Source organism: Sphingomonas sp., assembly GCF_017304615.1.
Lineage (GTDB): Bacteria > Pseudomonadota > Alphaproteobacteria > Sphingomonadales > Sphingomonadaceae > Sphingomonas.
Genome location: NZ_JAFKLZ010000001.1, coordinates 278,435 through 334,888 on the forward strand (window position 1 = coordinate 278,435; position 56,454 = coordinate 334,888).

A 56,454-nucleotide genomic window follows, 5' to 3' on the forward strand; every position below is an offset into this window, starting at 1 on the left:
CCTTCGCCGACGTCAATCTAGTGTGGGACCCGCCCTGGGACCCGGCGAAGATGTCCGACGAAGCCAAGCTCGAACTGGGGATGCTGTGATGGCGACGACCTTGCGCCCGCGCCCCGCCGCGCTGATCCTGACCCCGAACGCGGAGGCGCGCATCGCCGCGTTGATGGCGAAGGCGCCGGAAGGGGCGATCGGCGTCAAGCTGTCGACCCCGCGCCGCGGTTGTTCGGGGCTGGCCTATTCGGTCGATTACGTCACCGACGCCAAGCCGTTCGACGAGAAGATCGAGACGCCCGGCGGCACGCTCTACGTCGACGGCGGGTCGATCCTGTATCTGGTCGGATCGACGATGGACTGGGTCGAGGACGACTTCGCCGCGGGCTTCGTGTTCCAGAACCCCAACGCCAAGGGCGAATGCGGGTGCGGGGAGAGTTTTACGGTCTGACTGACGCGCCCGTTGCCCAACGTTTGAATTGGTAAATTAACGACTCAAGATGGAGCGGTCCGCCTACGCCGACGAACTTGTTGTTTTCGGTTCGACACATCCACCAATCGGAGTCGTGTTCATAATTGTGAGTTACTTCCGCTAAGGTTCGACCGTCGAGTTCTGTATCGGCCAAGTCTACCTTCAAGCTCCAGCCCGGATTATCTATCGTGTCGATCGTCACTCCGTAGCTGTGCTCCCAGTCGTCGTCGCAATGCGATCTATACCAGTTCATCAGCCAGCCGACGGCGTCGTTTGCCATCACGCCGCTCTCCGCAACAACAACGCCGTCCGCAGACACTCGCACACCACTTCGTCGCGCTGGTTGTGCATTTGGTGCTTCCACGTCACCAGCCCCGCGTTCGGCCGCGACTTGCTTTCGCGAAGCTCGGTCACTTCGCTCGTCGCGTGGAGCGTGTCGCCGATGAACACCGGCTTGGGCATCACCAGTTTGTCGTAGCCCAGGTTCGCGACCAAAGTGCCCATCGTCGTCTCCGCGACGGTGATCCCGACCATCAGGCTGAACGTGAAGGTGCCATTGACCAGGATGCGGCCGAACTCGCTGGCCTTCGCGGCCTCGGCGTCGAGGTGGAGCGGCTGCGGGTTGTGCGTCATAGTCGACCAAAGGAGGTTGTCGGTCTCGGTCACCGTGCGGCGCAGGGGGTGTTCGATCGTCTCGCCGACCCTCCATTCGTCGAAGAATTTGCCCGGCATCAGTGGGTCTCCGTCAGGTAGAGCTTGAACCCGGCATGGCTCTTTTGCCAGCCGAGCCGTTCGTAGAAGCGATGCGCCGCGATGCGATCGTTGTTCGACGTGAGCTGCGCCATGTAGCAGCCGCGCTCGCGGAAGCGCTCGATGGCCCAGGTGATCAGTTGCTCGCCCAGTCCCTGGTCGCGGCGGTCGGCGGCGATGCGGACCGCCTCGATCTGCCCCCGCCACGCGCCACGATTGAGCAGGCCGGGAAGGAAGCTGAGCTGCATCGTGCCGATCATCGCGCCGTCGATCTCGGCGACGATCAGGCGCTGGTTGGGATCGGCCTGGATCGCAGCAAAGGCTGCAGCATAAACCGAGTCGAGCGGTGGGCCGGGGTCGTCCCTGCGCCCACCGATCTGATCCTCTGCGAGCAACCGCACGATCGTCGACAGGTCGTTCTCGGTCGCATCGCGATACGTCACCACTCGAGTTCATCCAGCCACGGCGAAAAGTACGGCAAGTCGCTGGAAACCTTGTCGGGATAGTCCGCATCGCGCTTTTCGAGGAACGACGCGACGCCCTCTTTCGCATCGGCGCTCGATCCGCGCGACCACACCAGGCGGCTGTCGAGCCGGTGCGCGTCCATCGGCGACGCCGCGCCCATCATCCGCCACATCATTGCTCGCGTCAGTGCGACCGACACCGGTGCGGATTGCGTGGTCAATTGCTGCGCAAAGTCGCGTGCAGCACTTATCAGGTCGCCCCGCGCGTGAACTGATCGCACCAGTCCCGCTTGCTGCGCCTCGACCGCTGACACCAGCCGCCCCGAATAGCACCAGTCGAGCGAGGTTGAGATGCCGACGAGGCGCGGCAGGAACCAGCTCGACGCCGCTTCCGGCACGATCCCGCGCCGCGCGAACACAAAGCCGAACCGCGCAGTGTCGGCGGCGAGGCGGAAATCCATCGGCAACGTCATCGTCGCGCCGATCCCGACGGCCGCGCCGTTGATCGCGCCGATCACCGGCTTCTTCGACTGGAAGATGCGCAAGCTCAGCATCCCGCCGCCGTCGCGCACCCCGGGATGGTCGTAATCGACCGATCCGTCGGGGCGCAGCGGCGAGCTGGCCTGGCCGAAATCGTTGCCGCGCTTGGCATAGTCGAACGTCGCTGCGCCGCTCGACAGGTCCGCACCGGCGCAGAAGGCGCGATCGCCGCTGCCCGTGACGATCACCGCACGGACCTCGTCATCGGCATCGGCGCGGTCGAACGCGGCGACCATTTCCCGCATCATCTGCGCGGTGAACGCGTTCATCACCGCCGGGCGGTCGAGCGTGATCGTCAGGATGCGATCGGTGAGATCGATCGCAACCTGCTCGGTTTCAGCCATCGGCTTTCCCGATCCGAACGAGCAGCGCGTCGACTGGGACCTGCGCGCCGGCCGCCGCGTTGAGTTCCGCGACGATGCCGTCGAACGGCGCGACCAGGCCGTGCTCCATCTTCATCGCTTCGAGCGTCAGCAGCTTCTGGCCCTTGGTCACGACGTCGCCCGCCGCGACGTCGACCGCAATGATGCGGCCCGGCATCGGTGCCAGGATCGCGCCGTCGCCAGACGCGCCGCTTGACCCACTGGATGCTCGAAAAATCATGAACTGCCGAGGGAATGCGTTGGCAAAGACATTAGCGAAGTCGCCGGGTTCGTCATCAGGCACATCTGTCAACGGAACTGAATATCGCTGGCCGCCATCGTCAACCAATTCTGCAACGGCTCGATCAGGCGAGTTCAACCTGAGTCCAGTCAGCCGTGCCCACGGACCCCGCCCGGGCGTTGCAGACAGCATCGCCGCAATTTGCTTCAAATGCTCGGGGTCGGCGGGGAGCGGCTGCGTAACTTGATCGCCTAATCGTGCAATCAGTCCGGTATCGAAATCGGCGTCATGGACGGAGTCCTCTGACAGCAATTGCCACAGAAACCCGGCATTCGTGCGTACGGGCCAAACGGCAATGAGTTTCAAGCCATTGATCAACCTGTCTAAAGCGGCTGCTCGCGTCGCGCCCTTTGCAATCAGCTTCGCGATCATGGGATCGTAGAAAGGGGAAACCTCGCCGCCCTCTTCGACTCCTGTTTCGATACGTAAGGTATCGGGTAAGAAAAACTCCTCGAGCCGGCCGATCGAGGGTAGGAACCCCTTGGCCGGATCCTCGGCATAGAGCCGCGCCTCTACCGCCCAACCGTCGATGCTCAGCTCATCCTGCGTTTTCGGCAACGGCTCGCCCGACGCGACGCGCAACTGCCATTCGACCAGGTCCTGGCCGGTGATTTCCTCGGTCGCCGGATGCTCGACCTGCAGCCGGGTATTCATTTCCATGAACCAGATGCGGTCGGCGCGCAGGTCCTCGCTCGCGTCGGCGATGAATTCGATCGTGCCCGCGCCGACATAGTCGACTGCTTTTGCTGCGCGGACTGCCGCAGCACAAATTGCTTCGCGCGTCTCGGCATCCATGCCGGGGGCGGGGGCTTCCTCGATCACCTTCTGGTGGCGGCGTTGCAGCGAACAGTCGCGTTCGAACAGGTGGACGACGTTGCCGTGGCTGTCGCCGAACACCTGCACCTCGATGTGGCGCGGCGAGAGGATGTATTTCTCGATCAGCACGCGGTCGTCGCCGAAACTCGACGCGGCCTCGCGCTGGCAGGACAGGAGCGCGTCGGCGAAGTCATCCGCGGCATCGACTCGCCGCATACCCTTGCCGCCGCCGCCCGCGACGGCCTTGATCAGCACGGGATAGCCGATCTTATCGGCTTCGGCCTTGAGGTGATCGGGTCGCTGATCCTCGCCCAGATAGCCCGGCGTTACCGGCACGCCCGCCGCGATCATCCACTCCTTCGCGGCGTCCTTCAGGCCCATCGCGCGGATGCTGGCCGGGTTGGGGCCGACCCAGATGAGGCCGGCATCCTGCACTGCCTGCGCGAAGTCGGCATTCTCCGACAAGAAGCCATAACCGGGATGGATCGCCTCCGCCCCGGTGGCCTTGGCCGCAGCGATGATCTTGTCGCCCACCAGATAGCTCTCGCGCGCCGGCGACGGCCCGATATGCACCGCTTCGTCAGCCTGGCGGACGTGCAGCGCGTTGGCGTCGGCATCCGAATAGACCGCGACGGTGCGGATGCCCATGGCGCGCGCGGTACGGATGATGCGGCAAGCGATCTCGCCGCGATTGGCGATGAGGAGCGAGGAAATCACTGCGCGGGGCATCCCGTCGTGCGCGACGAGAAGGAGATGTTCATGATCTTCCACACGCCGCTTTCGCGAATCAGATCGAAATGGTCGATGCCGCAGCTGGTGATCTTGCCCCCGACGCGCACGGTGAACGGAGCCCAGACCATCGCGATGTCGCCGTCGATGTCGATTGCCGGGTCGGTGATGCGTTCCTGGAAAGTGGCGTCGGGCTTCACCCGAGCCGCGAATTCGCTGAAGCTCATGCGCCGAACGCCCCTGTCGCTGGCCGCCGTCACGCGCCCGTCGGGATAAACGTAGCGGAGCATCGCCACGGCATCGCCGCTTTCGAACGCGGCGAAGACCGCTTCGATCGGGGCCAGCACCTGTCCTTCTTCCGACGTGGGCGGGGGCAGGGGATTGGCGGGCGGCAGCTTGTCGCTCGATTGCGCGGCGGCTGCGAGCGCGAGGGCGATCAGAATCGGCATCATACTCTCCTCAACACGCGGTACCCCAGCTAACCTTGACTTGGCGGCTGTGGGTGCCGTCGCTCATCGTCAGTATCCCGCTGCCTTCGACGCTGTCGGCTTCCTCGTGGCTCTTCGTCTTGCCGACCGGTCGCATGCTGAGCCGGCGCGCACCGCAATTCACCGTTACACCGCCACTCTCGAAGTCCTGAACGTCGGCCGGGCGGCAGACCTGTAGACCCTTCGCGCCGGATGCGGTGCGCAGAATGAAAGTCTGGTTGATGATGTAGATGAAGGTGTCGTTGCCCTGGCTGATCGACGTTTCGCATCCGCTCTCGCCGGTCGTCATGTCCTTCTCGCTGAGGGGTAGCAGTGGCGGGGGCAGTACCGTGCGTTTCGTCGCAGACACGCCTGGCGTAACGATACTGGCGAGCAAAATGGTCGCAGCGGCGATGTGAAATTTGCGCGTCGTCTTCATCCTCACATCCGGAACACGCCGAAACTCTGGCGCTCGGGGATTGGGGCGTTGAGCGTCGCGGCGAAGGCGAGGCCGAGGACGTCGCGAGTCTGCGCAGGATCGATGATGCCGTCGTCCCACAGCCGGGCGGTGGCATGCCACGGATTGCCTTGCGCTTCATAATCGTCGCGGATCGGTTGCTTGAAGGCTTCGGTCTGTTCGGGCGTCCAGGTCGCGGCGTCGCGGTGGACGGTCGCCAGCACCGATGCCGCCTGCTCGCCACCCATCACGCTGATCCGGCTGTTCGGCCAAGTGAACAGGAAGCGCGGAGAATAGGCGCGGCCCGCCATGCCGTAATTGCCCGCGCCGAAGCTGCCGCCGATCAGCACGGTGATCTTGGGCACGGTCGCGGTCGCGACGGCGGTGACGAGCTTCGCGCCATGTTTCGCAATGCCTTCCGCCTCATACTTGCCGCCGACCATAAAGCCGGAGATGTTCTGGAGGAACAGCAACGGGATGCGGCGTTGCTGCGCGAGTTCGATGAAGTGTGCGCCCTTGACCGCGCTTTCGCTGAACAGGACGCCGTTGTTCGCCAGGATCGCGACCGGCATGCCCCAGATATGCGCAAAGCCGCACACGAGGCTCGACCCGTAGAGCGCCTTGAACTCCTGAAACTCGCTGCCGTCGACCAATCGCGCGATGATCTCGTGCACGTCGTACGGCGCGCGGACGTCCTGCGGAATGATGCCGTACAAATCCTCGGCGGCGAACTTTGGCGGCCGCGGCTCGCGCAGGTTCACGTCGGCGCCGGTCTGCGGCTGCAAGGTCGAGACGATGTCGCGCACGATCGTCAATGCGTGTTCGTCATTCTCGGCGAGGTGATCGACCACGCCCGACTTGCGCGCGTGGAGATCGCCGCCGCCCAGATCCTCGGCGCTGATCACTTCGCCTGTCGCGGCCTGCACCAGCGGCGGCCCGGCGAGGAAGATCGTGCCCTGGTTGCGGACGATCACGCTCTCGTCGCTCATCGCCGGAACGTACGCGCCGCCCGCGGTGCAGCTGCCCATCACGCACGCGATTTGCGGGATGCCTTTGGCCGACATGTTGGCCTGGTTGAAGAAGATGCGCCCGAAATGGTCGCGGTCAGGGAACACCTCGGCCTGATGCGGCAAGTTCGCGCCCCCGCTGTCCACCAGGTAGATGCATGGCAGGCGGTTCTGTTCGGCGATCTCCTGCGCGCGGAGATGTTTCTTGACCGTCATCGGGTAATAGGTGCCGCCCTTTACCGTGGCGTCGTTGCACACGATCATCACTTGCCGCCCCGACACGCGACCGACGCCCGCGATCATGCCCGCGCCCGGCACGTCGCCGTCGTAGAGGTCGCATGCGGCGAGCTGGCCGATCTCGAGGAACGGCGAGCCCGGATCGAGCAGCCGCTCGACACGATCGCGCGGGAGCAATTTGCCACGCGCCTTGTGCCGCTCGCGGCTCTTCTCGTTGCCCCCCAGCGCGGCTTGCGCGACATCGCCGCGAAGCCGTTCGGCCAGCGCGCGATTGTGCGCCGCGTTGCTGCGGAATTGTTCGTTGTCTGGGGACAGCTTGGTGTCGAGGACGGGGGCGCTCATGACCTTCTGCCTAGCCGCGCATCACTGCATTGGGAAGCGCTGGAACCGCTCGGCATGTTAGTGTAGCGACTCGGTCATACACCCGTTCAGGAGAGGGTTTCCCGATGAAGCGTTCCGTTCTCGCCGCCATGTTGCTCGCCCCCACCGCCGGCGGTGTCGCCGTCTGGCAATCGCCCGCGATTGCGCAAGCTGTCGCTGGAACCAAATCGGGCGTCGAGCGGTCGCTGATCGACACCAATGTCAAGCCGGGCGACGACTTCAACGCCTATGCCAATGGCGTGTGGCTGAAGACCGCCGAAATCCCGGCCGACCGCTCTTCGATCGGGGTCGGGCTCGACGTGTCGAAGGTGGCGGAAGCGCGGACCGCTGACATCATCCAGAACGCCGGGTCGGCCAAGGCCAAGGCCGGCACCGACCTGCAGCGGATCGCCGATTATTATGCGGCGTACAACGACACCGCGGGGATCGAAGCGCGCGGGACCGCGCCGATCCAGCCGATGCTGGCCAAGATCGCGGCGCTCAAGACCAAGGCGCAGCTGTCGGCGATGCTCGGTGCCAACCTGCGGTCCGATACCGACCCGTTCAACAACAACAATTATGCCTCGACCAGCAACCTGTTCGGCTTGTTCGTCGGCGGCGACTTGAACCGCGGGACGGTCAACGTGCCGTACCTGATGCAGGGCGGGCTCGGGCTGCCCGACCGCGATTATTACTTGTCGTCGACCAAGGACATGGCCGAGGTGCGCGAAGGCTATAAGGCCTATGTCGCGAAGCTGTTCTCGCTGGCCGGCATGAGCGACGCGCAGGCCCGCGCCGACCGCGTCTTCGCGCTCGAGATGAAGATCGCCGAAGCCCAGACCGACATCGTCACCGCGCAGGACGCGCACATGGGCAACAATCCGTGGAAGCGCGCCGACTTCGCCGTCAAGGCGCCGGGGATCGAGTGGAACGCGTTCTGGACCGCGGCGGGGCTGCCCAGGCAGCAGGACTTCATCAACTGGAACCCGGCCACGACGACGAAGCTCGCCGCGCTCGTCGCCAGCGAGCCGATGGCGTCGTGGCAGGACTGGCTCGCCTTCCACCAGATCACCCAATATACCTCGGTGCTGCCCAAGGCGTTCGACGCCGCGTCGTTCGACTTCTACGGCAAGCAGTTGAACGGGACCGCGGCACCACGTCCGCGCGACAAACGGTCGATCAGCGCGGTCAACGGCGCGCTGGGCGTCGAGGTCGGCAAGATCTACGCCGCGAAATATTTCCCGGCGTCGTCGAAGGCGGCGATCAACACGATGGTCAAGAACATCGTTGCCGCGTTCGACCGCCGTATCGTCGCGCTCGACTGGATGGCGCCGGCGACCAAGGCGGAGGCGCGCAAGAAGCTCCAGGTGCTGAAGGTCGGGATCGGTTACCCCGACGTCTGGCCGACGCGACCCTATTACGCGGTCAGCGCGACCGACCCGCTGGGCAACGCGCAGCGCGCGCGGCTGTCCGAATATCGCTACCAGATCGGCAAGATCGGCAAGACGCCCGACCGCGGCGAGTGGTGGATGACGCCGCAGACGGTCAACGCGGTCAATCTGCCGCTGCAGAATGCGCTGAACTTCCCGGCCGCGATCCTGTACACGCCCTATTACGACGCGGGGTTCGAGGACGCCGCCAATTACGGCGCGATCGGCGCCGTCATCGGGCACGAGATCAGCCACAGCTTCGACAATCTCGGATCTGATTTCGATTCGACCGGCCGCCTGCGCAACTGGTGGACGCCGACCGATCTCGCGCGGTTCGAGGCGTCGGGCAAGGCGCTTGCCGATCAGTATGATAAGTACGAAGTGCTGCCCGGCCTGTTCGCGAAGGGAGAGCAGGAGCTTGGCGAGAACATCGCCGACACCGCCGGCCTCACCGCCGCGTACGAGGCGTATCACGCGTCGCTCGGCGGCAAGCCGTCGCCGGTGATCGACGGGCTGACCGGCGACCAGCGCTTTTTCCTCGCCTTCGCGCAGAGCTGGCGGACCAAGATGCGCGAACGCTCGATCCGTGCGCGCGTTGCGACCGATGTCCATGCGCTGGCGTTCCTGCGGACGGAAACGGTGCGCAACCTCGACGCCTGGTACGGCGCGTTCGACGTCAAGCCGGGCGATAAGCGCTATCTGGACCCCAAAGACCGCGTCCATGTCTGGTAAGCGGGCAACCCCGCGCGTGGTCTAGCTGCGCGCGGGGAACAGCCGCGGATTGCGCAACAGAGCCGCCGAGACGAGGGCGACGAGCAGGCCGACCGGCCCGACTTCCATGAAGGTCATCGGTATGCGGATCAGCGGGTTGGCGTACATTGTGCGCATGCCGTCGAACTCGGCGGTCATTTTGGCGATCTGTTCGGCGCTCTTGCCGCTCGCGTGTGCGTCGCGCAGCATCTTGGCGATATAATCGTCCATGAAGCGATAATGCGTGATTGCGAGATATGCTTCCCAGACCAGCACGTAACCGATGCAACCGATCAAGGCGATCAACAGCCCCAGGCCGAGCGCGTGCGAGAATTTGATCACGCCGCCACCTTCGACGTCGCGATAACGCTTCACCCCGACGAACACGAAGCTCATCGCGACCAGCATGACCGAATAGCCGAACGTCAATGTCGCGACGAACGCGACGCGTTCGTGCAGCGTACCGATGACGGCGATGAAGGCGGCGAGGACGGCGGCGGACAGGCCACCGTAGATCAACGAATACCGGAGCGTCTGGTTCATGGCATTCCCCTGCGACTGGACGGCGCAATCATCGCCGCCCGCCAGCCAACGCACTATCGCCCGAACGGGTGATTTACGCGAATCGCGCGCTCGTCATTCGATCAGCGACAGGAAGCGCGCCTTCTCGATCGCCTTGACCCGGCGGTCGACCTCCAGCTTGGCGAACAGGCTGGCGAGGTGGGACTTGATCGTGTTGGGCGACACGCCGAGCGCCTTCGCCAGTTCCTCGTTGGTCCGGCCCGAAGCGAGCAGGCCGAGCACCTGACACTCGCGGCGGGTCAGGCCGAGCGACGCGACCGCCGCTTCGTTGCGCGCGAACGGCGCGGCGGGCTTTCTGGCGGTCAGGCGATGACCTACCCATAGGCCCAGCGCAGTGAACCCGAGCGCGATAAGTCCGACATAGAGATCGGTCGAAATCTCGGAAGCGGCGTAACGGAACTTGAGTTGCTCAAGAGCGACCGCGGCGGACGCCAGGCCCAAGCCGTAAAGCAGGACAGTGCGCCACATTGCGGTCGCCGCCTCGCCTATCGGTCTTTTGGCGCTAACATCGTGGGCAGCGGTTTAGCCCGCACGCCCCGTTTGTCCCGCAGCCGATATTTGCTCTGATATTCGCGCCGCTGTTTGGCGACTTCATATAGAACGATGCCAGACGACGTGCCGAGGTTGAGGCTCTCGATCATGCCGAACATCGGGATGCAAACGCACATCTCGCTTCGCGCGACCGCACGATCACTTATCCCGACGGCTTCGCTGCCGAACCAGACTGCCAGCTTCGTGAACTCGGTATAATCGCCCTCATGAAGGAAGATGCTCCTCTTTCCTTTCACGTGAGGCGAAGTGACGATGGATTTGAAGTTCTTAAATTCCAGATGATCGAAACACGCATCGGTGCTGTCGAAACGCTTCACGAAACTCCATTTGACAGCTGAAACCGAAGTTTTGCTCAGGGATTTACGCTCGCGCATGTCTTGCCAGTCGTCGGGCAGCGAGTGTCTTTCATCGACCACGTACACTTTCTCGATCCCCAACGCGTTGACGTTGCGGATCACGGTGCCGATGTTTCGGATGTCGGAAGGGTTCTCGATGACCGCGATCAAGTTTTTGCACCGGAACTGCTTGATCGCATCGGCCCGGCGTCGCGCCGAACTTTTCTCAACCGGGAGACTTGCTCCGTCAATCGAGTCAATCTCGCTCATTGCCCCGCCCCGATCAATTCGCGCCCGATCAGCATGCGGCGGATCTCGTTTGTCCCCGCGCCGATGTCGAGCAGCTTGGCGTCGCGCCAATAGCGTTCGACCGGCCAGTCCTTGGTATAGCCGGCGCCGCCCAGCGCCTGGATCGCTTCGCCCGCGACCTTCACCGCGCTCTCGCTCGCGAGCAGGATCGCGCCAGCCGCGTCGAATCGTGTCGTCAGCCCGGCGTCGCAATTCTTCGCCACGGCATAGACATACGCCCGCGCCGAATTGAGCGCGACGTACATGTCGGCGACCTTGGCCTGCATCAGCTGGAACTGGCCGATCGCCTTGCCGAACTGCTTGCGTTCGCGGACGTACGGCACGACCACGTCGAGGCAGGCCTGCATAATGCCGAGCTGGATGCCGGCGAGCACGGTGCGCTCGTAGTCGAGCCCCGACATCAGCACGCCGACCCCGCCGTTGAGCGGGCCCATCACATTTTCCTCGGGCACTTCGCAATCGTCGAACACCAGTTCGGCGGTCGGAGAGCCGCGCATCCCGACCTTGTCGATCTTCTGCCCGATCGAGAAACCGGGCATGTCCTTTTCGATCAGGAACGTCGTGATGCCGCGCGATCCCTCGCCGGTCTTGGCGTAGACCACGAGCGTGTCGGCATAGGCCGCGTTGGTGATCCAGAACTTGGTGCCGTTGAGGACGTAGCCCCCCTGAACCGGCTCGGCCTTGAGCTTCATCGATACGACGTCGGACCCGGCGCCGGCTTCCGACATGGCCAGGCTGCCGACATGCTCGCCGGAGATCAGCTTGGGGAGATACTTCGCCTTCTGCTCAGGCGACGCCCAGCGGCGGATCTGGTTGACGCACAGGTTCGAATGCGCGCCGTAGCTGAGTCCGATCGAGGCGCTGGCGCGCGACACTTCCTCGCACGCGACGACATGCTCGAGATAGCCGAGGCCGAGCCCGCCATCCTCCTCCGGCACAGTGATGCCGTGCAGGCCGAGTTCGCCCATCTCCGGCCACAGGTCGCGCGGGAACCAGTCCTCGTGATCGATCTTCGCGGCGAGCGGCGCGATGCGGTCGGCGGCGAAACGCCGCGTCGTGTCGCGGATCATATCGGCATTCTCGCCGAGGCCGAAATCGAGGGTCGCGTCCATTATCGGTAGCTCCAAACCGTTCGCCCTGAGCTTGTCGAAGGGCTGTGTTTTCTATCTAACCCTGTGCAGAAAGTGCAGGCCTTCGACAAGCTCAGGCCGAACGGGAGGGTTTGCATGTCGGGTCTTTTTCGCCGCAAGTTGATCACCGAGCAGCCGCCCGAGCATCAACTCGCGCGGACGCTGAGCTGGCCGCACCTCGTCGCCTTGGGCGTCGGCGCGATCGTGGGCACCGGCATCCTGACGCTGATCGGGGTCGGCGCGGATCGGGCGGGGCCGGCAGTGCTGGTCAGTTTCGTCGTGGCGGGCGCGATCTGTGCGTGCGCGGCGCTGTGCTATGCCGAAATGGCGACGATGATCCCGGCGTCGGGCAGTGCCTATACCTACAGCTATGCGACGTTGGGCGAGGTGATCGCCTGGGTGGTCGGTTGGTCGCTGATCCTCGAATATTCGCTGGTGGTGTCCGCAGTCGCGGTTGGCTGGTCCGGCTACGCGGTCGGCTTCCTCCATGGAATAGGCATCGATCTGCCAGCGTATCTGGCGCACGGCCCTGCGCTTGCCGGGGCGAAATGCACCGGCACGACGAGCGCCGCCAGCTTCGGGATCAATTTGCCCGCGGTGTTGATCATTGCCGTGGTGGCGGGACTGCTAAGCTTGGGAACGCGTGAAAGCGCGCGCGTCAATACGCTGCTCGTCGTCATCAAGATCGTCACGCTGGCGCTGTTTGTCGCGGTGGCACTGCCGCATTTCGACGCGGCCAACCTGAACCCCTTCGCGCCTTACGGTTATGCCAGTGGCGCCACAAAGTGCGATCCTATCGGCGGCAGTTGGGTAAAACTCGGCGTGATGCCGGCGGCGGCGATCATCTTCTTCGCGTTTTATGGCTTCGATGCGATCTCGACCGCGGCGGAGGAAGCGAAAAACCCCGATCGGGATTTGGCGATCGGGATCGTCGGATCGATGATACTCTGTACCGCCATCTACATCGTCGTTGCCGCCGCCGCATTGGGCGCCCTGCATTTCACCAAATTCGCCAGTAGTACCGAGCCCTTGGCGCTGATTCTGCGCGAGGTCGGACAGGGGAAGGTCGCGACCATCGTCGCGGCTGCGGCGGTGATTGCTCTCCCGACGGTGATCCTTGGCTTCCTATATGGGCAGAGCCGAATCTTTCTGGTGATGGCCCGCGATGGCTTCCTGCCGGCGGGTCTTGCGAAGATATCGCGCCGCGGTACGCCAGTGCGGATCACGGCGGTGACGGCGGTTTTGGTGTCCATTCTTGCCGCGCTCGTCCCGCTCGACGTCATCGCCAGCCTGGCCAATGCCGGGACGATCTGTGCCTTCATCGCCGTGGCCGTGTGCGTATTGGTACTGCGGTGGCGGGAGCCCGAGGGACGGCGGCCGTTCCGGACGCCGCTCGCATGGCTGGTGGCGCCGGGCGCGATTTTGGGCTGCCTCTATCTTTTTACCAGCCTGCAGAGCATCACGCAGATCTCGTTCTTCGTGTGGAACGCGATCGGGCTGGCGATCTACATACTCTACGCGCGCCGCCGGTCGCTAGTCGCGTAACGCCCAACGCACCGTCTCGGCGATCCCGCGCGTGCCGAGACGGATCGCGGGCTTGCTCAGCGTCGGCGTCGGAAGGCCATGCATCCGCCGCGCCCAGTCGGGCAGCAACTCGATCGCGGCGTTCATCGTCAGCGCCTGGAACGGCACCAGCGCGAGACTCGGCGCGCGCTGGTGGAGCAACAGGTTGAGCACCTCGCGGCTCCGCTCGTCCGACTTCAATTCGGGCAGGAAATCGGCGATCAGCGCCTCGGCCTCGGCGCGGCTCCTGGGCACGGGAGCCGCGCCTAGCAACTCGCCGATCACCGCGATCTCGGCGAAATATCGGTCCTGGTCGGCCAAGCTCATCCCGGGCTCGCCGTAGCGTATCCAGCCGGCGAGAAAGCTCGTCGCCTCCGCCACGTGCACCCAGGCGAGCAGCCGTGGATCGTTCGCCGAATAGGGCGTCCCGTCGGGCAATGTCCCCGACACCTTGTCATGGATGTGCCGCACGCGCTCGATCTGCGCCTCGGCCGAGCTTCGCGTTTCGAACGTCGTTTGCGCGATGAAGCGCGCGGTGCCGCGCAGCCGGGCGTTCATGTCCTCGCGGAACCCCGAATGGTCCCACACCCCGGCCAGCACCTTGGGATGCAGCATTTGGAGCATCAACGCGGCGATCCCGCCGACCATCATCCCCGTCACATCGATATGCACGCGCCAACTCACCGAATCGGGCGCGAACAGACCGCTGCCGTCGCGCGCCAGCTCGATCCGCGGGCTGGCCGGATCGGACAGCAGCCCGCGAATCCGTCGGGCGATGGCGGAACGAATGCCTAGCATCGCCCGACGATAGGGAGATGCGCTCCCAAGGGCGAGGGGTCAGACGGCGGTGGCGAGCAGAGGATAGACGTCGCGCCGCTCCATCGCGAGCAGAGCCTTAACCTGAGCCGCCATCGCGCGCGTCGCATCGCGATAGCCGTCCCAATCGGCGGCGATGTCGGCGCTGCTCCAATCCCCGATGTGGCGATTGGAGGCCGCGAATATGTCGCCGATCCGTTGGCGGAGCTGGCGTGCCGCCGCGCCGTGGGCGGGGGTCGGACCAGCGGCTAAGAGCGGGCACAGCTTGCCGTCGATAAAGTTGAGCCGCACGCGCGCGTGTCGCGCCAACGCCGTCCGGCGCTTGCCGAGGTCAACCAAATCGGGTTCGTCGGAACGCAGCGCCGCTTCGAGCGCGTGGAGTGCGGCGGAGAATTGCTGATTGATCTCGTCGAGTTCGGTGGCGAGCGCCAAAGTCATCGAATCACCTTCGCATTCCGGCGACAGCTGGAATGGCTCACAATTGAATTGTCCGAATCCCGCTCCTGCGGAAGCACCGTCGCTATCGCTCTCCGGCGAATGGTGACCCCTACGGGAGGGGGTGGCGGGTTGACGCTACGAGGGAGAATAGCCTGGGAGGGTCCGACGCGCAAACGCGTTTTGGACCACCCGTTTGTATCACTTTGAAGAGAAATTCGAGGGCGCCTTTCGGCTGAACCGGAAGGTGAAATGAACTGCGCTTCGCGCCTCAGCCAGCGACGACGCGCTGACCCTGGAATCTCAATGACTGACCACAATGACATGATTAACGTGCCTGCTACCGAAGTGGGTGCGGCAACACTCGCCTTCGCTAGGAAGGCGGGCTGGACGATAGACCGCAGCGTCACGTTCGCGCTCCCGCCCGAGCACTGGGCTTTCCACTATGTCCCGGCGGCCGAATTGCTGTTGCTACCCGTGGCTGGCTCGCACGCCAAGGCTTTCGAGCCGACTGCCAGCGCCGTTCGCCAAGCGCGCAGCGATGCCATTATCGTCAGCCTCGGCCATGCGGCATCCGGCGAGCGACAGGTCTTCGCCTCGATATGCATTTGGTCGAGCATCGGTGTCGTCCGTTACGGGCCGCATCTGCCGTGGCTAAGTACGAGCGGAGATTTGTGGCTCGTGCCCGATCCTCGCGCGCGCGTCGACGAGGAGCCGTCGTTCCTGCTCACCACCGACCGGCTCGTGCCGAAAACGCTCCCTGCCACCAATGATCTCGATCGGCGGCGCGGCCTTGTCGCGGCGCGACAGTTCTTCAACGCCGAGATGGAGGGCTGACCATGTCGAAGTGGATCAGTCCGGGCGAAGCCGCCGACATGGTATATGACGACCCTGCCAAGCTGGGCGGTGATACCGATTTCAAATTCGCCATTTATTGGGCGCGCGGCAGGGATGGCGCGACCAACAGAGTCTCGGACCTGGCGCGAGCCAAGCTCCAGCCGCGACGGCCAACCGATGAGGAGGTTGCAGCAGCAGGTTCGGAATGGGCGATCACCGCTCACGACCACCGTATCGTCCTAGCGCCACGCACGGCAGATGTGCCTAGTCCCCGCCGGCTGTTTGAGGATTACGACGCCGATATGGCGCCGGGTCAGAACATCACCGCAATCGTGCAGACGCTCGTGTTTCCAAAGGATCGCACGATCCATGACCAGATGGACATGACCCTGGCTTATGCCCTGACGTTTCTTCGACCGAAGCAACTGTCGTCGATGATCGTTCAGCATCGGGCTGGCGGTAGCCGCTCCGCACGCCTTCCTCATACCCATATCGTGACGCTGACGGCCACGGCGGATGCAGCGGGGTATTCGGAGGAACATGCGATGTTCGCGGATGCACCCGCTGAGATGCACCGCCAGTTCGAGGCAGACTGGCGGCGCTTCGTTAAGGCCTATCCGGCCTAAGCACTAAAAATGCAGATGTGCGATTGAGCCGGTTGCGGTAGCAATCGGCTCAATTTTCTCGCTTGTTGCCGACGGCGCAGGCCAAGTTTGCTTTCCAGGGAACGACAATGACCTCGATGCAAGGCGATATCGTCAATCGCGTGAAGCGGCTTCCCAAGCCGTCGCAGGCTGCGGAGGCGCTGCAACCGGTCTTTGAAGCTGTGAGCAACTCACTCCACGCAATCGAGGACGCTTACGGCGAAAGCCTGTTCCAGACCAAAGGCTCGATTGCGGTTACGATCAACAACCCGCGATCGCCGGACGAGATCGAGATCATCGTCGATGACAATGGGATTGGACTCGAGGCGCCTCGCTTCAAGGCGTTTTGCACAACTGACACCGACTATAAAATGTCGCGCGGAGGTAAGGGCGTCGGCCGCCTTCTGTGGCTCGATGCGTTCGAGAAAATTAAGGTTGTCAGCGCCTTTAGAGAGAATGGGGCGGTCTGGCGGAGGTCGTTCACCTTTCGGCTAGAATCTCAGGATCAGATTACTGAGGAGTCCATGGTCGAGGTCGGTGGTCCTGAGAATCCAACTGGCACGTCGGTAACATTCTCGGGTTTACGCGGAAGCGCCTATCGCAGTAAATTTCCCAGCCAGGGCGCGACGATCGTCAAGCACTTCGGCTCTCACTTTTTCGCCGATTTTATCCTCGGTCGCTCGCCAAAGATTGTTGTCGATATCGAAGGGAACTCGACAACCTTCCCAGAGGAAATTCAGAACCTCAAGATCGAGGACCGGGGCATCGCCACTCTATCGACGGGGGAGTTTGGCGACCTCTCGCTGGCGAGTTTTGTCTGCCACAAGAACGCCAGCGCCAACTTCGACGGTCTCCACCAAATTCACTTGGTCGCCAACGGTCGCACCGTTACCACGCGCAAAATTGATGGGTTAATCGGGATTGGCCGCTTCGGTGCCGAAGCCGATCAGGTTTATCACGGTTGCGTGTCCGGTGATTATCTGGACGAGCGTGTCAACCAAGAGCGGACCCAGTTCAATTTCGACGAATCCATCGTCGAAGAAATCGTGCGCGAATGCGCCGGATATGTGCGCTCGACGGCTATCGGAGACGAGGTTCGCGAGTTCGATGATCATCGCCTCGGAACGCTGCGCAGCTTCGTCAATGAATATCCATCGTTCGGGTTTGAAGCCGCCGAGCAATTGCTGGAACGAACCCCAAAGAACGCGATCAAACCCGAGGAGTTTGCCCGCGCCCTCATCCCGTTCCGAATTCGCCGGGATAAGGAGCGAAATGACACGATCGAGCAGATCGTGGCTCAGCTCGATGGCAATCAAACGATACCAGCCGATTTCGCGGCCTCCGTGCGGCAAGCCGCCGACGAGATTCGTGCGGAGGAACAGCGGCAGCTCACCGAGTATGTCCTCCGCCGGAAGACCGTCCTCGATGTGATGGAAGTGCTGCTTCGGCGCATTCGCGAGCGCGAGGACGGCTCGCAAAACTTTCAGCTTGAGGAAACGTTACACCAGTTCATCTGCCCCATGAAGCTGCGGGGCGATGATCCGTCGAAGGTGGAGCAATCCGACCACGATCTGTGGATAATCGACGAACGACTGACCTTTCAGAAATACTTCGCGTCCGACGTGCCCTTCACGCAGATCCTGGTCGGAGAGGACAGCACGAAGCGTCCGGATTTGCTGATATATGATCGGCTGTATGGTCTAGGCGCGGAGGGTGAGGACCCGCTGACAAAGGTCATGCTAGTGGAGTTCAAGCATCCCGGCCGCAGGGATTACGAGGAGCGATATTCGCCGATGAACCAGATCAGCGAATACATCACCAAGCTCAAGGCGGGCCAGATCGAGGATTTCAATAATGCGCGAGTGCGCATTGCCGACGATTGCGTTTTCTACTGTTACGTTGTCGCCGATATCGTCGGAAAGCTGGAAATTCACACAAATGGCTGGCGCACTACCGCAAACGGACGCGGGCGTATTCAGGAGCTAGGCGGAAAATTCCGGGGTATCGTTGAGGTTATCGAGTGGAAGGATTTGCTCGCTGACGCGCGGCTACGCAATCATGCGTTTCTACACGCGGCTGGCCTGCGCTTCGATCGCCACCCGTAGGAAATTAATATCTATGTTAGCTACGCTAGGTCGGGCGCTACGAATCGCTTGTAACGAAACACGTTCGCGCCAGGTGTGAAAGATCGAACATATGGGCGGCCCTGAACTCGGTTCGCGATAGGAGATCGCGGTCGAGCGTGCCGTTTGGACGGAGCGCGATCGAGCCAATGTCGGCGAGGAAAGTCCGAGCCGTCGCTTGGGCCTGGATAGCCCATTGGGTGGGGTGTCGATCAGCAGCAGTATCGTTGTTGAGATCTACATCCTGCAACATCGCGCGTCGCGCAGCGTCGCCGAGGTTGATGGCACGCGTCCATAGCTTGCGGTCAATTGAGGCCGGGAATGGTCGCCGGGCAGCTGACCACAGATCATCGCTCATCGTGCCTCGGGCAATGATGCGGGCCATCGCCGCTTCCTCTTCGGCAAAGCGGTAGCAGGTTACGAACAGCGCAGCGACCGGGCTCAGGTTGGCGAACTGCCATTGGTGGATGGTAGCCTTGTGCGATTGGTCGGCAGTATCGGCTTGGAGCGCGCCTATGATGGTCGCTGCCTGTTCGGCAATCGCAACGGTGCGCTCCTTCACGATCGTTTTGGCGCCGTCCGTCATCCGCTGCTCGAGAGGAGCCGCGACGTCTTCGACTGTCGCGATCAGCGGCCCTTTGGGACCATGGATCTGCACCTTTTCCTTGCCGGCTTCACTGGCGAGGTCGGCGCTTCGATAGAGCCGATCGATGGAAAATTCTGCACGCTTCATCAGATTGACCACGTCGGCGACAGTGTTCATCGCGCCGAAAATCTTCATGAACCACGGAATAAGCAGTCGCTGGACATCGTCGCGACCGTGAACGGCAACCCGCTGGACATCGGCTGCCGCCCAAATCGCCCGCAATCCAGCCAATGCCGCAACGAGCGATGGCGTGCTCTCAATTGAAGATTGCTCGAACAGAAATGCCGCAGCCGGAAAGTCACCAAGCATCGCGGCGGCGTAGAGAGCGGGTGATTGTGATCGGATCGTCCACATCGTCTCGGCGATGCGGTCAATCGGGCCGATCGTTCGGGTTACTTCCGCGATGGTCGCGGCTACAAACCCCGTTTCGTCACGAGTTCCGCGTGGATTGCGCGCGATCAACGCCCGCAGATAGGGGGCGACGTATTCAATCCGGTCCGGAACATCCGATACGTTGAGTCGCGCATAAGCCGGAGCATACAGTCCTGGTGCCAGGGGACTGCGGTCGACGTTACGGATCGCCATCCCGTGGCGCTCATCCTCCGCCACGCTACCGTGCAAATGCGCATCGACCCAACGTTCCTGGAAGTCGGGTAACCCGTCCAGCTTGTCAGCCAGATCGTCATTGAACATGACTCTTGCCGCCCGAGCGGCCTCGGTCATGGGGTTCGGATCGTCTGAACCGGCCATTGTAGATACTACTCTGTCACTGCCATGCTGTCGTCATTGCTCGTCAAACGACCTAGCTCTTCGAGCAGCTCTGCGAGGTCCACGCCAAGCGCGGTATATGCATTTTCAATATATCTATATTCCGTAGCATCCCAGTTACCCTCGTCGATCGCACGCGCCATCGTGGCGGCCCGCGCATCGATGCGGGTCTGACGGTCGTAGAGTTCCTTGCTGCGACGCAGAACCGCGTCCAACTCATTTGCAGCGATCATATCATGCGCCTTTTTCGATCCACGCCGCCGGCACGGCCGGCAGGCACCAAAACATGGGATTGCCGCCATGCTCGTGAAGCCAATCGTGGACGGCGCCACGATTTGCGGCGGCATTCGGTGGGTCGACCCACCGATCTGCCGCCGCAAGACAATCAACAATGAGAAAAAGCAGATACCGTTGCGGTGCTCTGGGCCTACGGCGGCGCCATGGCGCATCGGGATTCTGCGCAGCGGGCGACGTCTGCCAATCGTGAACTTCGCTCTGGTATACCGAGCGCTTCCACTGAAAACGGTGGTAGGCGCCCAGCTCCACACACCAGTGATACCGCTCCCGGTTCCGGAAAACGGCGGTGGCGTGATCGATATAGGTGCCGGTCGGATCTTCGGCGGAGGCTGCAATCAACCAGGGATATGCGATTGCACCGGCCGCCTTCAGTCCGAGGAGCGCGATGGGGTTGAGCAGCAGCCCGCCCAGGCATTGCTCATTCGAACCGTTCTCATAGATACGATTATCGACTGATCCCTCGTCCGATGCTCGGCGCAGATGCCACGTTGCGGCCAGGCGGTGCTCGCGCTCGGCTTCGCCGACATAGGCGACATGATGCGCGTAACGCGCCGCCGCACGCTTCGCGGTCGCCTTGGCGGTAGCAAGCAGAGCTGCAGCATCGGTAGGCATATGCGCTCACGACATCCTCGTAGGCATCTATGATGCCGGTGATCGTGAGCAGCGTGTCGCCGACGCCGCTTTCGCAAGGGCTGCGGGAAGCGGCGTGGGTGCCGCCACTGCTCACCCCGTCGATTTAGTCTTCGCCAACCGCGGCGTCAGCGGCGGATAGGACACGCGATACGCGGAGTTACCTCACCCGTGTCTATTGGACTCGGCTTGATCACGACCAACGCCAATGATCCCGTGTCCTGACTGAGCTGCGACGGAGGGGCAGATCAGGTCAGTCAAATGGAGGGGGTGGTGCGCAGTAACCGCGAAATCCGCCCCACCGCTGACGGATGGGGGGATTTCATCGTGCTCCACCCCCTCCTCGGGACAGGGCGAGAAATGGCGACCTTTTATGTTGGTGCACGGCGGGCAAGGGACGGCGAGATCGCCGCCGAATGCCATACGTCGTCGCTAATGCTCAACCATGCGAGCCGGTCGCTGCGGCAGACCGAAGCGCAGCCTCGCCATGGCAAGCATGCTCGGCTCAGTCCGGAAGAACGAAGCCGCCGCAACGCCGATCGCGCGGCTCGGCGGCGGCAGTTGCAGCGCAAGAAGGAAACGTTTGCGGAACTTGCCGAGCAGCGTGCGGCGCGCCAGCGCGTGCGCGAAGAGGAAGCGTGGCTCAAACGCAAGACCATCCGTGTGAAGGTGGCGAAAGCCGACCGCTCGAAGGTCACCAGGTATGGTGGGCGTCGTCACTATCGTCAGCGTGAACGATTCGAACGCGTGGTCCTGCCAAGCTGGAGCAACACCAGATTTTCGCCGCAGACCGGATTGGTCTGGCGAATCAAAGGCCGGAGCATGGGCGGACAGGGACGGAGTAGATACCGTCGTCGAGAATGCTCGCGTTTCGCGCGCTATTGCATCAACCAGGCCGCGTTGGAACTAGCGCCTGAGGCGGCGATCTTCACCTCGATCGTTCCGCCGCATGTTAGCCGTGACAGCGATGAATTCGCGCGCGAACTGGTTACGTTCCTCGACGCGGCCGAGGATCTGGAGCGCGAGATCGACCCTACCGGCCAACTCTACAAGTCAATCATCGTGCCGCTGCCGCACGACATCAGCCCAGAGCGTCGGCGTGACATCGCGGCAGCCTATGCGCGTCAGTTCGACCGGCACAAGCTACCCTACCTGCTTGTGTTGCATGCCCCGGATCCCGGCGGCGACCAACGGAATTATCATATGCACGCGCTAGTGCTGACTCGCGCTTTTGAACGCGTGGGCGATTATGAATGGACGTTCGCGAAGACGAAAACGCGTGATCTCTTTCATCCGGCAATGCTCAAGGTGTGGCGACGCTACACCGTGAATCTGTTCAACCATCATCTGACCGAGGCGGGCATCGCCAGGCGCTATACGATCCGCGCCGTCGCACCCGTCGATAAGCATCAGGGCCGTGTCCGCACGATCGAACGGCGTAAGGCGGTATTGGCCGCCGAGGAGAAGCTGGTCGAGGCCAAGAAGAACCGCAGCCTGAGCGAGATTGTCGGCTCCTGCGCCAACGATTTGGTCGCAATCGCACATCGCCATGTCGAGATCGGCCGGACGATCGGTCGGGTTCGAACGACGATGCTGAGCGAGATAAAGATCGAATGCTTGGCAGCGCAGAAAGCCATTGGGGAGCAGCGTGGCGCGCTCCAGCTCACGGTGATGCTGGCCGATCTGCGTCGGCGCACGCTGGCGTTGCACGAACGCCGCGATCGGCTCGTCGCTCGCGCCCGGATCTCAACGTTACGCAAGGATATTCGCGCCCGCTTGGTCGAGAGCGCAAAAGCCGTCGATCACCTCGGCGATATGTCGCGTCGGGCCATTCTATTGAGGGCGACTAGAGAACTTGCTGAATTGTCGCATCGAGTTCGAGCAGATCGTGCAGATCTGGTTTTGGCGGCGCGAATGGCGACGCAGGCTAGACGTATCGCAAACCTGCGTGACGCAATTCATTCTACAGCTGAGATAAATAGGCAGGGCCGGCGACGCCTCGGCAAACTTCTTCGAAAGGGAGGGAGCGACGCTGGTGCGCGCGTGCGTAGCATGACCGAGAGCGCCGCGCGTCGTCAGGCCGAGTTGAGGAAGGTGCACCAGGCAGCACTGCGGCAACGAGCGCTGTCGCTACGCGATGCGTTGGCTACGATGCGAATGGATGTTGAGCTAGGTCGTCTTAATTTGCCTCGACCGCCGATGACCGGAATCATTGCGCAAGCCGCAAGGATCGGTGGGGTGGACCAGGTGCCGGTGTCGGGCGTCCAGCGGCGTTCAACTGCAATCGGACCCCGGCCTATTGCTGCGCCCAACAGGCTCGAGCTTAGCGCGCCGTTGGGCAGCATGCCCATCGATCTAACCATGTTCGATTCCGCGATACGAGATCTTCCTGCTTCGCGTGTATCGGAAATTGCGAGCGAGCTTGGCGACCTGCGGGCGGCGATCCGTTCCAATCAGGCGCATCTCTATCGAACCGGCCCTAATTTGCGCGTGGTGACTGACGATCCTATTGTGCGTGCGGTAGTAGGCCGGATCCTCAACAATCCCGCTGGCAAATCGATCTTATTGTCGATTGGCCGTCCGACGGCAGATAAAGCGACCGCACCGGTATCGCGCCAGCTGAGTCTGGCTGAGCGGGAGCGCTTGCGATCTTCTACGCCGACCGCAGTGCCCTCGCTCCATAAGAGTCCCTTGCAACAGGCACCTTCGAGCGAGATCGAGCCAGCGCCGACGGAGCAAGCGCCCGATATCGATCGCGACCGTGATGATGATCAGGCCGGAATTTCGCGGGGCGGTGCCGAGCGATGACCGGAACCACCAGAATGCAAATTAGTGGTGTGGACAGGAGGCAGTGATCCCCATGGCGGGGATGAAAAAGGAACTGCATATGTCCAACGAAGTCGAGATCGCGACGCGCTACGTTCACGCTGTAACTCATATGCTGTTGCGGCGGCGGACGATGCAGCCGGGCGTCGCCATCGTCGCGGGTGAGCCGCTGGATGCCGCCAAGCGGGTAGGTTTGGGGCAAATGGCGCGACAGGCCGATACCGATATCGTCCATTTGGCGTTCGATCACACCGATCGCGGCTATGAGATGGTCGGCCTAACCGTCGCCGCGCCCCGCAACATCGCCGTCTACTCCTATCCCAACTGTCGCTTAAGCCTGATCGGCAGGCGCACCGTCATCATGCCGCCCGAGCATGTCCGGGGCCACTTTGTTCTTGAACCCCATGAGCTGATCCACAAGCCGGCAAAACCCGATGGCTGGGACGAGGGCATCCGGCGCGCGGAACGGCAACTCGTAAATCTTATCGCTCACGGCATCGTCGCCCATGGCCAGATTGCCCTGCACACCTTGGCCAATGGCTAGGCTTCGAGGCTGACAGAGGCGATCACCCGTCGCGCCCAAAGGCAGGCGATAAATGCCGGTCACCAATATTTCGAGATCGCCCGGAACTCCTCGATCGCGTGCTGCGGACCCTCGCCGTCCTCGGCATGCACCAGGCAATGGTCGATATGGTCGTTGATCAACGCCCGTTTCGCGCTGGCGATCGCATTCTCGACGGCCTGAAGTTGCTGGGCGATGTCGACGCAGGGCCGTTCCTCGTCGATCATGCCGACGATGCTGCGCAGGTGACCGGCGGCGCGGTTGAGCCGCTTGATAATGGCGGGGTGGGTGACGTGTGCCATACCGCTCTCTCCCACACCGTCATCCCGCTGTCGAGAAAATATCCCCCCGGGGGGATGGACATATATCCCCCTGGGGGGATAAGGGGCCAGTATGTTCTCCGTGCTCGCCAACCGCACCTATCGCCATCTGTTCCTGGCGCAGATCATCGCGCTGATCGGGACGGGGTTGGCCACGGTCGCGCTTGGACTGCTCGCCTACGACATCGCCGGTGGCGATGCCGGAGCCGTGCTCGGGACCGCGCTCGCGATCAAGATGGTCGCCTACATCGGCGTTGCCCCGATCGCCGGGGCGTTCGCGAACAAGGTGCCGCGTCGGGCATTGCTCGTCGCGATGGACGTGCTGCGCGCCGGCGTCGCCGTCTGCCTGCCGTTCGTCACACAGGTGTGGCAGGTCTATGTCCTGATCTTCGTGCTTCAGTCGGCTTCGGCCGCCTTTACCCCGACCTTCCAGGCGACGATTCCAGACGTCCTGGCGGAAGAGCGCGATTATACCCGCGCGCTGTCACTGTCGCGGCTGGCCTATGACATGGAGAGCCTGACCAGCCCGATCCTGGCGGCGGGGCTGCTGACGCTGATCAGTTACCACTGGCTGTTTTCGGGCACCGCGATCGGGTTCGTCGCCTCGGCGCTGCTCGTCGTCTCGACGACGCTGCCGCGTCCGAAGCCGATCGAGGATGAAGGTGGCATCTACGACAAGACGACGCGCGGCACGCGCATCTACCTGAAGACGCCGCGCCTGCGTGGGTTGCTGGCGCTGACACTGGCGGCGGCGGCGGCCAGCGCGATGGTGATCGTCAACACCGTGGTCATCGTGCGGGGAATGGGCCTGAGCCAGCGCGACGTCGCGCTGACCTTGGCGGCGTTCGGCGGCGGATCGATCACGGCGGCGCTGACCCTGCCGCGCATCCTTGATCGCATCTCCGATCGCACGGTGATGCTGGTTGCCGCCGCGCTGATGACGATGGTGCTCGCGGCGATGGCGGTGGTCACTCTCGTGATGGGAAAGAGCGGGGGCTATTGGTTCGTGCTACTTGCCGGCTGGCTGGTGATGGGTGTGGCCTATTCGGCGAGCGTCACGCCATCGGGCCGGCTGCTGCGCCGCTCCGCTCATGCCGAGGATCGACCCGCACTGTTCGCGGCGCAATTCGCGCTCAGCCATGTCTGCTGGCTGATCTGCTATCCGCTGGTCGGCCAGCTCGGTGCGCGGGTCGGCATGGCCGCAGCATTCGGGGGCATGGCGGTGATCGCCGCGATCGGCACGCTGCTGGCGCTGTGGCTGTGGCCCGCCAACGACCCCGACGTGGTCGCTCACGCTCATGGCGACCTGGCGGCCGACGACCCGCACCATGCGGAGGGCGAGCACGACTTCGTGATCGACAAGCGTCATCCTGATTGGCCCAAATCATGACCGCCATCGTCTTGCCGCCACTGGGGCGTTCGCATAGGCTGCGGACCGTGCCCATCCGGCGTCCTCGACCCGCGCTCTTGAGCGTCATCCTCGCCATCCTCGCGGTGATGACGATGAGCGCCGTGTCGACGTGGCACAGCGCGAGCTTCCATGACGACGACCCGATCCACGCTGCGTCGGTGACGCATGTCCACAGCGATAGCGGATCGGTCGATCCCGATGCGCCTATCCATGTCGCCGCGCATATGGTCGGCCAAGGCATCGATCTCCCGTCGGTGACGACCGCGCCGCTCTATGCGGCTAGGGAAGTCGTGCGGTGGCAGATGACCCCCAGCGGCTTCACGCCAGGCGAGGATCCGGCGTCACCGCTTAGACCGCCCCGAGCCTGATCTCTCTAGCGCGCGTCGCCGCGCCACGAGGATCAATCAGGCAAGGACATCGATATGAACGGCACTTTACGCCGGCGACGCCTCGTGGCGTTGCTCGGCGGACTCGCGAGCATGGCGCTCGCCGGGTCGGCGTGGGCAGACCCTGCGCCTCCCTTCGCGCAATTGTTGAAGCAGGCGGAAAGCTCTCCGCGCATGAAGGCGATCGAGGCCGACGTCGATCGCGCCAAGGGGCTATCGGACCAGGCCAGGGCACGGCCCAACCCCACGGTTAGCGTATATGGCGAGAACATCGCGGGATCATCGCCCTATTCGGGGTTCGATCGCAGCGAGACGACACTGCAGTTCAACCAGCCGTTCGAGATAGGCGGCAAGCGCTCGGCGCGGATCGCGGCGGGTGAGGCCGGGGTTGTTGCCGCCAGAGCACGCGGACGGCAGGGTCGGATCGCCTTCGCCTATGAACTGGCGCTGGCTTATGTCGCGGTTGAACTGGCTGATCGCCGCATCGCCTTGGCCGAGGACGAGATCGAGGAAGCCGAGGCCGATCTGAAGCTGGCCCGCGCGCTGGTCGAGGCTGGCAAGGAAACGCGGCTACGCGCGCTGCAGGCTGAGACCGAACTCAACGCCGCACAGGCGGTGCTCGAAGGAGCCAAGGCGACACGCACCGCCGCGCTCGCCAGACTATCGGCGATGGCCGGGGTCGAAACGCCATTCACCGGCGTGTCCGAATCGCTGCTCGATCGCATGACACCGCGCACGACCTATGGCCCGGTCGACCCGATGCAGAGTGCTGGCTATATCAGCGCGCTGGCCGATCGCGACGCCGCCGTCCGTCGTGCTGCATCGGAGCGCAAGCGGGCGATCCCGGACGTGACCGGTCAGCTCGGAATTCGGCGCCTGCAAGGGGACCGCGCGACCGCATTGGTCGCGGGCATCTCGCTGCCGCTCAACCTGTTCGATCGCAACAAGGGCAATATCGCGGCGGCCGATGCCGATGTGCGCGGCGCCGATGCGCGTGCCGAGGCAACCCGACTGGAAGCGGCGGCTAACGTCGCCGCAGCACTGGCGTTGGTCGAAGCCGCCGATGCGCGCGTCGCCGCCGCCGAGCGGACGATGGGGAACGCAACTGAAACCTATCGCCTCGCTCGGATCGCTTATGAGGCCGGCAAATCGCCGCTTAGCGAACTGCTCGTCGCCCGTCACGGCCTTGGCGTGGCACGCGGGGTCGTCGTCGACGCCGCCGCCGCCCGTCTCGATGCTCGCGCCCAACTCGCCAGCCTGCAAGGCCTGGCCGTCACCGGAGAACCGGTTCAATGACCAATAATCGCCTGTATGCCGGGGCCGCACTCGGTCTCGTGCTCGTCGCCGCCTTGGGATTCGGAGCCGGCCGGATGACGCAGTCTCCACCTGCTGCTGCCCCGACGACTGCCACCGCCGCTGCTTCTGCCGCCGCGCCGAACGACACCGTGGAACTCGACGCCGCCGGCATCAAGACCGCCGGCATCACGATAGCGCCAGCCGCTGCCGGTGAACTCGACACCGCCATCGCCGCGTCGGCGACCGTCGAGGCGACACCCGACGCCGAAGCGGTGCTGACCGCCCGCGCGCCCGGCACGGTCACGCGCATCTTCAAGCGCATCGGCGACCCAATCCGCGCCGGCGAGACGATGGCACTGGTCGAAAGTCGCGACGCCTCGGCGATCGCCGCCGATCGTGCCGCCGCCGCCGCCCGCGTGACCCTGGCCTCGAAGCAGGTGGCGCGCGAGCGCTCGCTGCTCGCGCAAGGGGTCAGCCCGCGTGCCGATTACGAGACGGCGCAGGCTAACCTTGCCGTGGCCGAAGCCGATGCCCGGCGTGCGAGTGCCGCCGCCGGCGCGGTGCGCCTGTCGGGTGACGGCCGATCGGTCGCGGTCGTGAGTCCCGTCACCGGCCGCGTTACCGCTGCCTCGGCCAAGCTGGGCCAGTTCGTTGCCGCCGAGGCCGAGCTGTTCCGTGTCGCCGATCCGACGCGGCTTCAGATCACCGCCAGCCTCCCGCCAGCGGATGCGTCGCGCGTGCGCGCCGGTGACCGCGTGGAGCTGACCACCAGCGACGGGCGCACGATCGAAGGCCGCGTCCGCTCGGAGACCGGCGTGGTCGACCCCGACACACGGTCTGCGACGATCATCATCGAGCCGAGCGCAGGTGGTAGCCTGCTGGTGCCCGGTCAGCTCGCGCAGGCGCGCATTTTCGCCAGCGGCGGCGCCGCCAAATCGGGCGTGATGGTGCCGCAGGATGCGGTGCAGACGATCGGCGACCGAACGGTCGTGTTCGTCCGCACGGGCAAGGGCTTCAGGGCTCAGACCGTGCAGGTCGGTAGTCGCAGCGGCGGGCTGGTCGCAATCACTTCTGGCCTGTCGGCGGGCACGCCGATCGCGACGGTCAACGCCTTCCTGCTCAAGGCTGAGATCGAGAAGAACGAAGGGGGCGACGAATGATCGCGCGCATCCTTTCGATTTCGGTCCGCATGCGGTGGCTGGTCGCCGCGCTGACGCTGATCGTCATCGGCTTCGGCCTGTGGCAGATCACCAAGCTGCCGATCGACGCGGTGCCCGACGTCACCAATCGTCAGGTGCAGATCAGCACCTTCGCGCCAACGCTGGGCCCGGTTGATATCGAGAAGCAGGTGACCTTCCCGGTCGAAACCGCGCTGGCGGGCATTCCGGGGCTGGAGATCACCCGGTCCTTTTCGCGCAACGGCTTCAGCCAAGTGACGGCGGTATTCACCGATTCGACCGACATCTATTTCGCGCGTCAGCAGGTGACCGAGCGGCTCGCTCAGGCCAAGGACAGTCTGCCCGTCGGGGTGCAGCCCAATCTCGCACCGCTCAGCACCGGGCTGGGCGAGATATTCTTCTATTCGGTCGCGTTCCGCCATCCCGATGGCAAGGGCATCAAGGCGGTCGACGGCAAGCCTGGCTGGCAATCGGACGGCAGTTACCTGACTCCCGAGGGCGAGCGGTTGACCACCGAGCTCGCCAAGGCGGCCTATCTGCGCACGGTGCAGGATTGGATCATCCGGCCGCAGATGCGCAACGTGAAGGGCGTCGCCGGCGTCGATTCCAACGGCGGCTATGTGAAGCAATATCTGGTCGAGCCGAACCTGAACGCGCTCGCCACCTATGGCCTGTCGATCACCGAACTGGCGGACGCGCTGGAGCGGGCCAATCTGTCGGCGGGGTCGAACTATGTCCGCCGTGCGGGCGAGAGCTTCCTGGTCCGCGCCGATGCCCGCCTGAAGTCGATCGCCGACATCGAGGAAGCGGTGGTCGCCACCCGCGCCGGCACGCCGGTGCGTGTGAAGGACGTAGGACAGGTCGTCATCGGTGGCGCGGTCCGCACCGGATCGGGCAGCCGCATGGGATCGGAGGCGGTCATCTCGACCGTGCTGATGCTGGTCGGCAGCAACAGCCGCATCGTCGCGACGAGCGCGGCGGAGAAGCTGACTCTCGTCAACAAATCGCTGCCGCCCGATATCTTCGCTGAGCCGGTCTATAACCGGTCGAAGTTGGTCAACGCCACGATCGCCACGGTCGAGAAGAACCTGACCGAGGGCGCTTTGCTCGTCATCGTCGTTCTGTTCCTGCTGCTCGGCAACATCCGCGCGGCGCTCATCACGGCGGCAGTGATCCCCGTTACCATGCTGATGACGGCGGCGGGCATGAACGGGCTTGGCGTGTCGGGCAATCTGATGAGCCTGGGTGCGCTCGACTTCGGCCTGATCGTCGACGGCGCAGTCATCATCGTAGAGAATGCGCTCAGGCGGCTCGCCGAGCGGCAAGAGCATGAAGGGCGGCTGCTCACCCGCGAGGAACGAATGGAAGAGACGACGCTTGCCGCGCAGGAGATGGTGCGGCCGACCGTCTATGGTCAGCTCATCATCTTCCTCGTCTTCGTGCCGCTGCTCACCTTTCAGGGGGTAGAGGGCAAGACCTTCTCGCCGATGGCGATCACGCTGATGGTCGCGCTGGCGAGCGCGTTCGTCCTGTCGTTGACCTTTGTGCCGGCGATGATCGCGCTGCTCATCAAGGGCAAGGTTAGAGAGACCGAGGTCAAGCCGATCCGTTGGTTCAAGGAGAAATACGCGCCCCTCTTGCAGCGTGCGGTCACTCGTCCGTTACCGTTCATTCTGGGCGGGGCCGGCGTGTTCGTGGCGGCGATCCTGTGCTTCGGGTTACTCGGCGAGGAGTTCATGCCGCAGCTCGACGAGAAGGACATCACCGTCACCAACTTCCGCGTGCCCTCGGCTTCGATCGACCAGTCGACGCAGATGCAGCTCAAGATCGAGGACGCGCTGAAGTCCTTGCCCGAGGCAGCGTTGGTATTTTCCAAGAACGGCAATGCCGATCTTGGCACAGACCCGATGCCGCCCAACGCCTCGGACACCTATTTCATCCCCAAGCCCGAGAGCGAATGGCCGGCCGACGTGCACAGCAAGGAGGACATCCTCAAGCGAATCGAGGCCAAGATGAAGCCACTGATAGGCAACCGGACCGAAATTCAGCAGCCGATCCAGATGCGCTTCAACGAGCTGATCGCGGGTGTTCGGGCGGATGTTGCGGTCAAACTCTATGGCGACGATCTTGACGCGATGAGCCAGCAGGCCAAGCGCATCGCCGGGGTGCTGCGCACCATCCCCGGCGCGGGCGACGTCAGCGCCGAGCAGACCGATGGCGCCCCGACCTTCGACGTGAAGATCGATCGCCAGGCGGTGGCGCGTTACGGCCTGTCGGTCGAGGAGGTGGCGAATACCGTCGCCGCCGCACTCGGTGGGCGTGAAGCTGGACTGCTGTTCGAGGGCGACCGGCGCTTCTCGGTGGTTGTCCGCCTGCCCGATGCGCAACGTGACGATCTGGAAACGCTGGGGGCGATCCCGGTGATGTTGCCAGCGGCCGAGGGCCAGGTCGCCCGCTCGATCCCGCTGCGCGAGGTGGCGCGGTTCAGCTACACCAATGGCTTGAACCAGGTCAGCCGCGAGAACGGCAAGCGCATGGTGACCGTGCAGGTCAACGTGCGTGGCCGTGACCTGGGCGGGTTCGTCGACGAGGCGCAGGCAAAGATCAATTCGCTGCAACTGCCCGCCGGGATGTATACGGCATGGGGCGGAACGTTCGAGAGCCTGCAATCGGCGCGGCTCAGGCTGATGATCGTGGTGCCGATCGTGTTCGTGGCGATCTTCGGCCTGCTCTATATGGCGCTGGGCGGCGTTGGCCGTGCGGCGATAGTGTTCAGCGCGGTGCCAATGGCGCTGGCGGGCGGCGTATTCGCGCTCCTGCTGCGGGGCATCCCGTTCTCGATCACGGCGGCGGTTGGCTTTATCGCACTGTCGGGCGTCGCGGTGCTCAACGGACTCGTGATGATGAGCGCGATCCGCAAATATCAGGATGACGGCGCCGACGAGGACGATGCGATCGTAAATGGCGCGATGGAGCGCGTCCGCCCGGTGCTGATGACCGCGTTGGTCGCCAGCCTCGGCTTCGTGCCGATGGCACTGGCGACCGGCACCGGTGCGGAGGTGCAGCGACCGCTGGCAACCGTGGTGATCGGCGGGTTGATCACATCCACCGCGCTCACCCTGCTGGTGCTGCCAGCCATCGCCGCCTGGGCGGGGCGGCTGCGCAAACGCCCGGTGCAAGAAGGCGCGATTGCAGCACTCTGATTTGTCCTGCCGGGCGAGACGATCGTCCGGCAGGATTGCTCAATCGGTCGGCTGATAGATCCTGATCTCGGCCGCCTGGCCGCCCCCCGCGCGCACGGCGACAAACAGGCGGTCGAGTTCAGGCACGAACAACGCGGTGCGTGCGCCCGAGCGGGTCGACGCAATTCCGAGTGATCGATAGGCGCCAGACACCATGCCGAACACTTCAACGGCGCCCGACCCGCAACTGACCAAAAGCCGATGCCGAGCGGCGTCGAAGAATACGTCGTCCGAATCCCCGCAGGTCGAAAGGTCGGTCGCGATGGCGCCCGTTGCCAGATCCATCGTCAGCAGTCTTGCGGGCCAGCGAAACACCAGCGCGGCGACACCCTGATCAACCGCCATCGGGAAGTTGAGCCGATAGCGTGCGTGCCAATCGGATTGGATCTTGCCGCTCACCAGATCAGCCACGATCACGCGCCGCGCATCGGGCACGTTGACGATGGCGTTGTCGCCGAACAGCCGGAAGCCCTCGGGATGTCCGGGCAAGGTCACACGCTGGACCACCGAGCGTGTCGCAGGGTCGATCACGGCCAGCGCGCCCGATCCATAACCGACAATCAGTCGGCCGTTCCTAGGATCGACCCGCAGATTGTCCGCGTCGTCACCAAACGACATTACCCCGTCGGCGCTGAGATCGTGGCGATAGAATCGCACGGTGCCGTCGCCGCCGCTTGCGACCGCGAGTTCGTCTCGCGCGGGCAGCCATGCGACGCCCTGCGGTTCCTTGAGGCCAGAGATGCGCCCGACGACTGCGCCGCGTGTGAGGTCGATCACGTCCACGCTGCCATCGCCGACTTCGGCCACGAACAGGCGATGACGTTTGAGATCGACGGCGAGATGATCGATCCGCCCTCCGACGTCGGGCAGTGCGATGGTTTGCGCGAGTTTCAAGGGTGCCGTCGCGGGCGGCGCGGCGCTGCACGACGCGCTGCCGGCAAGCATGGCGAGCAGAACAGGAATGCGTCGTAGCAGCGCGCCACCCATCGGTCAGGCCCGGTCGGCGGCGGCGGCCTGGGCTAGCCTCTTGTCGGCCGACGTCCAGTCGATCGCGTTCATGAACGCATCGACATAGGCGGGGGCCTTCGCACCATAGTCGATCGCGTATGCGTGCTCATACATGTCGAGCGCGAGGATCGGCGTGCCGCCCGCCAACGTCATCGTGTGATCGGCGGCCCATTGATTGACCAGGCAATGGTCGCGGTGGCTCCAAGTCAGCAGCACCCAGCCCGAACCGCCGCCGAGGGCCTTACCCATGTTGCTGAACTCGGCCCGCCAGCGGTCATGACTGCCGAAATCGCGCTCGAGCGCTGCCGCCAGCACCTTGCCCGGCTGGGTCGGGGTGCCGAGCCCGGCGAAATACAGTTCGTGCAGGATCATCGAGTTCCAGGCGATCAATTCCTCGCGCTTCAGGCCGTTGAGCGTGAAGCCGGGCGCGGTCGCTGGGTCAAGGCTGGCGAATTGCGTCGCGATCGCGCCGAGCCGCTTCACCGCGCCGACATAATTGTTGTCATGGTGGCTCACGAGCATCTTCTCGGACAGGCCGGTGATCGACGCCGGATTGAAGGGCAGCGGCTGTGGTGTGAAGGTCTTTGCGGCGGCGGGTGCAGGCGCGGCGGCGGCGGGCCCCCCGGCAAGCGCGCCGGCAGCGCCGACGCCAATGACGGCGCCCGCGATCAGGCTGCGGCGGTCGATGGTGGTGTCGGTCATGGCGTTTAGTCCTTTCCAGTAGGGGATGGGTTCAGCCAAGCTGGCCGGTGAGATGGAGCGCGATCCCGGCAAGCGAGGTCGCGACGAGCGTGGCAATCGTGCCGGTCTTGAAGCGGAGAACAGCGACGATCGCCGCCGCTGACAGCGCCAGTGCCCAAGGATCGAGGCTGGCCGGCACCGGCAGGTCGAGGTGGATCGGGCCGGCGGCGAACGGCGTCACCCGGCGGAAGACGGTGTGGAGCGCGAACCAGACGGCTAGGTTCAGGATTACGCCGACCACCGCCGCCGTGATCGCGGACAGCGCACCCGCAACAGCGGCATTGCCGCGCAGCCGCTCGATGAACGGCGCGCCGAGAAAGATCCAGAGGAAGCACGGCACGAACGTGACCCAGGTAGCCAGCAGGCCGCCCAGTGTGCCCGCGAGCAACGGCGGCAATATGCCCGGTGCGCGATAGGCGCCCATGAACCCGACGAACTGCAGCACCATGATGAGCGGTCCCGGCGTCGTCTCGGCCATGCCGAGCCCGTCGAGCATCTCGCCCGCGCTCAGCCAGTGATAGGATTGCACCGCTTCCTGCGCGACATAGGCCAGCACGGCATAAGCGCCGCCGAACGTCACCATGGCCATGCCAGAGAAAAAGGTCGCGATCTGGCTGAACACGTTCGTTGGGCCAAGCCACAGGATCAGCAGCGCGACCGGCACGAGCCACAGCGCGACACAGACTGCGGCGGTGCGCAGCGTCTGTCGCCAGGAAACAACGGCATGCGCGGGCAACTCGACGCCGAGCAGAGTGTCGGCGTCGTCGACGATGCTGCCCTTGGCCCCACCGTGTCCGCCGCCGGACTGGAACGCCGCAAGTCCCGCTCTGCCGCCGATCCAGCCGATCAGGCCCGCCGCAAGGACGATGAGCGGGAATGGAATGCCGAAGAAGAAGATCAGGACGAAAGCAGCACCCGCCAGCCCGAGCATCGCTCGGCTGCGCAGTGCCCGCGATCCGATCCGCACGACGGCTTGCAGCACGATCGCCAGCACAGCCGCCTTTAAGCCGAAAAAGAGCGCCGAGACGATCCCGAGTTTACCGTAGAGCGCGTAGATCCAGGACAGCGCCATGATTGACACGACGCCGGGCAGGATGAAGAGTCCGCCGGCGATGATGCCGCCCTTCGTCCGGTGCATCAGCCAGCCGATATAGGTCGCCAGTTGCTGTGCCTCGGGGCCGGGCAGCACCATGCAATAGTTGAGCGCGTGCAGGAATCGTTGTTCGCCGATCCAGCGTTTCTCTTCGACCAGCACGCGGTGCATCATCGCGATCTGTCCCGCCGGGCCGCCGAACGACAGCGACGCGATCCGTAGCCAGACCCAGAAAGCCTCGCCGAGCGACACCGCGCCCGGCCGTGGCTGCGAGGGCGCCGTCGCCGGCACCACGGAGGCGGCGCTCACGCCCGGACCTCGTCGACTTTCCTTGCTGCCGGCCTGTGCGAGGCCCAATTGTGCGTTTCTCCGCGCGCGTCGCGGCACCATCGATAGAAAGCGTCGTAAAGACCCATTCCGACCTCTAGCTGTTCGAGATCGTCAGAATACATGCGCGAAAGACCGAGCGACGCCGCCAGCAGCCCTGCCGCCTCCGGCACGATCTCGGGATGGCCGGTATCGGCGCCGCGCACAATCGTGGCGAGATGGACTAGTGGCTCGATCCCGCCGAGCCCGAATTCCTCGACCATGAGATCGAAGGTGCAGCGATCCTCGCGATGACTCCAGAACACGCCATCGCCTTCGAGGTCGAACGCGGCACCGCCGACCTGCTCGGCGACCGCCAAAACGTCGGCGGGCGGCACGTAGAGAAACATCGCCTCAGGATCGACGAAACGCCGGATCAGCCACGGGCAGGCGATGCGATCGACCTTCGGTCGCGCCCGCGTCACCCAGGTTGTGCGGCCGTCGGCGTTACGGGTGGGGAGCGCGGCCTCGGACACAAGGGGCAGCGCCTCCTTGCGCCAGCCGTTGAAGCCATCATCCAGTGCTTCGGCCGAAATGCCGGTATGACGAAGGATCGCTGCGGCCCCCTGGCTGGTAGCGCGTCCCTGTTCGCATACGACGACGGCGTTTCGTGAGGGCAGCGCCGCCGCCCATTGCGCAACCGAGGTGGCGGAGCGGAAGATCGACCCGGGGATGAAGCGAGGGTCTGCGATCCGCTCCTCATCGCTTCGCACGTCGATGACGAGCGGCGCGCCGGGCGTGCCGATCAGTCGGATGAGTTTGTCGATCGCGATCGAATGTAAAGCAGGCATGATGCGTCCTTGGGTAAAAGTTTAGGACGCGATTCTTCGGCTGTCGCCTCGTGGGGAGACCGCATTCCCCATAAGGCTTGGTTGTCACGACACCTCCTGGGCAAGTCAAGCGTGCAGTGTGCATTGCTCCCAAATATGGCGTTGTTTCGAAACCGCTGCATCGGATTTTCTAGGTGCCAATTCGTATGGCCAAGCGGCGGCGAGCACATGCGATGGCCGGATCCCAGGCAATCGAAGGATATTCGATCAGGTCAACGGCTTCGTGGAGAACATCGATCGCGGCCCCCGCTCCGTATTTGCGCCCGATGGAGAGAGGAGCGTGACCGGCCAACAGATCGGCGATCTCCTCCTTCATCTTCGAGTTGCGGCATGCTCGCTTCATCGAGTGGCGCATCGAGTAAAAGACCTTCTCCTCATCGGTGATACCTAAGCCGCGAATGTAGCGGTTCAGTCGCCGGGATAGATAGTTGGCTCGCTTGCCATATCGATCGCCCTCAAGGCTATCGAGAAGCCAGTCGGCACCGCTCTGACGTTGGTGCTCGACAAAGTCGAGAAACCCAGCTTCGATCAGCAGCCAGTGGATCGGCACGTCACGCAGCGACGTCTTGGTCTTGGCTGTCTTGTTTGCCTCGCCGTCGGCATTCTTCTTCCTGCGCACTTTGCGTGGATCGAGCTCGACCGAGATATACCAGATGCCACGCTCCTGCTTGACGTTGCTAGGTCGCACGGTTGCCATCTCTTCGGGCCTTAGGCCGGTAAGTGGCGCCAGCATGACGCACCAGAATTCGTCGTCCGATCGGTCGCTGTCGGGGTCGATCATCATCGAGGACGAGAAAATCGTCGCCAATTCGTCTTCGTCGAAACATTTGCGGGCGTTGACCTCGCTCTTGGCGTCTTCGACGGTCACGAGCTTGGCTGGGTTGGTCTTGATGAGTTTGAGCTTGTCGCGAGCATATTCGAGCACGACCCGGATGCCCGATACCGACTTGGCGACGGTTGGCCCGGATAGGCGTGGGAGATCCTTTTCGCGCGCGATCCTGATCTGATCGAGGATGGGCAACGAGGCGATGTCTTTGGCGGGACGTGTCGGCAGCGACTGGAGCGCGTTGCGAAACCCTTCGACCATTTCATCGGTTATGGCAGCGACTTCGACATCGCCCCACAAGGCAACGAACCGGTTGGTTGCCTTGCGCCACTCATCGACCAGTTTCGCCTGTTCGCGCGGCCGCGTGTTCGTCCAAGCCTGGAAGACCTCGGATATCGTGCGCGCCTTAACCGCCTCGCCGAAGATCGCTTCGCGAAGTTCGGTATTGATTTCGACAGCTGTCGTCGGTGTTGCAGGTTGGACAGCAACTGGAGCGATCTGACGCGGCAATGGTGTCGCCATCTGAATCGCGGGAAACGCAGCTCGATACGCTTCCAAGTCGGGCTGAGCATGATCAAGCAGAAGATGAATAAAATGTCGCGCTGCGATAGCGACCGTCGCTGGATCGGTCGGGCAAGGCGCGCCGGCATGAGCAAACGCTTCTACAAGGAAGCCTTCGGCCATCCCCCAAAGTCCCGCCGCCTCGATACGCCGGGCTGCCTCTATCCCGACGAAGACGGCGCCAGCGTGGTCGCAGCGCAAGGCATCGCGCCGGAGTTCGACGGTCTTACGGTCTAGGCCCGCATAGACGTCGCTGGCCTGATCAACGACGCCGCGCTCAAACTCGCCATCCGAAAACGGATCGTCATCGACAAACGCACAGCTTTCGGCGATCGCCAAGCCTTTTAGCTCGTGAGCGATGACGCGGCCGCGACTGCCGAGACGGCGTGTCTCCGATGCCAGATAGGAGTCGATCACTGCCATCGCATCAGCCGACGCATTGGCAGCCGTTGCAGCTTCGATCTGCCGGAACCGGTCAAGCCATTCCTGTTGGCGCGCGGCGCAAAGGCGCCGGGCTTCGCCGAGGTCGCGGGTCTTGAGCGAGGCTACAACCTCGCGCCGCCCAAGTGCCTGGCGATAGCGTTCAGGCACAACGATCCGGAACCAGTAATAGCTGGAATTTGGCTTCTGGAAGGGGGCGATCAGACGGTTGCTCATGTGGACCACCTAAATGGACCACCCCGAGACCCGTAAGACACGCAATTTAGCGAGTTTCCTCGCTTTACCGCCAGTTATGAGGCGGATGGTGACCCCTACGGGAATCGAACCCGTGTTTCAGCCGTGAAAGGGCCGCGTCCTAACCGCTAGACGAAGGGGCCATCGCTGGCGCGGCATGCCGGTTAGGGAAAGCCGGGCGCGGGGTCAAGCTAATCAGCCCATGCCGCATCGTCGAGATGCAGTTCGGCGGCGGGACGCGAGGCCCAGTCGTCAACCTTGGGCCGTCCGGCGAGCCACAATTTGCGGTGCGGGGGCGCCTGGAGCAGCGCCTGGCCGAGCGCGGTGTCGGCGCTGCGGAACGCCATTGCCTTCAGGCTGCGACCGTCGTCGCCCGCCATGATCGCGCGGACATGGCCGTTGCCGACGACATCGACCTTGATCGGACGGAATGGCCCGGCGACGACGCGCGGCGCGGGCCAGCCCATGCCATAGGGGCCGCCGCCGTCGATCGTCTCGCACAGCATCGGCGTCACGCCGCCGGGAGCGAGCAAAGCATCGACCAGCAGCGCGCGATCGGCGTTGCTGCGCGCGACCGCGGCGGCGAGGCGATCGTCGAGGAAGGCGGCGAAATCGGCGAGCTTGTCCTCGGTGATCGTCAACCCCGCCGCCATCGCGTGCCCGCCACCCGCGACGAGCAGGCCAGCCTCTTTTGCTGCCAGCACGGCATTGCCCAGATCGACGCCCGGGATCGAGCGGCCCGAGCCCTTGCCGATGCCGGCCTCGTCGATCGCGATGACGATGACGGGTACGCCGAGCCGTTCCTTGAGCCGCCCCGCGACGATGCCGATGACGCCGGCGTGCCAACCCTTGCCCGCGACGACGGCCACCGCCGCGCCGTGCGGCTGGTTCTCGGCTTCCTGCTGCACCAGCGCCTCGATCGCGCGGCGTTCCTCGTTGAGGCGATCGAGCTCGGCGGCGATGCTGCGCGCTTCGACGGGATCGTAGGTAGTGAGCAGCCGCACGCCGAGATCGGCACGGCCCACTCGGCCCCCGGCGTTGATGCGGGGGCCGAGCGCGAAGCCGAGGTCGCTGCAAGTCGGCGCCCGCGTCAACCGGGCGGCTTCGGCGAGCGCGGTCAGGCCGATATTGCGGCGCTGCGCCATGACCTTCAGGCCCTGCGCGACAAAAGCGCGGTTAAGGCCTTTCAGTTGCGCGACGTCGGCGACCGTGCCGAGCGCGACCAGGTCGAGCAGGTCGAGCAGCTTCGGCTCCGCGCGATCGGCGAAGAAGCCGCGTCCGCGCAACTCGCGCAGCAATGCAGCGCCTAGCAGGAACGCGACGCCTACCGCCGCGAGGTGGCCGTGCTGCTTCCCCTCGCGCTCATCGAGCCGGTTGGGGTTCACCAGCGCCAGCGCGTGGGGGAGGGCAGTTGCGCATTGATGGTGATCGACCACGATCACATCGACCCCGGCGTCACGCGCCATGTCGAGCGCCTCGAACGCCTGCGCGCCGCAATCGACCGTGACGATCAGCGACGCGCCGCCCGCCGCGATCCGCACCAGCGCCTCGCCCGAGGGACCATAGCCTTCCATCAGCCTGTCGGGGATGTAGGCCTGTGGGTCGAGGCCCAGTCCGCGCAACAGCCGGATAATCAGTGCCGCCGAGGTCGCGCCGTCGACGTCGTAATCGCCGAACACTGTCACCGCTTCGCCAGCCTGCACCGCGTCGGCGAGGCGCGCCGCCGCCGTGTCCATATCGTTGAAGATCGATGGGTCGGGCATGAAGCCGCGGATGCTTGGGGATCGATTGGCGTCGAGGTCGTCACGCGCGACGCCGCGCGACAACAGCAATTGCGTCACCAGATCGTCGGGCTGGAACCCCGGATCGCGCGCGTCGGCGGCGAGCGCGCGCCAGCGCCACGGCTGGCCGAGGATCGATCGTGTGACGTTGAGGACGGTGTCGGTCATCGAGCGCCGGTCACTGGCGCAGCCAAGTGCCTTCGCGGAACCATTTGGTGATGATGTACTTGACGCCCTTCACCACCGGCATGCCCTCATGCAGCGTCAGCGTGTTGGGGCTGCCATCGGCGCTCATGTTGTTCCACGCCAGCAGGAGGCCGCGACGCGGCGCGACGCGCAGGCCCGCCTCGGGGAACCAGGTCGCACCGCCTTCCTCGACATCGTTGAGATAGATCATCGCGGTCCAGGTGCGCTGGCCGCCGCTGCGCCGCATCTCCGGCCAATAGGCCTGGTTCTCATGAAAGAAGTCGTGGTGCGCGCGGAATTGCTGTCCAGGCGCATAACGCTGCCCCTGCATCGTCTCCCCGCAGACTGCCGGCAGGCCGAGCAGATCGGCGATCGAATTGTCGATCGGCTGCACGTCGGGCGACCAGCGGTCCATGTCGCAGCTATCGCTGGTGCGGAACCCGTAATCCTCCCGCTCAGGCCGGTCGGACAGCAAAGTCGAGGGGCGGCGATTGCTGTCGATGACGCGGATCAGCGTGTCGCACTGTGCCGGATCGAGGAAATCGAGATGGTAATAGGCCTGCGCCGCGCCGACCAAGGCGGGCTGCATGCGGGGATTGGCGTCGAGCCGCTGAGCCACGCTCTGGCCGATGCGGGCGCGATCCTTAGACGGGCCGCCGGCGGAAATCTTCTTGGTGCCTAACATGGCCGCGTTTCTTCGCCGATGGCCTCGAAAAGGCAAGGGCCCGGGAACGAATTCCCCGACCCCAACCCACGCGACGACTCTCAGTAGAAAATGTCGTAAACCACGTCGACGACTTCGCCGGTGTAGATGTCCACCAGCAGGGCGTCGTTGTAGTAGCGCACCCAGCGATACTCGCCATACGCGTCCGGCAGGCGATAATTGTACGGATCGTCGATCCAGTAATTCTGGCCGAACAGCACCTGATCGAGCACGAAGCCGATCGAAAAGCGGCGATACCCATAGCTCCAGCCATACGGCGCGTAATAGCGCGGCAGGCGGAAGACGTTGCGATTGTACGACCGGTAGCTCTGCCAGTTGTAGCGATCGTTGCCGCGCCAGCCGCGGTTCCAGTTGCCGCCGCGATTGCCGTCATTGCCGCGCCAGCGATTGTCGCCGCCGTTCCAGTTGCGGTTGTTGCCGTTCCAGCCGTTGTTGCGGTCGCCGCGCCAATTATTGTTGTTGCGATTGCCATCGAACCGGTTGCGGTCGGCACGGGCCCGCGCCTCGGCCTGCGCGCGCGCCTGGTCGTTCGCGTCCGGCGTCACGCCGCCGCCGCGATTGCCCCAGCCGCCGGGACGAGCGCCATTGTCGTTGCCGCCATTGCCATTCCAGCGATTGCGATCGGGGCGCGGCTGATTGTCAACGCGGGGAGCCGGCGCATCGCCGCCATTGTTGCGACCCGCCCAACCGCCATTGCCGCGATTGCCACCGTTCCAGCCACCGAAGCGATTGCCGCCGTCCGCACGGGGCGCGGGTGCGGGAGCAGGGGCGGGTGCGGGCGCCGAAGCGCCTTCGCCGCGGCCACGCCAGCCACCGCCATTGCCACCACGATTACCCTGCGGCTGGCTGGCGCTCGAATCGCCGCCATTGCCGCCGCCGCGACCACGCCAGCCGCCGCGATCCTGCGCCGAGGCCATCGCCGGCACGATCGCCGCTGCCGCCATCAGTCCGAGAATAAAAGTCTTACGCATCCACGTAACTCCAACCGCCGGCGTACATGCCGGCCCCACGATGACGCCCTTCTGCCCGAGTCGCGATGACACGATGCTGAATTGGGCCGTCAGCATATTGAAAGGAATCTGGGTCCTAGGGGGCGGGAGTCAATGCCGGGACGATCCGCGCGGCGTCGGCAGGATCGACGCCAGGGCGCGGGCTCGCGACTTGCTCGTCGCCGCGCTGGATGCGGCCCGCGCGCTGGATCGCCTCGACCAGTCGCGGATAGACGCCGCAGCGGCAGATATTGGTGATGCCGGCGCGGATCTGGTCTTCGCTCGGGCGCGGGCTGCTCTTGAGCAACGCCGCCGCCGCCATCACCATGCCGGGAATGCAGAAACCGCACTGGCTGACGTTTTCGGCGAGGAACGCGGCCTGGATTGGGTGGCTGCGGTCGTGCGACAGCCCCTCGATCGTTGTGACGAAGCTGCCTTCGATCGATCCGATTGCGATCTGGCACGCTTTGCGCGCGACGTCGTCGACGTGAACGACGCACGCGCCGCAATGTCCGGTGCCGCAGCCATATTTGGCGCCCGTCAGGTTCGACGCATCGCGCAACGCGAACAGCAATGGCGTCGCCGGGTCCATGCGATATTCGACCGGCTGGTTGTTGACGGTGAATTTGGTCACCGCGCACCGATAGTCGGAAACGCGCCGTTTCCGCCAGCGGCATTGTGACGAGGCAAAGCCTGGCCGATATTCGCACGATGACGCTTCCCACCCTGTTCGTGCCCCATGGCGGCGGCCCGTGTTTCTTCATGGACCCCAATGGCGGCCCGCCCGATCCGATGTGGCGACCAATGGAGGATTACCTCGCCGGCCTGATCGCCAGTTTGCCCGAGCGGCCGCGGGCGATTCTGCTCGTGTCGGGTCATTGGGAGGAATCGGCGATCACACTCCACACGGGGGAGCGGCCGGGCCTGCTCTACGACTATTACGGGTTTCCCGAGCACACCTATCACTTGCGCTGGGATGCGCCGGGGGCGCCCGGTCTAGCGCGCCGCGCCGCCGGATTGTTGAACGCCGCCGGGTTCGAGACTCGCGAGGAAAGCGAACGCGGCTGGGACCATGGCGTGTTCGTGCCGATGAAGGTCGCGGTGCCCGACGCGGATGTTCCGCTGGTCCAGATGTCGCTGCGCGCCGATCTTGATCCTGCCGATCACATCGCCATCGGTCGCGCGCTCGCGCCGTTGCGTGACGAAGGGGTGTTGATCGTCGGCTCCGGCATGAGCTTCCACAATATGCGTATACGGGGTCCGCAGGCGACGGCGCCCTCCGCGGTTTGGGACGATGCGCTGAGCGACGCCGTGACCGATCCCGACCCCGTCGCGCGGGCGGCGCGTGTTACGGACTGGGCCGAGCTTCCCAACGGACGCTTCGCGCACCCGCGCGAGGAGCACCTGCTCCCACTGATGGTGGCGCTCGGGGCCGGCGGCGGCGATCCGGCGCGGCGCGATTTTCGTGACGTCGTGCTCGGCTGGACCGTGTCGGGTTATCGCTTCGGCTGACGAAAGCGGATTGCCGCCGGCCTGACGCTGGTCCATCACGCGCTCCGGATACCGGCCAAACGCCGGCCAGGAGAGCGAGTGCATGGCGATCAACCCGACGACTTCTGCATCGACCGGCGACAGCCATCAGGGGGTGAACGCGCCGGGCCTGCAGGTCTTCGTCTTCGCGCTGTTCTTTATCTTCGGCGGCATCACCAGCCTGAACGACGTCATCATTCCGAAGCTGAAAGAGCTGTTCACGCTCAACTACACCCAGGCGATGCTGGTGCAGTTCTGCTTCTTCACCGCGTACGCCGTGATCGGCATTCCGGGCGCGATGCTGGTCAAGCGGATCGGCTATATGCGCGGCGCAGCTGTCGGCCTGCTGACGATGATGCTCGGCTGCCTGCTGTTCATCCCGGCTTCGAGCACCGCGACCTATGAACTGTTCCTGTTCGCGCTGTTCGTGCTGGCGACGGGCGTCGTGCTGGTTCAGATCGTCGCCAATCCGCTGATCACGCTGCTTGGCAAGCCCGCGACGGCGTCGAGCCGCCTGACATTCGCGCAAGCGTTCAATTCGCTTGGGACGACGCTGTTCCCGATCGCCGGCGCGGCAATCATCCTGGGGAGTCTGGCAAAGGTCGAGGCGAAGGATCTTTCGGGTCCGGCGCTCGACGCCTATCGCACGGCGGAAAGCCAGGCGATCGTCCACGGTTATCTGGGGTTGGCGGTTGCGCTGGCGATCGTCGCGGCGGTGGTGTGGTCGTTCCGCAATCGGTTGAAAGGTGAGGCGCACCAGGCCGGCACTGGGCTCGCCGGACTCGATCTGCTCGGGCGGCCGCGCTTCGCGTTCGGTGCGCTGTGCATCTTTCTCTATGTCGGCGCGGAGGTGTCGATCGGGTCGCTGATCGTCAACTACCTCAAGCAATCGAACGTCATGGGCCTGACGACGGAAGCGGCTGGCGGATTGATCTTCGTCTATTGGGGCTGCGCGATGATCGGACGGTTCATCGGGTCGTTGGTGCTGCGCCTGATGAGCCCGGGCAAAGTGCTGGCGGCGGTCGCTGTCGGGGCGATCATGTTGATCGCGATCTCGACGCATACGACCGGCCGGACATCGGGCTATAGCCTGTTGCTGATCGGCCTGATGAATTCGATCATGTTCCCGACGATTTTCACGCTGGCGTGCGAAAAGCTCGGTGCACGGGCGGCCGACGGGTCGGGCATCATCAACGTCGCGATTTTCGGCGGCGCGGTCCTGCCGCTGGCGACGGGCGCGATCGCCGACGCGACGGGCAGCCTGGCGCTCGCGCTGCTGTTGCCGGCCGCGTGCTACGCGATCATCGCGGCCTTCGGCGTCTACGCCCGCAAGCCGGCGGAGGATTACGCCGACGCTTAGTCCGGCTGGCTTTCGCCTAGGCGTGGTGCGAACCGCCCAAGTGCCAAGTCTGCGTCGGAGAAGCGGATCGGGGTGCGCAGGCCGTCTAGGCGCTCGCCCTCGATCACCATGCCGCGCGCCCGGACCTGCGGGTCGTTGAGCGCCTGTTCGACGGTGTTGATCGGCCCGACCGGGACGCCGACCGCTTCCAGTTTCGCCAGCAGATCGTCGCGTTCGAACCGCCGCGTCGCCTCGCGGATCGTGGCGAATAGCGGTTCGCGGTAGACGATGCGCCCGGCATTGGTCGCCCAGCGTTCCTCTGGATCGATCCCGACCACGCCGCAAAAGCGCTGGAACTGGCCGTCATTACCCACCGCCAAGATGAACCAGCCGTCGCTGGCCGGGAAGACCGCGTAGGGCGACACGTTCATGTGCGCGTTGCCGACGCGTGTCGGCGTGACGCCGCTCGCGAAGTAATTCGCCGCCTGGTTGGCGAGCACCCCGGTCATCGTGTCGAGCAAGGCCATGTCGATATGCTGGCCGCGCCCGGTCCTTTCGCGCTGGATCAACGCAGCCTGGATGCCGATCACCGAATACAGACCGGTCGAGATGTCGGCCATCGCCACACCGATCTTCTGCGGCGCGCCATCGGGCTCTCCGGTCAAGTCCATCATGCCGCCCATGCCCTGGATGATGAAGTCGTAGCCGGGAAGGGGGGCGTAGGGACCGTCCTGCCCGAACCCCGTGATCGAGCAATAGATCAGGCGCGGATTGATCGCCGATAAGCTGGCATAATCGAGTCCGTATTTGACCAGGCCGCCAACCTTGAAGTTCTCGATCAACACGTCGCTCTCGGCGGCGAGGCGGCGGACCTCGGCCTGGCCCTCAGGCGTCGTGAAGTCGAGAACGACCGACGACTTGCCGCGATTGCAGGCATGATAATAAGCGGCGTCCTTCGAACCGTCGGGGTTTTCGACGAACGGCGGCCCCCAGGTGCGCGTATCGTCGCCCGCCGGGCTTTCGATCTTGATCACTTCCGCGCCGAGATCGGCCAGCACCTGTCCCGCCCACGGCCCCGCGAGAATGCGGGCGAGTTCGAGGACCTTGAGGCCTTTTAGCGGAGCATCTTTTTTCACGTCATTCCCGCGAAAGCGGGAACCCATCTCCCGCGCTTTTCCAAGACCAAACCGTCGGTGATGGGCCCCCGCTTTCGCGGGGGTGACGGCGGAACATTAGAACGCGGCGATCCCGGTGATGGCGCGCCCGAGGATCAATGCATGGACGTCATGCGCGCCTTCGTAGGTGTTGACCGTCTCCAGGTTCATCAAGTGGCGCATCACCTGATACTCGCTCGAGATGCCGTTACCGCCGTGCATGTCGCGGGCGTCGCGGGCGATGGTCAGCGCCTTGCCGACATTGTTGCGCTTGACGATCGAGATCATCTCCGGCGCGAATTTGCCTTCGTCCATCAGGCGTCCGACCCGGAGTGAGGCCTGTAGCCCGAGCGCGATCTCGGTCTCCATGTCGGCGAGTTTCTTCTGGTAGAGTTGCTTGCTGGCCAGCGGCACGCCGAACTGCTTGCGGTCGAGGCCGTATTGGCGGGCGGCGTGCAGGCAGAACTCGGCTGCGCCCATGCTGCCCCAGCTGATCCCGTACCGCGCGCGGTTGAGACACCCGAACGGGCCCTTCAATCCCTGCACCTCGGGCAGCAACGCGTCTTCGCCGACCTCAACCTCGTCCATCATCACCATGCCTGTGATCGACGCACGAAGCGACAGCTTGCCCTCGATCTTGGGCGTCGACAGACCCTTCATTCCCTTTTCCAGGACGAACCCGCGAATGCCGCCGCCATGCGCGTCGGACTTGGCCCAAATGACAAACACATCGGCGATCGGGGCGTTCGAGATCCAGGTCTTTGCTCCAGAGAGCGAATAGCCGGTCGCGGTCCTGGTTGCCCGCGTGGTCATGCTGCCGGGGTCGGACCCGGCATCGGGTTCGGTCAGCCCGAACGCGCCGATATACTCGCCGGTCGCGAGCTTCGGCAGATACTTGCGGCGCTGTTCTTCCGATCCGTATTCGTAGATCGGGAACATCACCAGGCTCGACTGCACCGACATCATCGAGCGATAGCCAGAGTCGATCCGCTCGACCTCGCGTGCGACGAGGCCGTACGCGACGTAGCTTGCGCCGACCCCGCCATATTCTTCGGGGATCGTCGGGCCGAGCAGGCCGAGTTCGCCCATCTCGCGAAAGATCGCCGGGTCGGTGGTCTCGTGCTGGAACGCGTCGATGATCCGCGGCGCGAGCTTGTCCTGCGCATAGGCCCGCGCCGTGTCACGCACCATCCGCTCGTCCCCGGTCAACTGATCCTCGAGCAGGAACGGGTCCGCCCAGTCGAAATGTCCCATGCCGGCCATCATGATCTCCTTGCCCCCGCATTGTCGTGGCTGGCGGCTTCAGGCAAGGAAAAGCGATGCATGAATCCTTTCGTCCCCGCCGCAGCGCGTTGTTCCTGCCCGCAAGCAACGGCCGCGCGATCGAAAAGGCGAGGGGGCTGGCGGCCGATGTCGTTATCCTCGACCTGGAGGATGCGGTCGCGGCGGAAGCCAAGGCCGGAGCGCGAGAGGCGGCGGTCGCTGCCGCCGACGAAGGGTTCGGCGCGCGCCAGTGCGTGATCCGGGTCAATGCCGACGATCCTTATGATCTGGCGGCTGCGGCAGCGAGCAAGGCCGATTCGGTGCTCGCGCCCAAGGTGCGCAACGCCGCCGATGTGGCGCGATACCGCGCGGCGCTGGGCGGCAAGCCGCTTTGGGTGATGATCGAAACGTGCGAGGCGATCGGCCGGCTGCAGGACATTGCCGATGCGGGCGCCGCGGGACTGGTGTTGGGTGGCAACGATCTCGCGCTCGAACTCGGCGCGCGCCCTGGGGCGGAGCGGGCGTGGCTCGCGCCGGTTCAGGCGATGATGCTGGCGGCGGCGCGCTCACGCGGGGCGATAGCGCTCGACGGCGTGTGCAACGACTTCAGCGACGATGCGCGGCTGCGCGTGGAATGCGATGCGGCGGCCGCAATGGGCTATGACGGCAAGTCGCTGATCCACCCCCGCCAGATCGATATCTGCAACGCCGCATTCAGCCCGGGCGAGGCCGACATCGCCTGGGCGAGCAAGGTACGCGACGCGTTCGCCGGTAGCGACGGCGGCGTGATTCAGGTTGAGGGCAAGATGGTCGAGGCACTGCACCTCGTCCAGGCCGAACGGATTCTGGGGATGGCGAAATGAGGATTGTCGGAGTCGAACTCGGCGGCACCAAATGCATCTGCGTATTGTCGCTGGACGGCGCGACGATCGCGGAGGAGCGGCGCATCCCGACCACCGATCCCGTGACGACGATGGCCGCGATCGAGGATGTGCTCGATGCGTGGCGGCCGTTCGACGCGATCGGCATAGCGAGCTTCGGGCCGATCGGGATCGATCGAGGCGCGGCGAGCTATGGCTTCATCACCGCGACAACCAAGCCCGGCTGGGCGAGTACCGATGTCGCCGGTCGACTGCGCGACCGCTATGACGCGCCGGTCGAATTTCACACCGACGTGGTCGGCGCGGGACTGGCGGAGGGGCAGTGGGGCGCGGCGAAGGGTTTACGTGACCATGCCTATGTCACGGTCGGCACCGGTATCGGCATTGGGCTGATCAGCGACGGCAAGCCGGTCGTGGGGATGACCCATCAGGAACTCGGTCATATCCGGCCGGTCCGAGCCGAGGGCGACGAATGGCCCGGCATGTGCAGCTTTCACGGCGATTGCGTCGAAGGGCTGGCGTCCGGTCCGGCAGTCAAGGCGCGCGCCGGGATCAGCGCCGACCAGATCGCGCAGGATTCACCGGTCTGGCCGCTCGTCGCGCATCCCATGGCGCAGCTTTGCCATACGTTGGTCCTGACCGGCGTCCCGCGCCGGATCGTGTTCGGCGGCGGCGTGGCACTCGGCGTGCCGTGGCTCCTGCCGATGGTGCGCGAGATGCTCGACGCGAGCATCGGCAGCTATGGCGACCGGTCGCTACTGGGCGACCTGAACGACTATATCGTTCCCGCGGCGCTCGGCGGTGAGGCGGGTCCGCTGGGCGCTGTCCTGCTCGGGCAGCATGCGCTGAACGGGTAGCCGCCTCCGCCTGTCGTTAGTTTGGCTTGGCGGGAATATCCGCGAGTACGGTTGTGCTGCCGTAATTATACCCCGCCAGCGTCTTGATCTGCGTTCCGTTGCCGAGGTCGCCGCCGGTGCAGCTCAACAGCTTTTCGATGCAATTGCTCGTCCACGCCGTCAGGATGCTGTCCTCCCACGCGCCGAACCAGTCGGCATGCAGCGTCGCGCCCGGCGGCAAATCGGCCATGCCGGCCATCCGGTCGGACGCGAGATACCAATTGGGTGCACTCGCGTCAGTCGTGTACCACGCACCGAGCTGGAATTCGGGGATGATATAGGGATAGCCGGCCGGGCATACTGGCTGCGCGTTCTCGTTATAGACGCGGTACGCCATGTGGCTGCGATGGTCCGGGCTGTCGAGGTCCTTGCCGTTCCAGCAATCGGGCGCGACCAGCACCGCACCGAGCCGCGAACCAGCGGGGCAATGCTGCAACGCTTCGCCGATCGTCGCGAACTGGCCCGACACGGCGCCCGTGCCATCACAGTTCCACCAGCGCTTAGCTGTGTTGGTCGGCGTGCTGGCGGGATCGAGCATGTTGTAGCCAAATATGTAGCGCAGGCCCCGCGGCAATTGGACACAGGCCGTGGCGTAGGTGTGGCACCGCGGGTCGGTCGACGGCATGCGCTTGTAATAGACCGCCAGATAATCGGGCATCACGACCTTGCCGGCCCCGTTCATCATCGCCGGAATCCAATATGCCGACCGGTTGAGTACCGCGTTGCAAGTGCTGTCGCCGGTCTTGCGCAAACTGTCATAGGTCGAATTGGCGTCGGCGAGCGTGTTGCCGAAGAAGGTGTGGAGGTGCGACTTGCCCGGCTGGCCCGGATAGACGATTGGGTCGTTATAGGCATTGTGGCTGGGCGCGCAGAGGAAACGGAACGCGCCGACATCGTCCTCGTGCCCCGGAATGTCGCCGGTGCCCCAGGCTGGCTGGAGGAAATCGTTGACGTTGATGCCCGACGATACCGCTTCGAGGCCGGCGACGGACGGCGCGGGAACGCTGGTCCCTGTCGGGGCTGGCATCGGCATTGGCGTACTGGTGGACGATGGAGTGGGGCTGGGAGTCGCGGTCGGCGCGTCGGCGACCGGCGTTCCTGTCGAAGCTGAGGTGCCGCCAGCGGCGCCTCCGCCGCACCCCGCGAGAGCTAGGGCGGCGAACAAAAGGGCACAATGGCCGGACGAACGGAACGCACGACGGATCATGCCCCAAATCAATATGGGGAGCACGTAAATACCTGGTTAAATGGGGGAATTTTTCTTTTTGTTTACTATGTCTGTTATCGGATTTCCAACCATCCGGGGGTGCGAGTCATCTTGCGCGGCGCACCATCCGTCCGGTTACGGCTTGAAGCCGACGGGATATGTTGAGGGCGCGTGCGACGGCGCCCATGCAATTGAATGCACAGTTGAAAAATAGTGTAACGGCGGGTGGAGCGCCTTTCGGGACGGGCCGTTTATCGTTCCGTCGTGCCGCGATCAGTCTGCGGTGGCGGTGGACCCGATGTCCTTCAGCAAGCGGTCGAAATAATCGATCGTCTTGCCCAGCCCCTCGCGCAACTGGATGCCCGGTTGCCAGCCGAGTCGGTCGCGTGCGGTCGAAATATCTGGCTGACGCTGGCGGGGATCGTCCTGGGGCAACGGCCGGAAATCGAATTCGACGTTCGACCCGACGAGTTCGCGCACCAGTTCCGCCAGCTCGATCATCGTGAATTCGACCGGGTTGCCGATATTGATCGGCCCCGTCGTCTCCTTCGACGAATCCATCAGCGCCATCAGGCCGGCGACCAGATCGTCGACGTAGCAGAACGACCGGGTCTGCTTGCCGTCGCCATACATCGTGATCGGTTTGCCGCTCAGCGCCTGGACGATGAAGTTCGACACGACTCGCCCGTCATTGGGGTGCATGCGCGGGCCGTAGGTGTTGAAGATGCGCGCGACCTTGATCTCGGTGCCATGCTGGCGGTGATAGTCGAAGAACAACGTCTCGGCGCAGCGCTTACCCTCGTCATAGCAGGAGCGCGGGCCGATCGGGTTGACGTTTCCCCAATATTCCTCGCGCTGCGGGTGCATCGTCGGGTCGCCATAGACTTCGCTGGTCGAGGCCTGGAGGACCTTGACCTTCAAACGCTTGGCGAGGCCGAGCATGTTGATCGCGCCCATCACGCTCGTCTTTGTCGTCTGGACGGGATCGAACTGGTAATGCACGGGCGAGGCGGGGCAGGCGAGGTTGTAGATCTGGTCGACCTCGACCGACAGCGGGAAGGTCACGTCATGCCGCAGGATCTCGAACGACGGATTGTTGCGCAGATGCGCGACGTTGCGGAGGCGTCCGGTATAGAAATTATCGACGCATAATACTTCCGCGCCGCGCTCGATCAGGCGATCGCACAGGTGCGATCCGATAAAGCCCGCGCCGCCGGTGACCAGGACACGCTGTTCGAACGAAGTCATACGCCAACCCCCAGATGCTGTGGCGGCTATAATCGCGGGGCGGTCTAGCGCAAGGCACTACACTGGTTCGGGATGTCCCGGATTGGCCGTTTGCGGGACCCAAAGATGAGCGACCCCTCACCATGTCCCGAAACCGGACGATGGCGGCGTTTGTATAGAATTTGGCGCAGAATTCCGCGAGAAATTCATCCCTAACGACGATGTTGCGTTTGCGAACATCGGTGAACTGGGGCATGGCCGCTCCCAACGTACAGGGTTATCGACGGGGTAGGCACTTCCTTTGGATATGGCCGCATCAAAGGCACTACTGACGCAGGACCGAGGCTCGATGGAGCGTCGGCGGATGCGGTTGTATGCGCTTTGCCTCGCACTCGATCTTGCCGCGATCTTCGCCGGTTTCTGGCTGGGCAGCCTGACTCAGGGCGCGCGCGGACTGACCATCAACGGTTTCCCGGTGGTGTTCGGCGCGATGCCGTTCTTCGTCATATTCGGGCTGATGTATGGCGCCTACAGCGTCAAGGGTCTGAGCGACTATGCCGATTCGGCGCGCGGGGTGCTGGCGGCGTTCGGTGCGACGTCGCTCCTTATAGTGACGTTCGCGTTCCTTGCCCAGGTCGGGGCCGTGATGTCGCGGCAGGCCTTTGTCTACGCGGTGCTATTTTCGGTGGCGCTGATTCTCGTCGGTCGCGCGCTCGTCGCGGCGCTGGTGCGCTGGGCGTTCGACAGTGTGGTCGAAAAGAGCCTGTTGATCGTCGACGGACCACCGGTCGGACTGGCGCCGGATTGCGACGTGCTGGACGCCAAGGCGCTCGGGTTGCGGCCCGACCTGGACAATCCGGGCACGATCGCTCGGCTGGGCGGGCTCGTCGATCCGTACGACAAGATTTATCTCGGCGTGGGAGAGGCGAACCGCGAAGCGTGGATCACCACGCTGAAGGCGACCGGCATGGCCGTCGAATTGTTGGTGTCGCTTCAAGACATACATGGCGCGGTGGGGCTGGGACGACTGGGCGACCGCGATACGCTGATCCTGTCGATGGGGCCGCTGAGCCTGGCCAGCCGAGTCCAGAAGCGTGCGTTCGACCTGGCGCTGACGATCCCGGCGCTGATCCTGATCGCGCCGTTGTTGCTCGTCGTCGCTATTGCGATCCGGTTGGACTCCAAGGGGCCGGCATTGTTCGCGCAGACTCGCATCGGCCGGAACAACCAGCCGTTCAAGATCTTCAAGTTCCGCTCGATGTATATGGCCCAGACCGACGCGAACGGCACGGTGTCGGCAAGCCGCAACGACAGCCGCATCACGCGCGTCGGCAAGTTCATCCGCGCCACCAGCATCGACGAGCTGCCGCAACTGTTCAACGTGTTGATCGGCAACATGAGCCTGGTCGGCCCGCGCCCGCACGCAACCGCCTCGACCGCCGGGGATCAGTTGTTCTGGGAAGTGTCGCACCATTATTGGATGCGCCATGCGTCGAAGCCGGGCATCACCGGGCTGGCGCAGATCCGGGGCTTCCGTGGTTCGACCGAAAAGCGCGAGGATCTGGAGGGGCGGTTGCGGTGCGACCTCGAATATCTGCAGAACTGGACCTTTTGGGGCGACCTGGTGATCCTGCTCGCGACGGTCAAAGTCCTGAAGCATCAGAATGCGTTTTGACGGGCGCGCGGTGACGGCGGACGGTCGCTGACGATGGCTTCCTTGTCACAGCGGCTGATCGCGTCGGTGTACGCGCGATTGGGTTCGGCGTCGCGGCTCGCGGTGGCGGACCTCGCGATGCGCAATTTCGAAGAGACGACCTACCAACGGCTCGTTCAGATGGGCTTCGCGCCCGACGGTTATATCGATGTGGGCGCGTATCACGGCAACTGGACGCGTCTTGCGCACCGCGTGCTCGGGCCCAAGCCGACGCTGATGGTCGAGGGGCAACCCTCGCTGGTCCCTGCGCTCGAAGCGTTCGCCGCGACGCGCGGCGACATGGCGGTCGCCAGCGGTGTGTTGTCCGATACGTCGGGCCAGCAAGTGCCGTTCTACGAAATGGGTACTGGCTCCTCGATCTTCGCCGAGGCCAGCAACGCGCCGCGCGAACAGAAGACCACGACGACGAAGACGCTGGACGAGGTCGCTGCAACGTTCCTGACCAATGTGTCGGCGCCGTTCCTCAAGATCGACGTGCAGGGCGCCGAGCTGAAGGTGCTGGCGGGTGGCGCGAAAGTGCTGGAGAAGGCGTCGCTGGTGCAGCTCGAAGTGGCGATGCTGCAATATAATCAGGGCGCGCCGCTGATGCCGGACGTCGTAGCCTGGATGGCTGGGCGCGGCTGGCTGCCGACCGAGATTTCGGGGTTCAGCCGCCCGTCGGGGCCACTGGTTCAGATCGACTTGCTGTTCGCGCGCGCGGATTCGCCACTTCGCCCCAGCGAGTTCCGGTTTTAACGATGCGCCGCGTTGCTCCTTCGACCGACGCCGTAGGGCGCGGCGTCAGAATTTGAACTTGCCGCCATGCGCGTCGCCACGTTTCCGAAACAGGTTGCGAAACTGCCGCGCAAGTTCGACCGCGTGGCGGACGACGGGCAGCCGGTCGTAGATTTTGAGGTCGCCGATGTCGGTGCGCGACGCGCGCTGGTTGCCGATCGCCGGTTCGGCAAAGGCGGTCTTCACCTCCGGATGCGCCCGGCGGAACCAGACATAGGCGCCGTCGATCGGCGGGAATTGGCCTTCGGGATTCAGCCCGGTAAAATAGTCGGCGACCTGTTTCGCGGCCGCGGCGGTGAAGCCCATCATGTGTGCGCCGATGATATCGCTGTTCTGCAAATCGTCGGGCCGGTCGGCGTAGTAACCGCCGTAGAAGATGTCCCACCCCTCGGGCGCGACATAGTCGCGGATGCCGGGGACGAAATCGCAATCGTCCTCCAGGATCAGCACCGACGCGCCTTTCGCCGCGGCCTCTTTCAGGATGGCGTGATGGCTGAGGAACACGCCGTGCATCCCGATCGAGGAGTGGTTCAGCGCTTCGGTCGGGCGGATCGCGCGGAAGAATTCGACGCGCGGATCGTCGCCGATCCCGGCATGGTCGAGTTCGCGTTCCATCCGTCGTCGCCGGTCGGTGCGTTCCGGCAGGTTGATGATGCGGATCATGTCGAATTTGTCGAAGATCATTGGTTGTCCACTCTGCGTGCGCGCGCTTGTTATAAGAAACCGCCCCGCCGACAAGATCGTTTACCATTCGGGCCGGAGGTGACGTCCGCGGCACCGTCGCTTTCCGCGCGCAACGGGGCGGCGAATTTGGTATCGGGCGCCATGACCGGGAAGGGCAGGCGCTGTCGCCGGGCCGCGTCGGGGAGCCGGTAATGCATTATGTCGTCTTTGCGCTGATCCTGTTGAGCACCCCGATGCTGGCGTCGATGCTTCGCCAGTATCCGGACCTGCGCCCTTGGGCGCTCACCGCAATCGGCGCATTGATGTTCACCGGCGGCAATCTGCGCATCGACGCGGCGCTGATCGGCTGGCCGATGTGGAACGGGACGGCACGCGGCATCGAGATTTCCCCGATCGATGCCTTGGCGATGGCCCTGATCCTGACGCGGCGGGGCAAGGGGCCGACGCGGCCGTTCTGGATCGCGATCGGCGCGTATGGGGCTGTCTTGTTGCTGTCGATGACCCAGGCATCGGTCTGGATGGCGACGCTGTTTTCGTGCTGGCAGTTTGTCCGTGCGGGAATCGTATTCACCGCGATTGCGGGCGAATGCGCGTGGCCCGACCTGCGGTCCGGGTTGTTTCGCGGTCTGTCGCTTGGGCTGATGTTGCAGGCCTGCTACGTCATCAACCAGAAGCTGCACGGCATGGTTCAGGCGACCGGCACGATGTTCCATCAGAACACGCTGGGCATGATGACCGAATTGGCGCTGCTGATCCTGATCGCGGCGTTGCTGGCCGGGGAACGCAGCAAGTTGATCAAGGTGGGAATTGCCGCCGGTCTGATCGTGATCGCGGGCGGCGGATCCCGCGGCGCGATGGGGATCGCGGGCGGCGGGATCGTCGTGTACGTCCTGCTGTCGCTGATACGCGGCGTGACGCCGATCAAGATGAAGATGGTCGGGCTGGGTGCGTTAGCGGCGGTCGTCGTGGTGCCGTTGGGCATGGCGACGCTGAAGGAGCGGTTCGGATCGGAATCGATCACGACCCAGGAGACTCAGCGTGCCGCCTTCGAACGCGCGGCGACCGCGATGGCCGCCGATCACCCGGTGCTGGGCGTCGGCGCCAACCTCTATGTGCCGACCGCCAATCTGAAGGGCTATGCGGACAGGGCCGGCGTGGCGTGGAATTTCGCCAATCGATCGGCGCCGGTGCACAACGCCTATTTGCTCGCGCGCGCGGAAACGGGATGGGCGGGCGAGCTTGCGTTTCTTGCCCTGCTGATCGCACCGCTCGTAATCGGGCTGCGCTTCGCTTTCAAAAACCGGGTCGGCGTAAGCGGCGAGATCGCGCTCGGCGCGGCGATCGCGATGGGCGTGAACGTGGTGCACAACAGCTACGAGTTCACGGTGTTCAACTATGAGGTTCTGGCCTTGGTGTTCATGACGATCGGGGTAATCGCGGCGCAGGTGCGTGGCATCCCGTCGATACGCCCGCGCCGCGCCGCGCCGCCGGTCGAGGTCGATCGGGCAGTTCCGCAACTAGCGGGCAGGGCGCCAACGATCCGTTGACAGTTTGAATGTATGCCACCACGCAGCGCCGGGTCTCTCGTGCGCTGCGCAGCGGGATGGAATGAGTAAGATGGAACAGGAAAAGAGCTGGGAAACCAGCATGTTGGGCTATGGCGATGCGCTGAAGGCGATCGTCGCCGCGCATCCCGACGCCAAGATTCTCGAACTGGGCGCGGGCCGCCGGCCGTCCTTCACGTTCGAGGAAATGCCGTCGACGGTGAAGTCCTATACCGTGAACGACATCAGCCCGGAGGAGCTATCGCTGCTGCCTGACGGCTATGACCAGGCGTGTTTCGACGTCAGTGGCGACGCCAGTAACTTTAGTGACCGTTATGACGTAGTGTTCTCGCGCTTCCTGGCGGAACATGTCGCGGACGGTGAGGCGATGCACCGCAACGTCTATCAAGTGCTGCGCGACGGCGGGACGGCGTTCCACC

54 protein-coding genes and 1 tRNA gene (2 of these 55 only partly in view) are annotated in these 56,454 nt (G+C 64.2%); 22 read left to right on the forward strand and 33 right to left on the reverse strand.

Going from position 1 to position 56,454, the window contains the following annotated elements; translation table 11 throughout:
• Window positions 1-89, forward strand: partial view of an SUF system Fe-S cluster assembly protein gene (locus J0J06_RS01445; RefSeq protein ID WP_294039583.1) — the end only. The gene continues 388 nt to the left of window position 1, outside the view; only the last 89 of its 477 coding nucleotides appear in the window; its start codon lies beyond the left edge, outside the window; the stop codon is at window positions 87-89.
• Window positions 89-442, forward strand: a complete 354-nt coding sequence (locus tag J0J06_RS01450; RefSeq protein WP_294039584.1) for an iron-sulfur cluster assembly accessory protein — start codon at window positions 89-91, stop codon at window positions 440-442. Before J0J06_RS01445 ends, J0J06_RS01450 begins: the two co-directional genes overlap by 1 nt.
• On the opposite strand, the gene J0J06_RS01455 is transcribed toward J0J06_RS01450, so the two are convergent.
• The 8 genes from J0J06_RS01455 to J0J06_RS01490 are packed head-to-tail and all read right to left on the reverse strand — an operon-like array spanning window position 432 to window position 6,935.
• The gene (locus J0J06_RS01455; RefSeq protein ID WP_294039585.1) at window positions 432-743 is read right to left on the reverse strand and encodes an immunity 53 family protein; all 312 of its coding nucleotides are present in this window, start codon (window positions 741-743) and stop codon (window positions 432-434) included. The genes J0J06_RS01450 and J0J06_RS01455 overlap by 11 nt on opposite strands.
• Window positions 743-1,195, reverse strand: coding sequence for a MaoC family dehydratase (locus tag J0J06_RS01460; RefSeq protein WP_294039586.1), 453 nt, complete (start codon window positions 1,193-1,195; stop codon window positions 743-745). The genes J0J06_RS01455 and J0J06_RS01460 overlap by 1 nt, the downstream gene beginning before the upstream one ends.
• Window positions 1,195-1,659 (reverse strand): GNAT family N-acetyltransferase, encoded by a 465-nt coding sequence (locus J0J06_RS01465; protein WP_294039587.1) that lies wholly within the window; start codon window positions 1,657-1,659, stop codon window positions 1,195-1,197. Before J0J06_RS01465 ends, J0J06_RS01460 begins: the two co-directional genes overlap by 1 nt.
• The gene (locus J0J06_RS01470; protein WP_294039588.1) at window positions 1,653-2,561 is read right to left on the reverse strand and encodes a crotonase/enoyl-CoA hydratase family protein; all 909 of its coding nucleotides are present in this window, start codon (window positions 2,559-2,561) and stop codon (window positions 1,653-1,655) included. Before J0J06_RS01470 ends, J0J06_RS01465 begins: the two co-directional genes overlap by 7 nt.
• Complete coding sequence (locus J0J06_RS01475) at window positions 2,554-4,413, reverse strand: biotin carboxylase N-terminal domain-containing protein (RefSeq protein WP_294040797.1); 1,860 nt, start codon at window positions 4,411-4,413, stop codon at window positions 2,554-2,556. Before J0J06_RS01475 ends, J0J06_RS01470 begins: the two co-directional genes overlap by 8 nt.
• On the reverse strand, window positions 4,410-4,877 hold the full coding sequence (locus J0J06_RS01480; RefSeq protein WP_294039589.1) for a nuclear transport factor 2 family protein: 468 nt from the start codon (window positions 4,875-4,877) through the stop codon (window positions 4,410-4,412). The genes J0J06_RS01475 and J0J06_RS01480 overlap by 4 nt, the downstream gene beginning before the upstream one ends.
• A 7-nt stretch (window positions 4,878-4,884) precedes the next feature.
• Window positions 4,885-5,331: a hypothetical protein gene (locus J0J06_RS01485; protein ID WP_294039590.1), complete on the reverse strand. Its 447-nt coding sequence runs from the start codon at window positions 5,329-5,331 to the stop codon at window positions 4,885-4,887.
• Between the two features lie 2 nt (window positions 5,332-5,333).
• On the reverse strand, window positions 5,334-6,935 hold the full coding sequence (locus J0J06_RS01490) for a carboxyl transferase domain-containing protein (RefSeq protein WP_294039591.1): 1,602 nt from the start codon (window positions 6,933-6,935) through the stop codon (window positions 5,334-5,336).
• Window positions 6,936-7,039: 104 nt separating this feature from the next.
• Between J0J06_RS01490 and J0J06_RS01495 the strand changes: the two genes are divergently transcribed.
• On the forward strand, window positions 7,040-9,115 hold the full coding sequence (locus J0J06_RS01495) for a M13 family metallopeptidase (RefSeq protein ID WP_294039592.1): 2,076 nt from the start codon (window positions 7,040-7,042) through the stop codon (window positions 9,113-9,115).
• 21 nt (window positions 9,116-9,136) lie between these two features.
• Here the strand turns inward: J0J06_RS01495 and J0J06_RS01500 are convergent, their stop codons facing one another.
• From J0J06_RS01500 to J0J06_RS01515, 4 genes are all read right to left on the reverse strand, one after another.
• Entirely contained in the window at window positions 9,137-9,676 is a 540-nt protein-coding gene (locus tag J0J06_RS01500; protein WP_294039593.1) for a DUF4199 domain-containing protein, read from the reverse strand.
• 93 nt (window positions 9,677-9,769) lie between these two features.
• Window positions 9,770-10,183, reverse strand: a complete 414-nt coding sequence (locus J0J06_RS01505) for a helix-turn-helix transcriptional regulator (RefSeq protein ID WP_294039594.1) — start codon at window positions 10,181-10,183, stop codon at window positions 9,770-9,772.
• A gap of 17 nt (window positions 10,184-10,200) precedes the next feature.
• On the reverse strand, window positions 10,201-10,872 hold the full coding sequence (locus tag J0J06_RS01510; protein ID WP_294039595.1) for an RNA methyltransferase: 672 nt from the start codon (window positions 10,870-10,872) through the stop codon (window positions 10,201-10,203).
• Window positions 10,869-12,023, reverse strand: a complete 1,155-nt coding sequence (locus J0J06_RS01515) for an isovaleryl-CoA dehydrogenase (RefSeq protein ID WP_294039596.1) — start codon at window positions 12,021-12,023, stop codon at window positions 10,869-10,871. The genes J0J06_RS01510 and J0J06_RS01515 overlap by 4 nt, the downstream gene beginning before the upstream one ends.
• A gap of 114 nt (window positions 12,024-12,137) precedes the next feature.
• On the opposite strand from J0J06_RS01515, the gene J0J06_RS01520 reads away from it, so the two are divergent.
• Window positions 12,138-13,586, forward strand: a complete 1,449-nt coding sequence (locus J0J06_RS01520) for an amino acid permease (RefSeq protein ID WP_294039597.1) — start codon at window positions 12,138-12,140, stop codon at window positions 13,584-13,586.
• Here J0J06_RS01520 and J0J06_RS01525 read toward each other — a convergent pair.
• Window positions 13,575-14,402 (reverse strand): oxygenase MpaB family protein, encoded by an 828-nt coding sequence (locus tag J0J06_RS01525; RefSeq protein ID WP_294039598.1) that lies wholly within the window; start codon window positions 14,400-14,402, stop codon window positions 13,575-13,577. The genes J0J06_RS01520 and J0J06_RS01525 overlap by 12 nt on opposite strands.
• A gap of 39 nt (window positions 14,403-14,441) precedes the next feature.
• Window positions 14,442-14,858 carry a hypothetical protein gene (locus J0J06_RS01530; RefSeq protein WP_294039599.1) on the reverse strand — a complete coding sequence of 139 codons (417 nt, stop codon included), beginning with the start codon at window positions 14,856-14,858 and terminating at the stop codon, window positions 14,442-14,444.
• Window positions 14,859-15,161: 303 nt separating this feature from the next.
• On the opposite strand from J0J06_RS01530, the gene J0J06_RS01535 reads away from it, so the two are divergent.
• From J0J06_RS01535 to J0J06_RS01545, 3 genes are all read left to right on the forward strand, one after another.
• On the forward strand, window positions 15,162-15,692 hold the full coding sequence (locus J0J06_RS01535; protein WP_294039600.1) for a hypothetical protein: 531 nt from the start codon (window positions 15,162-15,164) through the stop codon (window positions 15,690-15,692).
• A gap of 2 nt (window positions 15,693-15,694) precedes the next feature.
• Window positions 15,695-16,318 carry a hypothetical protein gene (locus J0J06_RS01540; protein WP_294039601.1) on the forward strand — a complete coding sequence of 208 codons (624 nt, stop codon included), beginning with the start codon at window positions 15,695-15,697 and terminating at the stop codon, window positions 16,316-16,318.
• Between the two features lie 107 nt (window positions 16,319-16,425).
• Window positions 16,426-18,441 carry an ATP-binding protein gene (locus tag J0J06_RS01545; RefSeq protein ID WP_294039602.1) on the forward strand — a complete coding sequence of 672 codons (2,016 nt, stop codon included), beginning with the start codon at window positions 16,426-16,428 and terminating at the stop codon, window positions 18,439-18,441.
• Between the two features lie 37 nt (window positions 18,442-18,478).
• On the opposite strand, the gene J0J06_RS01550 is transcribed toward J0J06_RS01545, so the two are convergent.
• The 3 genes from J0J06_RS01550 to J0J06_RS01560 are packed head-to-tail and all read right to left on the reverse strand — an operon-like array spanning window position 18,479 to window position 20,782.
• Complete coding sequence (locus tag J0J06_RS01550; RefSeq protein WP_294039603.1) at window positions 18,479-19,828, reverse strand: hypothetical protein; 1,350 nt, start codon at window positions 19,826-19,828, stop codon at window positions 18,479-18,481.
• A 35-nt stretch (window positions 19,829-19,863) separates the two neighbouring features.
• Window positions 19,864-20,106, reverse strand: coding sequence for a hypothetical protein (locus J0J06_RS01555; RefSeq protein WP_294039604.1), 243 nt, complete (start codon window positions 20,104-20,106; stop codon window positions 19,864-19,866).
• A gap of 1 nt (window position 20,107) precedes the next feature.
• Window positions 20,108-20,782, reverse strand: coding sequence for a hypothetical protein (locus tag J0J06_RS01560; RefSeq protein ID WP_294039605.1), 675 nt, complete (start codon window positions 20,780-20,782; stop codon window positions 20,108-20,110).
• Window positions 20,783-21,160: 378 nt separating this feature from the next.
• On the opposite strand from J0J06_RS01560, the gene J0J06_RS01565 reads away from it, so the two are divergent.
• Window positions 21,161-23,608: a hypothetical protein gene (locus J0J06_RS01565; RefSeq protein ID WP_294039606.1), complete on the forward strand. Its 2,448-nt coding sequence runs from the start codon at window positions 21,161-21,163 to the stop codon at window positions 23,606-23,608.
• Window positions 23,609-23,687: 79 nt separating this feature from the next.
• Complete coding sequence (locus tag J0J06_RS01570; protein ID WP_294039607.1) at window positions 23,688-24,170, forward strand: hypothetical protein; 483 nt, start codon at window positions 23,688-23,690, stop codon at window positions 24,168-24,170.
• Between the two features lie 59 nt (window positions 24,171-24,229).
• Here J0J06_RS01570 and J0J06_RS01575 read toward each other — a convergent pair whose 3' ends face one another.
• Complete coding sequence (locus J0J06_RS01575) at window positions 24,230-24,490, reverse strand: metal-sensing transcriptional repressor (RefSeq protein WP_294039608.1); 261 nt, start codon at window positions 24,488-24,490, stop codon at window positions 24,230-24,232.
• Window positions 24,491-24,581: 91 nt separating this feature from the next.
• Between J0J06_RS01575 and J0J06_RS01580 the strand changes: the two genes are divergently transcribed.
• From J0J06_RS01580 to J0J06_RS01600, 5 genes are all read left to right on the forward strand, one after another.
• Window positions 24,582-25,898 (forward strand): MFS transporter, encoded by a 1,317-nt coding sequence (locus J0J06_RS01580; RefSeq protein WP_294039609.1) that lies wholly within the window; start codon window positions 24,582-24,584, stop codon window positions 25,896-25,898.
• A gap of 77 nt (window positions 25,899-25,975) precedes the next feature.
• Window positions 25,976-26,287 (forward strand): hypothetical protein, encoded by a 312-nt coding sequence (locus J0J06_RS01585; RefSeq protein WP_294039610.1) that lies wholly within the window; start codon window positions 25,976-25,978, stop codon window positions 26,285-26,287.
• A gap of 54 nt (window positions 26,288-26,341) precedes the next feature.
• Entirely contained in the window at window positions 26,342-27,601 is a 1,260-nt protein-coding gene (locus J0J06_RS01590) for a TolC family protein (protein WP_294039611.1), read from the forward strand.
• Complete coding sequence (locus J0J06_RS01595; protein WP_294039612.1) at window positions 27,598-28,761, forward strand: efflux RND transporter periplasmic adaptor subunit; 1,164 nt, start codon at window positions 27,598-27,600, stop codon at window positions 28,759-28,761. Before J0J06_RS01590 ends, J0J06_RS01595 begins: the two co-directional genes overlap by 4 nt.
• Complete coding sequence (locus J0J06_RS01600; protein WP_294039613.1) at window positions 28,758-31,982, forward strand: CusA/CzcA family heavy metal efflux RND transporter; 3,225 nt, start codon at window positions 28,758-28,760, stop codon at window positions 31,980-31,982. The genes J0J06_RS01595 and J0J06_RS01600 overlap by 4 nt, the downstream gene beginning before the upstream one ends.
• Before the next feature lie 39 nt (window positions 31,983-32,021).
• On the opposite strand, the gene J0J06_RS01605 is transcribed toward J0J06_RS01600, so the two are convergent.
• The 10 genes from J0J06_RS01605 to J0J06_RS01650 form a co-directional block, all read right to left on the reverse strand.
• On the reverse strand, window positions 32,022-33,008 hold the full coding sequence (locus tag J0J06_RS01605; RefSeq protein ID WP_294039614.1) for a hypothetical protein: 987 nt from the start codon (window positions 33,006-33,008) through the stop codon (window positions 32,022-32,024).
• Between the two features lie 3 nt (window positions 33,009-33,011).
• Window positions 33,012-33,731 (reverse strand): superoxide dismutase, encoded by a 720-nt coding sequence (locus J0J06_RS01610; RefSeq protein ID WP_294039615.1) that lies wholly within the window; start codon window positions 33,729-33,731, stop codon window positions 33,012-33,014.
• Window positions 33,732-33,762: 31 nt separating this feature from the next.
• On the reverse strand, window positions 33,763-35,172 hold the full coding sequence (gene chrA, locus J0J06_RS01615; RefSeq protein ID WP_294039616.1) for a chromate efflux transporter: 1,410 nt from the start codon (window positions 35,170-35,172) through the stop codon (window positions 33,763-33,765).
• The gene (locus J0J06_RS01620; protein ID WP_294039617.1) at window positions 35,169-36,020 is read right to left on the reverse strand and encodes a sulfurtransferase/chromate resistance protein; all 852 of its coding nucleotides are present in this window, start codon (window positions 36,018-36,020) and stop codon (window positions 35,169-35,171) included. The genes chrA and J0J06_RS01620 overlap by 4 nt, the downstream gene beginning before the upstream one ends.
• A gap of 169 nt (window positions 36,021-36,189) precedes the next feature.
• Complete coding sequence (locus J0J06_RS01625) at window positions 36,190-38,103, reverse strand: site-specific integrase (protein WP_294039618.1); 1,914 nt, start codon at window positions 38,101-38,103, stop codon at window positions 36,190-36,192.
• Window positions 38,104-38,189: 86 nt separating this feature from the next.
• Window positions 38,190-38,264: transfer RNA gene (locus J0J06_RS01630), tRNA-Glu, on the reverse strand.
• Window positions 38,265-38,312: 48 nt separating this feature from the next.
• On the reverse strand, window positions 38,313-40,070 hold the full coding sequence (gene recJ / locus J0J06_RS01635; RefSeq protein ID WP_294039619.1) for a single-stranded-DNA-specific exonuclease RecJ: 1,758 nt from the start codon (window positions 40,068-40,070) through the stop codon (window positions 38,313-38,315).
• Between the two features lie 10 nt (window positions 40,071-40,080).
• Complete coding sequence (locus tag J0J06_RS01640) at window positions 40,081-40,773, reverse strand: 2OG-Fe(II) oxygenase (RefSeq protein WP_294039620.1); 693 nt, start codon at window positions 40,771-40,773, stop codon at window positions 40,081-40,083.
• Window positions 40,774-40,853: 80 nt separating this feature from the next.
• On the reverse strand, window positions 40,854-41,783 hold the full coding sequence (locus J0J06_RS01645; protein WP_294039621.1) for an RcnB family protein: 930 nt from the start codon (window positions 41,781-41,783) through the stop codon (window positions 40,854-40,856).
• A 115-nt stretch (window positions 41,784-41,898) separates the two neighbouring features.
• Window positions 41,899-42,435 (reverse strand): (2Fe-2S)-binding protein, encoded by a 537-nt coding sequence (locus J0J06_RS01650; RefSeq protein WP_294039622.1) that lies wholly within the window; start codon window positions 42,433-42,435, stop codon window positions 41,899-41,901.
• Between the two features lie 77 nt (window positions 42,436-42,512).
• Here J0J06_RS01650 and J0J06_RS01655 point away from each other — a divergent pair, with 77 nt between their 5' ends.
• Both J0J06_RS01655 and J0J06_RS01660 read left to right on the forward strand, forming a co-directional pair.
• Window positions 42,513-43,313 carry a class III extradiol ring-cleavage dioxygenase gene (locus J0J06_RS01655; RefSeq protein ID WP_294039623.1) on the forward strand — a complete coding sequence of 267 codons (801 nt, stop codon included), beginning with the start codon at window positions 42,513-42,515 and terminating at the stop codon, window positions 43,311-43,313.
• A gap of 82 nt (window positions 43,314-43,395) precedes the next feature.
• The gene (locus J0J06_RS01660; protein WP_294039624.1) at window positions 43,396-44,691 is read left to right on the forward strand and encodes a sugar MFS transporter; all 1,296 of its coding nucleotides are present in this window, start codon (window positions 43,396-43,398) and stop codon (window positions 44,689-44,691) included.
• Here the strand turns inward: J0J06_RS01660 and J0J06_RS01665 are convergent.
• Together J0J06_RS01665 and J0J06_RS01670 are read right to left on the reverse strand one after the other, a co-directional pair.
• On the reverse strand, window positions 44,688-45,806 hold the full coding sequence (locus tag J0J06_RS01665; RefSeq protein WP_294039625.1) for a CaiB/BaiF CoA-transferase family protein: 1,119 nt from the start codon (window positions 45,804-45,806) through the stop codon (window positions 44,688-44,690). The genes J0J06_RS01660 and J0J06_RS01665 overlap by 4 nt on opposite strands.
• 96 nt (window positions 45,807-45,902) lie before the next feature.
• Window positions 45,903-47,087: an acyl-CoA dehydrogenase gene (locus J0J06_RS01670; RefSeq protein ID WP_294040798.1), complete on the reverse strand. Its 1,185-nt coding sequence runs from the start codon at window positions 47,085-47,087 to the stop codon at window positions 45,903-45,905.
• A 56-nt stretch (window positions 47,088-47,143) separates the two neighbouring features.
• On the opposite strand from J0J06_RS01670, the gene J0J06_RS01675 reads away from it, so the two are divergent.
• Together J0J06_RS01675 and J0J06_RS01680 are read left to right on the forward strand one after the other, a co-directional pair.
• On the forward strand, window positions 47,144-47,950 hold the full coding sequence (locus tag J0J06_RS01675) for a CoA ester lyase (RefSeq protein ID WP_294039626.1): 807 nt from the start codon (window positions 47,144-47,146) through the stop codon (window positions 47,948-47,950).
• The gene (locus J0J06_RS01680; RefSeq protein WP_294039627.1) at window positions 47,947-48,825 is read left to right on the forward strand and encodes an ROK family protein; all 879 of its coding nucleotides are present in this window, start codon (window positions 47,947-47,949) and stop codon (window positions 48,823-48,825) included. Before J0J06_RS01675 ends, J0J06_RS01680 begins: the two co-directional genes overlap by 4 nt.
• Window positions 48,826-48,841: 16 nt before the next feature.
• Here J0J06_RS01680 and J0J06_RS01685 read toward each other — a convergent pair whose 3' ends face one another.
• Window positions 48,842-49,897 (reverse strand): DUF1996 domain-containing protein, encoded by a 1,056-nt coding sequence (locus J0J06_RS01685; RefSeq protein ID WP_294039628.1) that lies wholly within the window; start codon window positions 49,895-49,897, stop codon window positions 48,842-48,844.
• Window positions 49,898-50,344: 447 nt separating this feature from the next.
• Window positions 50,345-51,319 carry a UDP-glucuronic acid decarboxylase family protein gene (locus J0J06_RS01690; protein ID WP_294039629.1) on the reverse strand — a complete coding sequence of 325 codons (975 nt, stop codon included), beginning with the start codon at window positions 51,317-51,319 and terminating at the stop codon, window positions 50,345-50,347.
• A gap of 343 nt (window positions 51,320-51,662) precedes the next feature.
• Between J0J06_RS01690 and J0J06_RS01695 the strand changes: the two genes are divergently transcribed.
• Together J0J06_RS01695 and J0J06_RS01700 are read left to right on the forward strand one after the other, a co-directional pair.
• Entirely contained in the window at window positions 51,663-52,973 is a 1,311-nt protein-coding gene (locus tag J0J06_RS01695) for a sugar transferase (RefSeq protein ID WP_294039630.1), read from the forward strand.
• Between the two features lie 33 nt (window positions 52,974-53,006).
• Window positions 53,007-53,747: an FkbM family methyltransferase gene (locus J0J06_RS01700; RefSeq protein ID WP_294039631.1), complete on the forward strand. Its 741-nt coding sequence runs from the start codon at window positions 53,007-53,009 to the stop codon at window positions 53,745-53,747.
• Window positions 53,748-53,792: 45 nt separating this feature from the next.
• On the opposite strand, the gene J0J06_RS01705 is transcribed toward J0J06_RS01700, so the two are convergent.
• On the reverse strand, window positions 53,793-54,470 hold the full coding sequence (locus J0J06_RS01705; RefSeq protein WP_294039632.1) for a hypothetical protein: 678 nt from the start codon (window positions 54,468-54,470) through the stop codon (window positions 53,793-53,795).
• Window positions 54,471-54,661: 191 nt separating this feature from the next.
• Between J0J06_RS01705 and J0J06_RS01710 the strand changes: the two genes are divergently transcribed.
• Together J0J06_RS01710 and J0J06_RS01715 are read left to right on the forward strand one after the other, a co-directional pair.
• Window positions 54,662-56,017, forward strand: coding sequence for an O-antigen ligase family protein (locus tag J0J06_RS01710; protein ID WP_294039633.1), 1,356 nt, complete (start codon window positions 54,662-54,664; stop codon window positions 56,015-56,017).
• 61 nt (window positions 56,018-56,078) lie between these two features.
• A protein-coding gene (locus tag J0J06_RS01715) for a methyltransferase domain-containing protein (protein WP_294039634.1) crosses the window boundary here: on the forward strand, window positions 56,079-56,454 show its 5' portion. It continues 332 nt past the right edge of the window; the window shows 376 of its 708 coding nt (coding positions 1-376); the start codon lies at window positions 56,079-56,081; its stop codon lies beyond the right edge, outside the window.

Coding starts and splice junctions, on each gene's coding strand:
- J0J06_RS01450 (WP_294039584.1), top strand. CDS start 89: ATGGCGACGACCTTGCGCCCGCGCCCCGCCGCGCTGATCCTGACCCCG.
- J0J06_RS01455 (WP_294039585.1), bottom strand. CDS start 743: ATGGCAAACGACGCCGTCGGCTGGCTGATGAACTGGTATAGATCGCAT.
- J0J06_RS01460 (WP_294039586.1), bottom strand. CDS start 1,195: ATGCCGGGCAAATTCTTCGACGAATGGAGGGTCGGCGAGACGATCGAA.
- J0J06_RS01470 (WP_294039588.1), bottom strand. CDS start 2,561: ATGGCTGAAACCGAGCAGGTTGCGATCGATCTCACCGATCGCATCCTG.
- J0J06_RS01480 (WP_294039589.1), bottom strand. CDS start 4,877: ATGATGCCGATTCTGATCGCCCTCGCGCTCGCAGCCGCCGCGCAATCG.
- J0J06_RS01485 (WP_294039590.1), bottom strand. CDS start 5,331: ATGAAGACGACGCGCAAATTTCACATCGCCGCTGCGACCATTTTGCTC.
- J0J06_RS01490 (WP_294039591.1), bottom strand. CDS start 6,935: ATGAGCGCCCCCGTCCTCGACACCAAGCTGTCCCCAGACAACGAACAA.
- J0J06_RS01495 (WP_294039592.1), top strand. CDS start 7,040: ATGAAGCGTTCCGTTCTCGCCGCCATGTTGCTCGCCCCCACCGCCGGC.
- J0J06_RS01500 (WP_294039593.1), bottom strand. CDS start 9,676: ATGAACCAGACGCTCCGGTATTCGTTGATCTACGGTGGCCTGTCCGCC.
- J0J06_RS01505 (WP_294039594.1), bottom strand. CDS start 10,183: ATGTGGCGCACTGTCCTGCTTTACGGCTTGGGCCTGGCGTCCGCCGCG.
- J0J06_RS01510 (WP_294039595.1), bottom strand. CDS start 10,872: ATGAGCGAGATTGACTCGATTGACGGAGCAAGTCTCCCGGTTGAGAAA.
- J0J06_RS01515 (WP_294039596.1), bottom strand. CDS start 12,023: ATGGACGCGACCCTCGATTTCGGCCTCGGCGAGAATGCCGATATGATC.
- J0J06_RS01520 (WP_294039597.1), top strand. CDS start 12,138: ATGTCGGGTCTTTTTCGCCGCAAGTTGATCACCGAGCAGCCGCCCGAG.
- J0J06_RS01525 (WP_294039598.1), bottom strand. CDS start 14,402: ATGCTAGGCATTCGTTCCGCCATCGCCCGACGGATTCGCGGGCTGCTG.
- J0J06_RS01530 (WP_294039599.1), bottom strand. CDS start 14,858: ATGACTTTGGCGCTCGCCACCGAACTCGACGAGATCAATCAGCAATTC.
- J0J06_RS01535 (WP_294039600.1), top strand. CDS start 15,162: ATGACTGACCACAATGACATGATTAACGTGCCTGCTACCGAAGTGGGT.
- J0J06_RS01540 (WP_294039601.1), top strand. CDS start 15,695: ATGTCGAAGTGGATCAGTCCGGGCGAAGCCGCCGACATGGTATATGAC.
- J0J06_RS01545 (WP_294039602.1), top strand. CDS start 16,426: ATGACCTCGATGCAAGGCGATATCGTCAATCGCGTGAAGCGGCTTCCC.
- J0J06_RS01550 (WP_294039603.1), bottom strand. CDS start 19,828: ATGACCGAGGCCGCTCGGGCGGCAAGAGTCATGTTCAATGACGATCTG.
- J0J06_RS01555 (WP_294039604.1), bottom strand. CDS start 20,106: ATGATCGCTGCAAATGAGTTGGACGCGGTTCTGCGTCGCAGCAAGGAA.
- J0J06_RS01560 (WP_294039605.1), bottom strand. CDS start 20,782: ATGCCTACCGATGCTGCAGCTCTGCTTGCTACCGCCAAGGCGACCGCG.
- J0J06_RS01565 (WP_294039606.1), top strand. CDS start 21,161: ATGGCGACCTTTTATGTTGGTGCACGGCGGGCAAGGGACGGCGAGATC.
- J0J06_RS01570 (WP_294039607.1), top strand. CDS start 23,688: ATGTCCAACGAAGTCGAGATCGCGACGCGCTACGTTCACGCTGTAACT.
- J0J06_RS01575 (WP_294039608.1), bottom strand. CDS start 24,490: ATGGCACACGTCACCCACCCCGCCATTATCAAGCGGCTCAACCGCGCC.
- J0J06_RS01580 (WP_294039609.1), top strand. CDS start 24,582: ATGTTCTCCGTGCTCGCCAACCGCACCTATCGCCATCTGTTCCTGGCG.
- J0J06_RS01590 (WP_294039611.1), top strand. CDS start 26,342: ATGAACGGCACTTTACGCCGGCGACGCCTCGTGGCGTTGCTCGGCGGA.
- J0J06_RS01595 (WP_294039612.1), top strand. CDS start 27,598: ATGACCAATAATCGCCTGTATGCCGGGGCCGCACTCGGTCTCGTGCTC.
- J0J06_RS01600 (WP_294039613.1), top strand. CDS start 28,758: ATGATCGCGCGCATCCTTTCGATTTCGGTCCGCATGCGGTGGCTGGTC.
- J0J06_RS01605 (WP_294039614.1), bottom strand. CDS start 33,008: ATGGGTGGCGCGCTGCTACGACGCATTCCTGTTCTGCTCGCCATGCTT.
- J0J06_RS01610 (WP_294039615.1), bottom strand. CDS start 33,731: ATGACCGACACCACCATCGACCGCCGCAGCCTGATCGCGGGCGCCGTC.
- J0J06_RS01620 (WP_294039617.1), bottom strand. CDS start 36,020: ATGCCTGCTTTACATTCGATCGCGATCGACAAACTCATCCGACTGATC.
- J0J06_RS01625 (WP_294039618.1), bottom strand. CDS start 38,103: ATGAGCAACCGTCTGATCGCCCCCTTCCAGAAGCCAAATTCCAGCTAT.
- recJ (WP_294039619.1), bottom strand. CDS start 40,070: ATGACCGACACCGTCCTCAACGTCACACGATCGATCCTCGGCCAGCCG.
- J0J06_RS01640 (WP_294039620.1), bottom strand. CDS start 40,773: ATGTTAGGCACCAAGAAGATTTCCGCCGGCGGCCCGTCTAAGGATCGC.
- J0J06_RS01645 (WP_294039621.1), bottom strand. CDS start 41,783: ATGCGTAAGACTTTTATTCTCGGACTGATGGCGGCAGCGGCGATCGTG.
- J0J06_RS01655 (WP_294039623.1), top strand. CDS start 42,513: ATGACGCTTCCCACCCTGTTCGTGCCCCATGGCGGCGGCCCGTGTTTC.
- J0J06_RS01660 (WP_294039624.1), top strand. CDS start 43,396: ATGGCGATCAACCCGACGACTTCTGCATCGACCGGCGACAGCCATCAG.
- J0J06_RS01670 (WP_294040798.1), bottom strand. CDS start 47,087: ATGGCCGGCATGGGACATTTCGACTGGGCGGACCCGTTCCTGCTCGAG.
- J0J06_RS01675 (WP_294039626.1), top strand. CDS start 47,144: ATGCATGAATCCTTTCGTCCCCGCCGCAGCGCGTTGTTCCTGCCCGCA.
- J0J06_RS01680 (WP_294039627.1), top strand. CDS start 47,947: ATGAGGATTGTCGGAGTCGAACTCGGCGGCACCAAATGCATCTGCGTA.
- J0J06_RS01685 (WP_294039628.1), bottom strand. CDS start 49,897: ATGCCGATGCCAGCCCCGACAGGGACCAGCGTTCCCGCGCCGTCCGTC.
- J0J06_RS01690 (WP_294039629.1), bottom strand. CDS start 51,319: ATGACTTCGTTCGAACAGCGTGTCCTGGTCACCGGCGGCGCGGGCTTT.
- J0J06_RS01695 (WP_294039630.1), top strand. CDS start 51,663: ATGCGGTTGTATGCGCTTTGCCTCGCACTCGATCTTGCCGCGATCTTC.
- J0J06_RS01700 (WP_294039631.1), top strand. CDS start 53,007: ATGGCTTCCTTGTCACAGCGGCTGATCGCGTCGGTGTACGCGCGATTG.
- J0J06_RS01705 (WP_294039632.1), bottom strand. CDS start 54,470: ATGATCTTCGACAAATTCGACATGATCCGCATCATCAACCTGCCGGAA.
- J0J06_RS01710 (WP_294039633.1), top strand. CDS start 54,662: ATGCATTATGTCGTCTTTGCGCTGATCCTGTTGAGCACCCCGATGCTG.